Genomic DNA, 48,353 nt, shown 5'->3' on the forward strand with positions numbered 1-48,353 from the left:
GGCGGCGGGGCTCCCCAGGGGCAGCAGGGCCAGCAGGGGCAGCAGGGTCGGCAGGGCGGGATGCCCGGTGGCGGCGGCATGCCCGGGCAGGCCGGGAACGGTGGCCGTCCCCCGTCCCAGCAGGGGCAGAACCAGGGCGGTGGCGGAACCCAGCGCCAGGGGATGCCAGGCGGCACCGGCGGGGGCGGCGGCGCCCGGACGGGCGGCGGAGCCGGAGGCGGAGGCGGCATGGGCGGGCTGCTCAACGGCGCCTCGGTCGGCTCGGCGCTCAAGTCGCTGCTCGCCGCGGACGCCTCCCGCTACACCTGGACGGCGGCGACCGTCGGCTCGCAGAACGCGGCGAGCTACCAACTGGCCGTCGGCCACGCGGTGATGGCGATCGGCGGCTTCAACGGGACCGATCCCTCGCCGACGCTCGCGCAGTTCCAGGCGTACGCGAAGGAGGGGAAGGTGCACTACTTCGTCGGCGGCAGCACCGGGCAGAGCGGCAGCAGCTCCTCGGCGACGAAGATCACCGCCTGGGTGAAGGCGCACTACACCGCGAAGTCGGTCGGCGGGACGACGGTCTACGACCTCACCGACCCGAAGTAGCGGCGTCCGGCACTGCCCGAACACCCGTTCCCAGCGGGGCTCAACCGCCCTGCTGGGGACGGGTTTTTGTCGTACCGTCGCGTTATCCTGGAACCAGACAAACCGAGGCGATACGGAGGCAACACGGAGGTGCCCATGCCCCCGACCCGGCCCCGAACCGGAACCAGGTCCTCGTTCCGCACACCCCGACCGCGCTCCACGACCGGCCGGACGACCGCGCTCCGCCGGCGGCCCGTCGCGAACTCCGCGATCACGCTGCCCGGCCCGCGGCCGCTGCCCGCGGGGCTGCCCCGCGAGTGGTACGTCCGGCACAACCGCCAGATCAAGGCGATGCGGATCGCCATCGCCCTGCTCAACTCCGGCATCTACACCCGCCAGCAGGCGGGGGACCCGCTCATCCGCGTCACCGCCGAGGCCATCGGCGTCCACCCCCCGTCCGCGACCACCTGCCACCTCGTCCGCACCCTGCTCCCCGACGCCCGCGGCCTCGCGGCCTGACGCGGCGGCCCCGTCCGCCTCCCCGGGGGACGGGGCCAACGGCCCTGCGGCGTCCGACGGTTGGCCTAGGCTGCTGCGCATGACCGATGTGGATGTGGACTGGGCCGAGGAGTCGCCGCACCTGATCCGGGCCCTGAACCGGGACGCCGGCTTCTACCGCCAGGCCGCCGCCCGGCTCGCGCCCGGGCGGCGGCTCGCGCTCGACCTCGGCTGCGGCCCCGGCGGCATGGCCACCGCGCTCGCCGAGAAGATCGTCCCGGCCGGCGGCCGGGTCGTCGGCGCGGACGGCGAGCCGACGCTCCTCGACCACGCCCGCCGCCGGGCCGCCGCGCTCGGCGGCCCCGCCGCCCGCGCCGAGTTCGCCCAGGTCGACCTCGGCGAGGGCACCGATGCGCTGCGCGCCGCCCTCCGCGGCCCGGACGGCGCCGCCGCCGCGCCCGACCTCATCTGGTCCGCCGCCGTCGTCCACCACCTCCCCGACCAGCAGGGCGCCCTCGACGGCCTCGCCGAACTCCTCGCCCCCGGCGGGCTGCTGGCCGTCAGCGAGGGCGGCCTGCCGCTCCGCCAGCTGCCCCGCGACCTCGGCCACGGCATCGCCCCCGGCCTGGAGTCCCGGCTGGAGGCGGCGAACAACCGCTGGTTCGACGGGCTGCGCGACGGCATGCCCGGCTCCGTCCCGATGCCCTACGGCTGGGACGAGGCGCTGCGCCGCGCCGGCCTCGCCGACGTCACCACCCGCAACGTCCTCCAGGAGCGCGCCGCGCCGCCCGGCAGCGAGGCGATGGCCGACGTCCTCGCCGTCATCGGCAACCTGGGCGCCAAGCTCGCCGAGCTCGGCCTCATCGACGCGCAGGACGCCGACGCCTGCCGGCGCCTCACCGACCCCGAGGACGCCGCCTGGCTCGGCCGCCGCGCCGACGTCTACCAGCTCACCGTCCGCGGCATCCACCTCGGCACCCGCGCCCCCGCCCGATGAGCGCCGGCACGGTCGACTCCGCGGGCGCCGCGGACGCGGTGGAGCCCGCCGGTGATCCGCTGGAGCTGGTGCGCGCCCGCGGCGGGGCCGCCCAGCTGTGTGTGCTGCACCGGGGCAGGCCCGTCCTCGACGAGGCCGTCAACTGCCGCCCCGACGACCTGTTCTGGACCTTCTCGGCGAGCAAGCCGCTGGTGGCGCTGGTGGTCCATCAGCTCGCCGAGCGGGGCGAGCTGGGCCCGGACGGGCTGGACACCCCGGTCGCCGCGCACTGGCCCGAGTTCGCCGCCCGCGGCAAGGAGGGCATCACCGTCCGCCATGTGCTGCGGCACCGGGCCGGCGTGCCCGTCTCGCGCGGCGCGCTCGGCGACGCGCTGAGGATGACGGACTGGCCGCGCGCGGTGCGCGCCGTGGAGGAGGCCGAGCCGATCCATCCGCCCGGCGAGGGCCCCGCCTACCACTTCCTCAACTTCGGCACCATCCTGGGCGAGTTGGTGCGACGCGTCACCGGCGAGCCCGTCGACGTCCGGATGCGTGCGACCCTCCTCGACCCGCTGGGCCTGGACGACCTGCACCTCGGCCTGCCCAGGGCGCTGCGCCCCCGGGCCGTGCCCATCCGGGTGGAGCTGCCCGGCCGCCGCTGGGCCGCGCGCCGCGCCGCCCAGCTGTGGCTCAACCGCGGGCGGCTGCGCGGCGCGGTGGTGCCCGGCGCGGGGGTCTCCGCCAATGCCCGTGATCTGGCCCGCCTCTACCAGGCGCTGCTGGACGGCGGCGCCGGCCCGGACGGCACCCGGGTGCTGGAGCCCGCGACGGTCGCCGAGGCGCGCCGCCCGTCCACCGAGGGCGAGCGGGACCGCTTCCTCGGCTTCCCGGTGCGCTGGGCGCAGGGCTTCCAGCTGGGCGGGCCCACCGACGACCCGCGCCACCCGCGGGCGATGGGGGCGCTCAGCAGCGCGCTGACGTTCGGCCACAACGGCAGCAACTGCTGCATCGCGTGGGCCGATCCGACGCGCGAGCTGGTCTTCGTCCACCTGACGAACCGGCTGCCGGGCTCGCCGGGCCGGCTGCACCAGATCGCGGTGGCGGACGCGGTGCTCGCCGGGTACCCGCCGCGGGAGAAGGCGTCGTGAGGTCGGCGGTTCGGCCGCGGACGCCGGCCGACCTCCCGGGCTGCGTCGCGGCGCTGGCCGCCGTCCACGAGGCGTCCCGCTACCCGGTGGCCTGGCCGTCCGACCCGACCCGCTGGATCACCACCGCCGCGACCCGACACGCCTGGGTGGCGGAGGCCGGCGGCGCGGTGGCCGGCCACGCGGCCCTCACCGCGACATCCGCCGACCTGGCCGCGGCGGCCGGTCTCCCGGCGGACGAACTGGGTTCCGTCGCCCGCCTCTTCGTCGCCCCGGCGGCCCGCGGCCGCGGCCTCGCCGCGGCCCTGCTGGATGTCTGCGAGGCGGCGGCCCGGGCGGACGGCCGGCGGCCGGTGCTGGAGGTGGAGTCCTCCGCGGCCGCCGCCATCCGCCTCTACGAGCGGGCCGGCTGGCGCCGCGTCAGCACCCGCGCCGCATCATGGACGGCTCCCACAGGCAGCCCCGCCGTCATGCACGCGTACCTCGCACCCTGCAGGGGCGCGGGGAACTGCGCGAGTGGCCACATGTGACCGCAACCCGGCGGTGAACCGCACCCCCGCCGGCGCTCACACCACCCGAACCCCCCGCACCCCGTCCGCCACCCGCAGCGCGGCCAGCGTCGACGCGGTCGCCCGCGGCGACTGCACCGTCGAGACGATCCGCACCTTCGCGTCGATCGCCTCCCGGCCGATGTCGAACAGGTGGTAGCCGCGGTGCGCGTCGACCACCTTCCAGTGCGGGTTGTCGTCCATCAGCGGGTCCCACTGCGCATGGAACGCCGCCTGGTCCTGGTCCCCGTTGGAGCTGATCGAGGTGCCCACGAACTCCGCGCCCACCACCGCCGAGCCCGGATCCGCGAAGTCCCGCTTCAGGTCGCTGATCTGCGTCAGGTGCCGGTCCCCGGAGAGCACCACCGGATTGCGCACCGACGCGAACCGCGCCATCAGCTCGTTGCGCTCCGCCTGGTAGCCGTCCCAGGCGTCGTAGAACCACAGCTTGCCGGGGCCGTCCTGCATGTCGGTCTCGGCCATCATGATCTGCGAGGCGACCACGTTCCAGCGGGCCGGCGTGCGCGTCATCCCGTCCAGCAGCCACGCCTTCTGACGCGCGCCCACCATCGTCAGCAGCGGGTTCTTCGCGGCCTCCTGGGAGGTGACCTGGTCGCTGCGGTACTGCCGGGTGTCCAGGACGTTCAGCCGGGCCAGCCGCCCCCACTCCAGGCGCCGGTACATCCGGATGTGCGGCCCGTCGGGGATCGCCGAGGCGCGCACCGGCATGTGCTCGTAGTAGGCCTGGAACGCCGCCGCCAGCCGCGCCGCGAACGCCTCCGGCGACTGCTTGTCGGGGTCCTGCGGGACCGTCCCCGCCCAGTCGTTGTCCACCTCGTGGTCGTCGAAGGTGACGATCCACGGCGCCGCCGCGCGCATCGCGGCGAGGTCCGGGTCCTGGTGGTACTGGGCGTAGCGGTTGCGGTACTGCTCCAGCGCCACCGGCTCGCCGGAGCCCTCGTGGACGCGTACCGCGCTCGCGGACGGGGCCGACTCGTAGATGTAGTCGCCGACGAAGAGCACCGCGTCCGGGTCCTGCTCGCGCATGTCGGCGTACGGGGTGAACCAGCCCTGCTGCCAGTTCTGGCAGGACGCCAGCGCCAGCCGCAGCCGCCCGCCGGAGGCGTGCGCCGGCGGCGCGGTGCGCGTCCGGCCGGCGGGGGAGAGGCGGCCCTCGGCGCGGAACCGGTACCAGTACTCGCGGTCCGGGGCGAGCCCGTTCGCCTCGGCGTGCACGGCGTGGCCGAGCTCCGGGACGGCCCGCGCCGTCCCCCTCCGCACGATCCGCCGGAACCGGGGGTCGGCGGCGACCTCCCACTCCACCCGCACCGGACGGCCAGGCATCCCGCCGCCGTGCAGCGGGTCCGGCGCCAGCCGCGTCCACAGCACCACCCCGTCGGGCAGCGGATCGCCCGAGGTGACCCCGAGGGTGTAGAGGTCCTCCGGCAGCCTGGACGGCGACGCCGCGCGCGCCCGCGTCGCACCGCCGGCCAGCTGGCCCGCGGCCAGCGCCGCACCCAGCGCGGCGCCCCCGCCCATCACCCGTCGTCTCGAGACCGCACGCTCCGCCATTCGAACCCGCTCTCCTCGACCGCCACTTGACCAACCCCAGAAGGTCAACAGGCGGGAAAGGAGTCGACGTGACGCTCACATGTTCCTTATGTGAACGCCAAATTGACGACACGTCCGATTGACCGCGGATCCGCACGGACCTACCGTTACCAGCGAGTAAGTGATCGTGCACATGCCACATCCCCCGAGCCGTGGAGGACATCGTGCGCATCCGACCCCTCGCGCTGGCGGCAGCGGCCGCCTTAACCGCGTCCCTCGCCACCGCGACCGCCACCGCGACCACCGCCGGGGCCGCCGACCGGAACGACGCCGGCACCCAGTACGTCGCCCTCGGCGACTCCTACTCCGCGGGGGTCGGCTCCGGCAGCGCGCTCTCCGGCGGCGTCAGCGGCTGCGGGCAGACCACCGGCGCCTACCCCTACCTCTACGACCAGGCCACCGCCCCCGGCTCCTTCTCCTTCCAGGCCTGCGGCGGCGCCGTCACCTCCGACGTCGTCAACAACCAGCTCGGCACGCTCGGTCCGGGCACCACCCTGGTCAGCATCACCGTCGGCGGCAACGACGTCGGCTTCTCCTCGGTCATGGAGACCTGCCTGACCAGCAGCGACAGCACCTGCCTCAGCACCATCGCGACCGCCGAGCAGGAGGCGCGGAACCAGCTGCCCGCCAAGCTGGACACCACCTACGCGGCCATTCGCGCCAAGGCCCCCAACGCCGATGTGGTCGTGCTGGGCTACCCCGAGTTCTACGACACCGCCAAGGGCTCCTGCCTCGACCTGATGGACGCCGCCAAGCGGGCCGCCGTCGACCAGGGCGCCGACCTCCTCAACGGCGTCGTCCGGGGCGAGGCCGCCAAGTACGCCGGCTTCGGCTACATCGACGTGGTCTCCCGCTTCGCCGGCCACGAGATCTGCGACTCCAGCCCGTGGATCAACAACTGGTACGGCCTCAGCGGCCCGTTCCACCCGACCACCGCGGGCCAGACCGGCGGCTACCTCCCGGCGTTCGAGTCCGGGATCTGAGCGGCCCCGCCGCCCGGCGGATCGTCCGCCGCCTTCAGCGCCACCCCGGTGCGCCCCAGCCGCCGCGCCCGCCGCATCAGGTCCACCAGGCGGTGCGCGGCGGCCTCGTACGACAGCCCCAGCGGCGGGCGGACGTTGGAGACGCAGTTGCGCTCGGCGTCCACCGTCCGCCCCGGCCGCGGATCCAGCGTCAGATACACCCCCAGCGAATCCGCCGCCGAGAGCCCCGGACGCTCCCCGATCAGCACTGCCACCAGCGGCGCCCGCACCGCCGCCGCCACCTCGTCGCCCAGCGCCACCCGCGCCTGCGACGCCAGCACCACCGGCGCCACCCGCGTCCCGTCCGCCGCCAGGCCCGCCGCCACCGCGCCCAGCAGCGGCGCCGCATGCGCATGGACGGCCCGCACCGACAGCCCGTCCGCCACCACCAGCACCACGTCCCAGGGCCCGCCGCGGGTCGCCTCGGCCAGCCGCTCCGCCTCGCCGTCCGCCAACCGCCGCCCCAGGTCGGGCCGCTGCAGATAGGTCAGCCGGTCGGCCGCCGCACTGCGCACCCGCACCGCGCCCGGCAGCCCGCGCTCCCGCAGCGCGCCCTCCACCCGCTCCGGGCGGAACTCCGCGTGCACCGCGTCCCGCGCCTCCGCCAGCGCCCCCTGCAACTCCAGCCGGTGACGGGTCGGCAGGCCCCAGCCGGCCCGGCCCAGCCCGATCCGCGCGCTGGTGCGCGCCCGCAGCGCCGTCCACACCTCGTCCGCGCCCGTCCCCCCGCTCATCGGCCCGCCGCCCCCAGCTCCAGCAGCGGGTGCCCCTCGGACGGGCCCAGCTCCCGCACCCGCCCCGCCGCGTCCAGCAGGCCCACGTCCGCCAGCCACGCCTCGAACTCCGGCGCCGGGCGCAGCCCCAGCACCTCCCGCAGATAGAGCGCGTCGTGGTAGGAGGCCGACTGGTAGTTGAGCATCACGTCGTCCCCGCCGGGCGTGCAGATCACGAAGGACACCCCGGCCGCCCCCAGCATGGTCAGCATCGTCCCGATGTCGTCCTCGTCGGCGTCCGCGTGATTGGTGTAGCAGACGTCCACACCCATCGGCACGCCCAGCAGCTTGCCGCAGAAGTGGTCCTCCAGCGCGGCCCGCAGGATCTGCCGGCCGTCGAAGAGGTACTCCGGGCCGATGAACCCCACCACCGTGTTGACCAGCAGCGGGTCGTAGCGCCGCGCCACCGCGTAGGCCCGCGCCTCCAGCGTCTGCTGGTCGACGCCGTGGTGCGCGCCGGCCGAGAGCGCGCTGCCCTGCCCGGTCTCGAAGTACATCGCCTGGCCGCCGACCGTGCCGCGGCCCAGCCGCCGCACCGCGTCGTGCGCCTCGTCCAGCATCGCCAGCGTCACCCCGAACGCGGCGTTCGCCGCCTGCGTCCCGGCGATCGACTGGAAGACCAGGTCGACCGGGGCGCCCCGCTCCATCAGCCCCAGCGTGGTGGTGACATGGCACAGCACGCAGGACTGCGTCGGGATGCGGTAGCGCTCGATCACCCCGTCGACCAGCTCCAGCAGCGCCCGCGCCCGCTCCGGGCCGTCGCCGGCCGGGTTGATGCCGATCACCGCGTCCCCGCAGCCCAGCAGCAGCCCGTCGAGGATCGCCGCCGCCACGCCCGCCGGATCGTCCGTCGGATGGTTGGGCTGCAACCGGGTCGCCAGCCGCCCCGGCAGGCCGACGGTGGAGCGGAACGCGGTGACCACCCGCGCCTTGCGCGCCACCGCGACCAGCTCGGCGTTGCTCATCAGCTTGGAGGCCGCCGCGACCATCTCCGGCGTCAGCCCGCGCGCCACCGCCGCGAGTCCGGGCCCGTCCGCGCCCAGCAGCCACTCCCGGAACCCGCCCACCGTCTGCGCGGCCAGCGGCGCGAACGCCGCCGCGTCATGGCCGTCCAGGATCAACCGGGTGACGTCGTCCGCCTCGTAGGGCACCACCGGCTCCGCCAGGAACCGGCCCAGCTCCACCTCGGCGAGCGCGCGGCGGGCCGCCACCCGCTCCTGCTCCGAACCGGCCGCCACCCCCGCCAGCGCGTCCCCCGACCGGCCCGGCGACGCCGCCCCCAGCAGCCGCGCCAGCCCGTCGAACCGGAACCCCCGCCCGCCCACCGTGCCCCGATACCGCACCATGCGCCCGACGGTAGCCAACCCCGCCCCGGCGCACCAGAACCCCCGGTGCGACGATCGGACCCGCAGCCGTCCCCCTGGAGGTCACCATGGATTCGCGCCCGGAGCCCCGCGCGGTGCTCGTCACCGGAGCCTCCCGCGGCATCGGCCGCGCCGTCGCCCAGGCGTTCGCCGCCCGCGGCGACCGGGTCGCCGTCCACTACGGCTCCCGCCGCGCCGACGCCGAGCAGACGCTCGCCGCCCTCCCCGGCACCGGCCATCTGCTCGCCCCGGCCGACCTCGCCGACCCGGAGGACGCCCGGGCGCTGGTCGAGCGGGCCGCGGACGGGCTCGGCGGGCTGGACGTGCTCGTCAACAACGCCGCCGTCAACCTCCCGCACCCGCTCCCCGAGACCGGCTACCGGGAGTGGCAGGACGCCTGGCGGCGCACCGTCGACGTCAACCTGCTGGGCACCGCCAACGTCAGCTACTGCGCGGCCCGCAGCATGATCGACCGTCAGGTGCCCGGCCGGATCGTCACCATCGGCTCCCGCGGCGCCTACCGCGGCGAGCCCGACCACCCGGCGTACGGCGCCACCAAGGCGGCGCTGCACGCGCTGGGCCAGTCGCTGGCGGTCTCGCTCGCGCCGCACGGCATCGCCGTCGCCTCGGTGGCGCCCGGTTTCGTCGCCACCGAGCGGGTCGCCGACCGGGTCACCGACGAGGTCCGCGCGCAGAGCCCGTTCGGCCGGGTCGCCGAGCCCGCCGAGATCGCCGCCGCGGTGCTCTACCTCGCCTCGCCCGAGGCCCAGTGGACCTCCGGCGCCGTCCTCGACGTCAACGGCGCCTCCTACCTGCGGTAGCCCGGCCCGGACAGGACCTAGGCGCGGACCTCGACAGTGCGGGCCGCCTTGTCGTGCAGGCCGCGGGTGTCGCGGTCCCACACCACGGCCGGGATCACCAGCAGCAGCAGGAAGGTGCGGATCAGCGCCTGCACCACGGTCGCCCGGGCGCCGCCCAGGCCGATCACCCGCAGCCCGAAGATCCGCTTGCCGGGGGTGGTGCCGGTGGTGCCGACCAGCACCACCGACATCAGCAGGAAGAGGCCCGAGGTGCAGATCGAGGCGAGCCCGGTGTCGCCGCGGGCGATCAGCTGGGTCGCGATCAGCTGGCAGAGCACCCAGTCGATGAAGACGGCGCCGAGCCGGCGGCCCGTCGGGGCGATGGAGCCGGGGCCGTCCTCGGGCAGCCCGAGGCGCTTCCCGCGGTAGCCGAAGTCGGCGCCCGCATCCTCCGCCGCGGCCTGCGGTCCGGAGATCCACGACCCCAGCGCTTTCCTCGTGTCGTCCACGCGACCTACGGTAGCCCGCGCGTTTGGGGTCTTTTCGGGCGGGGTCCCCGGGCTGGGGCCGCGCCGGGCCCGCGCCGCGCCCGCGCCGAGCGCGCGGAACCGATTCCAGGCCCCCTGATCTCGCCAGTTAACACACCGGAAACAACCGGGTCACGGTCGGGAAACCGGCATCCCCTACCTTCTCCGGGAATGTGCCAGCCCCCGGCCACCTACGATGACGTAACCGAGCCGCGCCGGGGCCACGGCCAGCGCGAGGAGAGTGTGGATGTTCCAGAACGCCGACGAGGTGAGCCGGTACATCGCGGACGAGGACGTCAAGTTCGTCGACGTCCGCTTCTGCGATCTGCCGGGGGTCATGCAGCACTTCACGGTGCCGGCGCAGACCTTCGAGCCGGACGAGACACTGATGTTCGACGGATCCTCGATCCGCGGCTTCCAGGCGATCCACGAGTCCGACATGGCGCTGGTGCCGGACCTGTCGACCGCCCGCGTCGACCCGTTCCGCCGGGACAAGACCCTCAACGTCAACTTCTTCATCCACGACCCGGTGACCGGTGAGCAGTACAGCCGCGACCCGCGCAACGTGGCGAAGAAGGCCGAGGCCTACCTGGCCTCGTCCGGCATCGCCGACACCGCGTACTTCGGGCCTGAGGCGGAGTTCTACGTCTTCGACGAGGCCCGCTTCGAGACGAAGGCCAACGGCGCGTTCTACCACATCGACTCCGAGGCGGGCGCCTGGAACACCGGCGCCGCCGAGACCGGGGGCGGCCGCAACCGCGGCTACAAGGTCCGCTACAAGGGTGGCTACTTCCCCGCCCCGCCGGTCGACCACTTCGCCGACCTGCGCGCCGAGATCTCCCTCGAACTCGCCAACTCCGGCCTCGAGGTCGAGCGCCAGCACCACGAGGTCGGCACCGCCGGCCAGGCGGAGATCAACTACAAGTTCAACACGCTGCTCGCCGCGGCCGACGACCTGATGCTCTTCAAGTACATCGTGAAGAACGTCGCCTGGCGCAACGGCAAGACGGCCACCTTCATGCCGAAGCCGATCTTCGGCGACAACGGCTCGGGCATGCACTGCCACCAGTCGCTGTGGACCGCCGGCTCCCCGCTCTTCTACGACGAGCAGGGCTACGCGGGCCTCTCCGACACCGCCCGCTACTACATCGGCGGCCTGCTCAAGCACGCCCCGTCGCTGCTGGCCTTCACCAACCCGACGGTGAACTCCTACCACCGCCTGGTGCCGGGCTTCGAGGCGCCGGTCAACCTGGTGTACTCGCAGCGCAACCGCTCCGCGGCGATCCGCATCCCGATCACCGGGGCCAACCCCAAGGCCAAGCGCATCGAGTTCCGCGCGCCCGACCCGTCGTCCAACCCCTACCTGGCCTTCTCGGCGATGCTGCTGGCCGGCCTGGACGGCATCAAGAACAAGATCGAGCCCGCCGAGCCGGTCGACAAGGACCTCTACGAGCTCCCGCCGGACGAGCACGCCGCGGTCGCCCAGGTCCCCGCCTCCCTCGACGCGGTCCTCGACTCCCTGGAGTCCGACCACGAGTACCTCCTCGAGGGCGGCGTCTTCACCCAGGACCTCATCGAGACCTGGCTCGACTACAAGCGCGAGAACGAGATCGCCCCCCTCCGCCTCCGCCCCCACCCCCACGAGTTCGAGATGTACTTCGACCTCTGATTCGACCCCGCACGCCCCGAACGGGCGGCGTTCCCCTTGAGGGACGCCGCCCGTTCGGCGTTCGCCGACATAGTCGGGTGCGCGCAATTGTCAGTCCTACGCGCTAGCGTTCCGCCGTTCATGGGACGCCCCGGCGGTGCGCCAACACCCCGGGGCTTGGCCAGTCGCGAGAGGACTGACATGACGAAGTCTGCCATCCATGTGGAGGACGGGCGTGCCTCCGAGGGCGCTCTGCGCGCCGTCAACTACCTCCGGGTGTCCAAACGGGAGCAGGCCGCGGGGTACGGCATTGCCTATACCGGGAAGAAGACCGCCGAGTACATCCGCGGCAAGGGCTGGGATCTTGTTGCCACCTTCAAGGACGCCGGAGAGTCCGGGATGCTTCCCTGGCGCGAACGCGCGGGCGCGGCCGGGTTGATGCGGTTGGCCGAGCAGATGCCCTCTCCGTTCGACGTTGTGGTCGTCTTCGAGAGCCGGGCGATCGGTCGCACCAGCCGTGCCTTCTGGAGCTGGGTCTGGAGGCTTCAGGACCTCGGGGTGCACCTCGCCATCGTCGATGAGGACGTGGACAACACGTCGGACGAAGGCGAGGCCCGCATGAGGGAGATGGCGGACGAGGCGTTCAAAGAACTTGCCCGGATCCGGAAGCGAAGCCAGGACGGCCTCCAGGAGAAGGCGGAATCGGGCGGCTTCCCCGGGGGAGCACCTCGCTATGGGTATCGGATCGAGAATCAAGGGCGGCGCGGTGAGCAGCGGCTGGTGCCCGATCGCTGCGACGGCGGCTCCGCGTGTTCCGCGGTGCGCCCCTGCATGACCGTCCACGAGGCAGATGTCCTTCGCAGAGCGCACCAACTGGTTGTCACGGGCCAGGGCAACTTCCGCAAAGCCGCGCTCGAGCTCAATGCCGAGGGATTGCTGACTCGTTCGGGCAGCCCGTGGACGCACGCCAATCTCCGAAGCAGGCTGCTCAATGACGACTTCCTCGGCGGCCGCTATGTCTTCCGCGCCGCCGGAAACGCCGAACTCGGCCGGGACGGCGCCCCGGCGTGGGGCGAGTCGGTCGCCCTCGCGCTGGAACCCGTGCTCTCGCAGCAGGAGGTGCGGGAACTCCTGGTCCTGAAAGGCAGAAAGGCGCGCCGTTCGACCACCCGGCCGGGTGGCGTCTACAGCCTGCCCCGCCGCATCACCAGCCCCTGCGGAAAGCACTACGTGGGCGCGACCTCCTCCGCCTGGGGCCGTCGGACCTACCAGTGCGCCGGAAAGTCCGAGGCGTACCCGGGTGCGCCGGTCTGCTCCTGCTCACAGCTGGCCGCGGACGGCGTCGAGGGCTGGGCGTGGAACGCCGCTCGCACCCTCGTCGAGGACCCCGATCGGTTGGCCTCCCTCACGGCAGACTGGATCTCGCGGGGACAGCAAGCCTCCCCGGACTACTCGCGCCGGCTGGCCGATATCGACCGCAGGATTGCGGAGCAGTTCGACGCGATCGACGTGGCTGTGGCGGTGGCGGCGACACGGGCGACCCGCAGGGGACTGACGGGGGAATCGGCCCGGGGCGCGGTGGAGAAGGCGCTTCGGCCGCTGGAGAGGGAACTGAGGAGTCTTCAGCACCACCGCACCGAGATCGAGGGATGGTGTGCGGACGCCGCACTCGCCGATCGGAGTCCGGGCGATATTCGAGCGCTCCTTGTCACGGACCCCGCCGATGTTGATCCGGAGAGCAAACGGGAGGTCTTTGCCCTGCTCGACCTTCGGATTCAGGTCAAGGGAAATCGGCGCCATCGGGGCGGCAGGGACTGCCCGGTGGCAGCGTGGTTCCGGGAGCGCGGCCGAGTTGTCCCCAACCTCACCGATGGGGCGTGGGCGAGGGCAGCCGTTGCGGTTCCTGTTGCTGACGGCGGAACCGTCCCCCGCCAGAGCGGCGCCATCGCGCCGAGGGACGTGCTGGCCGCTCTGCTCGACAAGGCCCGAACGGGCTGCTCATGGAACACCGCGGGCGCCAGGTCCGGCACCCGCGGTCTTCGTGCTCACTGGTTGAGGTGGACGGTATCGGGCCGCTGGGAGGCGGCCATGGAAGCGATGCAGCACTCTGACGGGGTCCCGGCGTACGACCCCCGGCCGTTGCCGCCGATGGAGATGACGTGGCGGCTCAGCGGCGGAATCCTCAGCGTGGTCCCTTAGGCATCTTGCGGGACATTCCCTTGGGCAAAGGACCCTTTGGGACGGGCATCCGCGACATGAGGTCGCCCATGGCGCGGAGGCGGTCGTTGGTTTCGGTGACCTGGGCGCCGGTGATCACTCGGGGCAGCTTCATCAGCGTGGTCTGCAGCTTCTTGAGCGGGACCTGGCCCTCGCCCTCGCCGACGACGATGTCCTGCACCGGGACGTCTGCCACCACGCGCTGCATCTTCCGCTTCTCGGCGGCCAGCAGCGTCTTCAGCCGGTTCGGGTTGCCCTCGCCGACCAGGACGATGCCGGGCTTGCCCACCGCGCGGTGGACGACGTCCTGGGCGCGGTTCGCCGCGACCGCCGGCGTCACCACCCAGCCGCGCTTCAGATTGTTGAGCACCGCGGCGGCGGCTCCCGCCTGGCCGTCCATCTGGCCGAAAGCCGCCTTCTCGGCGCGTCGTCCGAAGACGATCGTCGCAGCCAGGAAGGCCAGCACGAAGCCGAGAACGCCCAGGTAGACGGGGTGTCCGATGAGGAAGCCGACGCCGAGGAGCACACCGAAGACCACGATCGCGATGGCCCCAAGAATCAGACCGATCTGCGGATCGGTCTTCTTGGTCATCGTGTACGCCAGGCGGATCTGCTGCAGCCGCCCGGGATTCTCGGAGTTGTCCTTCCTCGCCATGGAGGAAAGGATACGTGCCGTTCAGCCCCGCGAGGAACGGGGCTCGACGGGCGCGGCGCCGCGCGCCGCCAACTCCGCCAGCATCCGCTCCGCCCGCTGCCGCTCCGCGGCCCGCTCGCGGTCCGCGCAGACCGCCGCGTAGGCGTTGCGCCGCGCGCCCTCCCGGACGCGGGCGCCGAGGGCGTCCGCGAGCCGGGCGAGCCCGCTCACCGGTGCCAGTGCGATTCCTCGCATGGGTGCTCCCCTCCCCAGATGAGGGCCGCGACGGCGGATCCGCCGGAACACGCCCACCGTCGCGACCCTGTGTTAGCAGCCGGTTGCCGGAGCGTCAATTTCCGGCGATTTGTTCCCGTCAGCCGGGGTCACACGAGCGGCAGCGCCGCGCCTTCCCCGCGCTTCTCGACGGCCTGCTGGTACAGCCGCCCCGCCCGGTACGACGAGCGCACCAGCGGCCCCGACATCACCCCGGCGAAGCCGATCTCCTCGGCCTCCTCCTTCAGCTCCACGAACTCCTGCGGCTTCACCCACCGGTCGATCGGGTGGTGCCGCAGCGTGGGCCGCAGGTACTGGGTGATGGTGATCAGCTCGCAGCCCGCCTCGTGCAGGTCCTGCAGCGCCTGGGAGATCTCCGCGCGCTCCTCGCCCATCCCGAGGATCAGGTTGGACTTGGTGACCAGCCCGGCCTCGCGGGCCTTGGTGATCACGTCGAGGGAGCGCTCGTAGCGGAAGCCCGGACGGATCCGCTTGAAGATCCGCGGCACCGTCTCCACGTTGTGCGCCAGCACCTCCGGACGGGACCCGAACACCTCGGCGAGCGCCGCCGGCTCCGCGTTGAAGTCCGGGATCAGCAGCTCGACGCCGGTGCCCGGGGTGGTGGCGTGGATCTGCCGGACCGTCTCGGCGTAGAGCCAGGCGCCCTCGTCCTCCAGGTCGTCCCGGGCCACGCCGGTGATCGTCGCGTAGCGCAGCTCCATCGTCCGCACCGACTCGGCGACGCGCCGCGGCTCGTCGCGGTCCAGCGGCTGCGGGCGGCCGGTGTCGATCTGGCAGAAGTCGCAGCGCCGGGTGCACTGGTCGCCGCCGATGAGGAAGGTGGCCTCGCGGTCCTCCCAGCACTCGAAGATGTTGGGGCAGCCGGCCTCCTGGCAGACCGTGTGCAGGCCCTCGCGCTTCACCAGGCTGTGCAGCTCGGTGTACTCGGGGCCCATCTTCGCCCGGGTCTTGATCCACTCGGGCTTGCGCTCGATCGGGGTCTGGCTGTTCCGGACCTCCAGGCGCAGCATCTTCCGACCGTCGGGTGCGACAGCGGACATGCGGGACTCCTTAGATTTGACGGTTCGTCGACATTGACGGACGGACGAGGGGGACGGGGAGCGTCCCCGCATGGTCTCAGGACATCGCGGCGGCCCCGTCGGCGGCCTGCGGCCGCGCCCGCTCCGGGGCCCGCTCGGCGAGCCCCTCGAAGACCTCCCGCAGATGCGTCTCCACCAGCGGCAGCACCTCGGCGATGGTGACCCGGCGGCCGAGCTCCCCGCTGAGCGAGGCGACGCCCGCGTCCCGGATCCCGCACGGCACGATCCGGTCGAAGCAGGCCAGCTCGGGGTCGCAGTTGAGGGCGAAGCCGTGCATGGTGACGCCCTTGGCGATGCGCACCCCGATCGCGGCGAGCTTGCGGTCGGCGCCGCGCTGCCCGGCGTTGGAGGGGGCGTACTCGGGGCCCTGCAGACGCGGGTCGCCGATCACCTCGGCCTCGGCGGGACGGCCCACCGCGCTGCCCATCCGCAGGTCCAGCCCGCCCAGCTCGGAGCGGCCGGCCATGTCCACGGAGGCGCCGAGCACCCACACGCCGCTGCGGCCGGCCACCCGGGTCGTCTCCAGGCCCAGGTCGGCGCAGGTGCGGATGAGCACCTCCTCCAGCCGCCGCACATAGGCGACGACGTCCCAGGGCTCGGGGAGGCGCAGGATCGGGTAGCCGACCAGCTGGCCGGGGCCGTGCCAGGTGATCTCGCCGCCGCGGTCCACGTCGATCACCGGGGTGCCGTCCAGCGGGCGGTCCTCGGGGCGGGTGCGCCGGCCCGCGGTGTAGACCGGGGGATGCTCCAGGAGCAGCGCCGTGTCGGGGATGTCGTCGGCGGCGCGTGCGGCGTGCAGCCGCCGCTGCTCCTCCAGGGCCGTCTCGTACGGCACCGCATCGTCACCGAATCCGGCCCGGACGAGCCGCAGTTGTGCCACCGTCACTCCGCCGTCACTCCCACTGTGCGACTCCGCCACCGGCCGCGGTGCGCGCCCCGTCCCGGGGGTGCGGCAGGCCGCCGCCGGTGCTGCCATAGATGCAACTGTACGTGCCGCGCGGGGCATTCCCGGAACCGCCCTGTACCACGGTCCCGACCTGCTTCGGACCGGGCGCGCCGGGGCGTGCGCCCCGGCGTTCACCCATAAGGGCGGTTGTCCTTGCACGAGCCCCCGCAAAGGGTCCCGGACCACTAGATTCTGCCCTACGGAGTCGTCCCGGAATGATCCCGACCACTTGTGCGCCACGCCTTCCCCACCTCGCGTCACACCTGCCCCACCTGCGGCGCCGTCGGGGCGCCTCGGACCGATTCGACGACAGCAGCGGTATCAGGCACAGATACAGCAGAAGCGGAATCGCGGAAGGTGGGCCGGCATGGCGGAGCGCGTACCGAACCGGCAGCTCGCGGCGCTGATCGCGGAGGCCGGGTTCTCGCATGCCGGCCTCGCCCGACGCGTCGATCAGCTCGGCCTGGAGCACGGCATCGACCTGCGGTACGACAAGACGTCGGTCACCCGGTGGCTCCGCGGGCAGCAGCCGCGCGGGGCCACCCCGGCCCTGCTGGCGGAGGTCTTCACCCGGCGGCTCGGCCGCCGCCTCTCGGCGCAGGATCTGGGGCTGGAGACCTGCGCCCCGGTCTACGCCGGGCTGGAGTTCGCGGCCGGCCCGGCCGAGGCCGTGGAGATCGTCAGCAGCCTCTGGCGGAAGGACACCGGCCCGCACTCGGATCTGCACCGGGTGGCCTTCACCCCCGCCGGGCTCGTCGTCCCCAGCCGCGACTGGCTCATCGGCCGGGCCGACGAGAAGGTCGCCCGCGGGGACGACGGCTCCGGGGTGGCGCCCGCGCCGGCCTGGTCGGCGGCGATCCCGCGGCAGGCGGCGCCGCCCGCCGCGGCGCGGTCCGCGGGCGCCAAGCCCCAGCCGTCACCGGCGGGTTCGGCCCGCACGGCGCCGCAGGGCGGCCACGGCGCGCAGGGCGGCCGCGAGCCGGAGTCCGGTGCGGGCGCGGGTGCGGCGGGTGCGGGTGCGGACGCCAAGGCGGAGGGAGGCCGCCGCCCCGAGCCCCCGGCCGCCGGCGCGCTCCGCGGCCGGGTCCACTCCGGCGACGTGGCGGCGGTGATGGCCGTCGGCGAGCTCTTCCGCGCCCTCGACCACGCCTACGGCGGCGGCCACGCCCGGCACGCGCTCGTCCGCTATCTGGAGGGCGAGGCCGAGCCGATGCTGCGCGCCCGCTACAGCGAGAGCATCGGGCGGGCGCTCTTCGGCGCGGTCGCCGAGCTGGTGCGGCTCGCCGGGTGGACGTCCTTCGACATCGGCTCGCACGGCCTCGCCCAGCGGTACTACGTCCAGGCGCTGCGGCTCTCCCAGGCCGCGGGAGACCGGGTGCACGGCGGCTATGTGCTGGCCAGCATGAGCCGGCAGGCGGTCCACCTCGGCCACGGCAAGGAGGCGGTGCAGCTGGCCCGCGTCGCCCAGCAGGGCTCGGGCCCGGGGGCGCCGGCGGCGGTCTCGGCGATGATGCACGCCACGGAGGCGGCGGGGCACGCGGTGCTGGGCGACGAGCGGTCCTGCCTGGCCGCGCTGGCGCGCGGCGAGCACACCGTCGCGAAGGCCCGCCCGGGCGACGCGGCGCCGGGCTGGGTGACGTTCTTCGACGAGGCCGAGTTCGCGGACGAGTGCGCGCACTGCCACCTCGCGCTGGGGCGCTACCGGGCGGCGGTGCAGCACGCGGAGCGGTCGCTGCGGCTGCGGAGCGCGAAGTACGCGCGGAGCCAGGCGCTGTGCCGGCTGGTGCTGGCGAACGCGTGGCTGGGGCTGGGGGACGTCGACCGGGCGTGCGCGTGCGCGGCGGAGGCGATGGACCAGGTGGCGGCGATGCGGTCGGCGCGGGCGGTGGAGCGCGTCCAGCAGTTCGTCGGACGGCTCGCGCCGTACCGCGACGCGGCCGCGGCCCGAGCGCTCGCCGACCGGGCGGCGGCCCTGCTCGCGTAGGCCGCGGCGCGCACCCGTCCGTCGGCGTGGGGTCGGCTGCCGTCGCGCGGTCCGCGCGGTGCCCGGTCCGCCGCCCCTCCGCCCCGGCACCCCACCCGGGCGCTGCGCGCCCGAAAGCAGCCTGCCTGCACCCGGACCCCACCGGGGCGCTGCGCGCCCGAAGGCGGCCTGTCGGCGCGCGGCATCCGGCGCTCCACCGGGGCGCTGCGCGCCCGAAGGCGGCCTGTCGGCGCGCGGCATCCGGCGCTCCACCGGGGCGCTGCGCGCCCGAAGGCGGCCTGTCGGCGCGCGGCATCCGGCACTCCACCCGTCCGTCGGCGTGGGGTCGGCTGCAGTCGCGCGGTCCGTGCGGTGCCCGGTCCGCCGCCCCTCCGCCCCGCCGCCCCACCCGGGCGCTACGCGCCCAAAGGGCGGGTGGGGCGGAGGGGCGGCGTAGCGGGGCCCGGTGCGGTCGTGGCGCGCTATGCCGCGGCGGGCAGGCGGATGCCCAGGTCCGTCAGGACCTGGTCGGCGGCGCGCCGGCCCGACGCGAGCGCGCCCACCGCATTGCCGACGTCCCGATGGTCCCCGCACACATAGAGCCCGCCCAGCAGCCGCACCGGCCGCCGCAGCACCGCCGGCGCGTCCATCGCCGGCACCGCGTCCGGCGCCATCGCCCCGCCCAGGTACTCCCAGCCGCCCGCCGCCGTCCCGAACAGCTGGCCGAGCCGCCGCCGCACCCCCGCCTCGGGGACGCGCCGCGCCGCCGCCCCCAGCAGCACCGTCCCGATCAGCGCCGCCCCCTCCGGCGCGCATCCCGGGTCCAGATCGCTCACGATCATCGCGTGCGAGACCAGCGCGCCCCGCTCCCCGTCCAGCACCAGCGACCGCTCCGCCCCCGCGCCGTCCAACTCCCGCCGCGGCACCGCGTGGTAGAGCGTCCGCACCGGCAGGAACCGCGGCCGGCGCAGCCCCGGCAGCAGCCGCTCCGCCGCGTCCGCCCCGGTGGCGACCACCACCGCCCGCGCCGCGAAGGTGCCGTGACGGGCCGTCCGCACCCCGTCCGCGGCGACCGACACCACCTCCACGCCGGTCCGCACCACCGGGTCCAGCCCCTCCACCAGCCGCCGCGGCAGCGCCGGCGCACCGCCGACCGGCATCGCCAGATCGCCCCGCGCGAAGCCCCGCAGCGCCTGCTCCGCGCAGCGGCTGCTGCAGCGCAGCGCCGGATCGAAGAGCAGCGCCGCCAGCAGCGGCCGCACCGCGGCCCAGTCGCGCAGCGGCCCGCGCCCCGGCACCTCCGCGGCCGTCGTCTCCTGCCTGCCGACGCCCCGTCCGCCCGGGGCCTGCTCGGCGGCGAGCCGCCCCAGCGCCGCGGCCAACCGGGCCCGCTCCAGCGTCTCCGGGGCCAGCGCCGGCCCCGCGGCGTACGCCTCGCGGACGCCGCGGTGCTCGCCGGTGCGGCGCAGCCGGCCGCCGGAGTAGAGCAGCACGCCGGGCCGCAGCGCCCGCAGCGGCACCGGCCGCGTCCCGCCGAGGAGTTCGCGCAGCCGCGGCTCGGGGACGTTCAGCAGCAGGGGCCCCCGGTCCAGGCGGAAGCCGTCCCGCCACACGGCGGCGAGCCGGCCGCCGATCCCGGGGCCCGCCTCCAGCACGGTGACGTCCAGCCCGGCCCCGGTGAGGCGGCGCGCCGCCGCGAGCCCGGCGGCTCCGGCGCCGACCACCACCACGTCCGAGCGGCGAGCAGAGTGGTCCCCCATCGCGTCCTCCTAGGGAAGGTCCGGCCCTGCTTCGGTCTTCCCACCCGATGAGGCGATGATGCCCTGATCCGACAGAACGTCAGATACCGTCCGGCCGCCGACCGGTACAGCCCTGGTCCCGGCGTACGGGGACGTTCAGCAGAAGCGCTCCCAGACCCGCGGCACCCGGTTCGCCAGCGCCTGCGGGTCGCGCAGGTCCAGCGGCGGGCCCTCGGGCCGCTCCGGCTCCGGGATGCCGAGCTCGGGCAGCTCGTCGCCGGTGAGGCGGTCGTACGCCTCGTCCGCCGCCCAGCCCAGCTCCTCGGCGTCGCCGTCGATGTCCTCGTCGAAGCGGCGGAGCAGGTCGGCGAGGGAGTCGGGGTCGTCGACCGCGCCCTCGTAGACCGCCCGGCCCTGCCCGATCAGCCAGCAGCGGAACGCCTCGAAGTCGTCCTCGTCCGCCTCGCCCAGCAGGACGGCCGCGGCCGCCCACAGGCCCCAGGTGTAGGACCGGGTCAGCCGCAGCTCGAAGAGCCGCGCGAAGTCCACGACTTCCTCGGGGGACAGCTCGGCGAGGCGCTCGACCAGGCGCTCGGCGTGGTCGACCGGATCCCCCTGCGCGGCCTTGCGGGTCGCGTCGATGATCCGCCAGAACTCCGACTCATACATCACGTCCCCAAGGATCGCTGCCCGGGCGCCGTATCGCACGGGTAATGCGCCGCGCGGCGCACAACCGGCACTGTCCTTCTCATCGGGGAGCCATATGAACGCCGCACGCACGACAGCGCGGCGCCCCGGCCGCAGGGGCCGGGGCGCCGTGCTGTCGGGCAGTCGCTCAGAGGTTCAGGTCGCCCTCGAAGGCGCCTTCCTCCAGGCGGGCCTTGACGGTGCCTAGGAAGCGGGCCGCGTCGGCGCCGTCCACCAGGCGGTGGTCGTAGGTCAGGGCCAGGAAGACCATGTCGCGGATGGCGATGGTCTCGCCCAGCTCCTCCGACTTGACCACGACCGGGCGCCGCACGGTGGCGCCGATGCCCAGCATGCCGACCTGCGGCTGGTTGAGGATCGGCGTGTCGAACAGCGCGCCGCGCGAGCCGGTGTTGGTCACCGTGAAGGTGCCGCCCGCCAGCTCGTCCGGCTTGATGCCGCCGTTGCGGGTGCGGTTGGCCAGGTCGGCCGTCTTCTTGGCGAGCCCGGCGATGTTGAGGTCGCCGGCGCCGTGGATGACGGGGACGAAGAGGCCCTTCTCGGTGTCCACCGCGATGCCGATGTTCTCGACGTCGAAGTAGGTGATCGTCTCGTCGTCGTTGACCTTGGCGTTCAGCTCCGGGTGGACCTTGAGCGCCTCGGCCGCGGCCTTGACGAAGAACGGCATCGGCGAGAGCTTGACGCCCTCGCGCGCCTGGAAGCCGCTCTTGGCGCGCTGACGCAGCGTCATGATGCGGGTGACGTCCACCTCGACCACGGTGGTGAGCTGCGCCGAGACCTTCAGCGACTCGACCATGTGCTTGGCGGTCGCCTTGCGGATCCGGCTCATCTTCACCGTCTGGCCGCGCAGCGGGGACGGGGCGACGGGGGCCGGGGCCTTGCCGGCCGCGGCCGGGGCGGCGGCCTGGGCCGGGGCGGCAGCGGCGGCCTTGGCGGCCTCCGCGGCGGCGAGCACGTCCTGCTTGCGGATCCGCCCGCCGACGCCGCTGCCCTGGACGGAGCCCAGGTCGATGCCGTTCTCGGCGGCCAGCTTGCGCACCAGCGGGGTGACGTAGGGGGCCTCGTCACCGTTGACCGCCGCGGCGGGGGCGGCCGGAGCGGCCGCGGGCGTCGGAGCCGGAGCGGCCGGGGTGGCCGCGGGCGCCGGAGCCGGAGCGGCCGGGGTGGCCGCGGGCGCCGGAGCCGGGGCGGCCGGGGCCGGAGCAGCCGGAGCAGCGGGGGCCGGAGCCGGGGCAGCCGGAGCCGGAGCGGCGGGGGCCGGCGCGGCCTCCTGCGCGGGCGCGGGCGCCGCGGCGGGGGCCGGAGCGGCGGCAGCGGCACCGGGCGCGCCGATGACGGCCAGCTCGGCGCCGACCTCCACCGTCTCGTCCTCGGCGACGGAGATCTTCAGCAGCGTGCCGGCGACCGGCGACGGGATCTCGGTGTCGACCTTGTCCGTGGAGACCTCGAGCAGCGGCTCGTCGGCCTCGACGGTGTCGCCCTCGGCCTTCAGCCAGCGGGTGACGGTGCCCTCGGTGACGGACTCGCCCAGCGCGGGCAGCGTCACCGGGGTGCCGGCGGCGTCCGACGGCGCGGCGTCCGACGGCGCGGCGGCCGGAGCCGGGGCGGCGGCCGGCGCGGCCTCCTGCGCGGGCGCGGCGGGCTCGGGGGCGGCGGCCGGAGCGGGCTCCGCCGCGGGCGCGGGCGCCTCGGCCGGCGCACCGGTGCCGTCGTCGATGACGGCCAGCTCGGCGCCGACCTCGACGGTCTCGTCCTCGGCGGCCTTGATGGAGGAGAGGATCCCGGCCGCGGGCGACGGGATCTCGGTGTCCACCTTGTCCGTGGAGACCTCGAGCAGCGGCTCGTCCGCCTCCACGCGCTCCCCCTCGGCCTTCAGCCAGCGGGTGACGGTGCCCTCGGTGACGCTCTCGCCGAGCGCGGGCAGTGTTACTGAGACCGGCATGGTGTCAGCGACTCCATTTCTGAGTAAGAGGTTGGGTCGAGGGGTTGTCAGTCGTGGGCGTGGAGGGGCTTGCCGGCCAGAGCCAGGTGGGCCTCGCCGAGCGCCTCGTTCTGCGTCGGGTGGGCGTGGATCAGCTGAGCGACCTCGGAGGGCAGCGCCTCCCAGTTGTAGATCAGCTGCGCCTCGCCGACCTGCTCGCCGATCCGGGCGCCGACCATGTGGACGCCGACGACGGCCTCCCCGTCGACCTGCACCAGCTTGATCTCGCCGGCGGTCTTGAGGATCTGGCTCTTGCCGTTGCCGCCCAGGTTGAAGTTCACCGTCTTGATCTTGTCCGCGCCGTAGATCTCCTTGGCCTTGGCCTCGGTGATGCCGACGGAGGCGACCTCGGGCTCGCAGTAGGTGACCCGCGGGACGCCGTTGTAGTCGATCGGGACGACCTTCAGCCCCGCGAGGCGCTCGGCCACCAGGATGCCCTCGCCGAAGCCGACGTGCGCGAGCTGGAGGGTGGGGACCAGGTCGCCCACCGCGGAGATGGTCGGCACGTTGGTCTGCATGTACTCGTCGACCAGGACGTAGCCGCGGTCCATCGCGACGCCCTGCTCCTCGTAGCCCAGGCCCTGCGAGACCGGGCCGCGGCCGACGGCGACCAGCAGCAGCTCCGCCTCGATCTGCTTGCCGTTCTCCAGCGACACCCGGATTCCGTCGGCGGTGTACTCCACGCCGGAGAACCGGGAGCCCAGCTCGAACTTGATGCCGCGCTTGCGGAACGCCCGCTCCAGCAGCTTGGAGCTGTTCTCGTCCTCCACCGGGACCAGGTGGGGGAGCGCCTCGACGATGGTGACGTCGACACCGAAGGACTTCCACACCGAGGCGAACTCGACGCCGATGACGCCGCCGCCCAGCACGACGGCCGACTTCGGCACCCGGTCGAGCTTGAGCGCGTCGTTGGAGGAGATCACCCGGTTGCCGTCGATCTCCAGGCCGGGCAGCGACTTCGGCACCGAGCCGGTCGCCAGCACCACGTGCCGTCCCTCGTAGCGGACGCCGCCGACCTCGACCGCGGTCGGGGAGACGAGCTTGCCCTCGCCCTGCACATAGGTGATCCCGCGGCTGCTGACCAGCCCCTGCAGGCCCTTGTACAGACGGGCGGTGACGCCCTCCTTGTACTTGTTCACCGCGGGCACGTCGATGCCCTCGAAGGTGGTCTTCACTCCGAACCCGGCGCCCTCGCGGGCATTGTCCGCGAGCTCTGCCGCGTGCAGCAGGGCCTTGGTCGGAATGCAGCCGTAATGCAGACAGGTCCCGCCGAGCTTGTCCTTCTCGATCAGGGCGACGTTCAGCCCCAGCTGGGCCGCACGCAGCGCGGCGGCGTAACCGCCGCTGCCGCCTCCGAGAATGACAACGTCGAAAACGGTGCCGGCGTCGTTCGCCACGTCACGTCCTCCATGCAGGGAATGCGATACCGCTATGTACGCGTGGTCGACCGGCGCGGCGGCGAGCTGCACCGGTCACCGGAAACCCATCTTCGCACTAGTCGGCGACGGATCGGGGTCCGGGGGGCTGTCTTGTATCCAACAAAGATACGAACCTCCCCGAGGCGCTCCCGATTCCGGGGGCGCCTCGGGGAGGACGACCGGGCTGATCAGGCCGAAAGGCCGCCCTCGGCGGCGGTCTCGGCGAGCCGGACCAGGGTGGCGACGGCGGAGCCGGTGCCGCCCTTCGGCGTGTAGCCGTGCGGGCCGCCCTCGTTGAAGGCGGGGCCGGCGATGTCCAGGTGGGCCCAGGAGATGCCCTCGCCCACGAACTCCTTGAGGAAGACGCCGGCGCTCAGGCCGCCGCCCATCCGCTTGCCGATGTTCTGCAGGTCGGCGATGGGGGAGTCGAGGGTGGCGCGCAGCTCCTCGGGCATCGGCATCGCCCAGGCGCCCTCGCCGGCCTCGCCGGCGGCGGTCACCACGGTGTCGCGCAGCACGTCGTCGTTGCCCATCACGCCGAACGTCCGCTCGCCGAGCGCCACCATCATGGCGCCGGTCAGCGTGGCGATGTCGAGCAGCGCGTCCGGGTTCTCCTCCGAGGCGCGGGAGAGCGCGTCGGCCATCACCAGGCGGCCCTCGGCGTCGGTGTTGAGCACCTCGACCGTCTTGCCGTTGTACATCCGCAGCACGTCGCCGGGGCGGGTGGCGGAGCCGGACGGCATGTTCTCGGCGAGCGCCAGCCACGCGGTGACCGAGACCGGCAGCTGCAGCCGGGCGGCGATCACGGCGGCGGCGAACGCGGCGGCGGCGCCGCCCATGTCGCACTTCATGGTCTCGTTGTGGCCGGCCGGCTTGAGCGAGATGCCGCCCGAGTCGTAGGTGATGCCCTTGCCGACGAAGGCCAGCGAGGCCTTCGGCCGCGCGGGCTTCCAGGAGACCTTGACCAGCCGCGGCGGGGTGGCCGAGCCCTTGCCGACGCCGAGGATGCCGCCGTAGCCGCCCTTGGTGAGCGCCTTCTCGTCGAGCACCTCGACCTTGAGGCCGTGCTCCTTGCCGACGGCCTGGGCGATCGCGGCGAAGCCGGACGGGTCCAGGTCGTTGGAGGGGGTGTTGACCAGGTCGCGGGCCCGGTTGGTCTCCTCGGCGAGGACGACGGCGCGGTCCAGCGCGGCCTTGTGCGCCTTGTCGCGCGGCTTGCCGCCGGTGATCGACGCCTCGGCGAGCGGGGCCTTCTTGGCGGTCTTGGCGTCGGTCGCGGCGGCGGCCGGCTTCTTGGCGCCCGCCTTGGCGCCCTTGGCGGCGGCCTCGTCGCGCTTGCCGTCCTTGTAGACGTCGAAGGAGTAGGCGCCCAGCAGGGTGCCGGCGGCGATCGCGCCGACCGCCTCGGCGTCCGCCACCGGCAGTGCGAAGACGGCCTTCTTGGTGCCGGTCAGCGCGCGGGCGGCGGCGCCGGCCGCGCGGCGCAGCGCCTCCGGCGCGTACTCCTTGGCGGCCTCCTTGCCGAGGCCGACCGCCAGCACCACGGGGGCCTTGAGGGCGCCCTGCGCGGGGAGCTTGACGGTCTCGCCCTCGGCGCCGGTGGCGCCCAGGGTCTCCAGGACGGCGGCGAGCTTGCCGCCGAACTCCTGGTCGAGGGCCTCGGCCCCGGGCGCCAGGACGACCCCGCCGAGGCCGTCCTCAGGCTTGGCGGTGCCCACCACGACGACGTCGGCGCGGAGGGCGGCCGGGGAGGAGGTGCTGAGAGTCAGTGCAGTCACGGTGGTCCTGTTCTAGTCGCGAGAAGTGCCGAATGCATGCTAATCCGCACCATTGAGGACGCGTCAGCAGGTCAGGCGGGTGGTACGGGCAGTGGGGGCTCAGGTGGCGTCGTAGGCGTCGACGTCCGGGCCGTCCGCCATCTTCTCCGCCACCGGCTCGGCGGCCGGCAGCTCGGCGAGCGCGGCGGCCGCGGCCTTCAGCAGCGGGACGGTGAGCACCGCGGCGGCGCCGCCGCCGGTGTGCACCTTGTGCTGCATCAGCGGCTCGATCAGCATCCGCTCCAGCGCCTTGTCCTGGGCCGGCTCGCCGGTCGGGGTGGCGGCCCGCCACCAGTCGGTGGCCCGGTGCGCGATGCGCTGCACCACCAGCGCGGCGGCCGCGGCGACGACGCCGTCCAGCACCACGGGCAGCCGGCGGACGGCCGACTGCAGCAGGAAGCCGGAGAGCGCGGCGAGTTGGGGCCCGCCGACGGCCGCCAGCAGCTCCATCGGCTCGCCCAGCACGGGGCGGGCGCGGCGCAGCGCGTCGCGGATCGCCGCGCACTTGTGCATCCACGCGTAGTCGTCGATGCCGGAGCCGCGGCCGGTGACCACCGAGGCGTCCACCCCGCACAGCGCGGCGACCAGCACGGCCGCGCCGGTGGTGGAGCCGACGCCGAGGTCGCCGAGGAGCACCAGGTCGGTGCCGGAGTCGGCCTCCTCGTCGGCGAGGGCCATGCCGGCGGCGAAGGCGGCGTCGGCCTCCTCCAGGGTGCAGGCGTCCTCGTGGTCGATGCGGCCGCTGCCGCGGCGCACCCGGTGCTTGGCCGTGTCGGGCGGCAGCTGCTCGGGGTCGGCGTCGAGGCAGATGTCGACGACCCGCACGGGGACGTCGCCGGCGGTGCGGGCCAGCACATTGACCGGGGCGGCGCCGTCCAGCACGGCCCTGACCAGGTCGAGTGTGGTGGTGCCGCGCTCGGTGTGGGCGGAGACCCCGGCGGCGGCGACCCCGTGGTCGCCGGCGAGCACGATCACCCGGGGACGGGCGATGGGCTCGGTGGGGCACCGCTCCTGGACGGAGGCCAACCAGGCCCCCAGCGCGTCGAGTTGGCCGAGCGCGCCCGCCGGGGCGGGCAGCCGCAGCCGGTACTGCTCGGCGGCGGCCTCCGTCTCGGGGTCGGGCCGCTGCACGGCGGCGGAGAGCGAGTGGAGGTTCAGCACGCTGCACACGCTACCTGGGCGGGATCGGCGCCGTGCGGTGCGGGGACGCTTGCCGGGCTGCCGGCCGCACCGGCTCGCTCGCGCAGTTCCCCGCGCCCCCGAACGGGGCCTGCGCGGGGAACTGCGCGAGCGGGAACAGCGGACCCGGGACCCGGCAGGCGATCCCGCACCCGGCGGCGTTGGCCGGACCCTACGCCTGCAGGGCCATCGGCCCGTAGATCTTCTTGGTGTCCTCCAGCAGGCTGACCTGGTCGACGCCGCCGTCGGCCAGCTCGCGCCAGGTCTCGCCGATCCAGGACTCCGCATCGCCCTGGGTGCTGAACTCCTCCGGCTCCAGCGGCGGTTCCGCCTCCGTGCCGTCGGCCTTCTCGAAGCGCCAAGTCCAGGCCATGGTGCCGCTCCTTCGGATCGGTGGGCGGGTTGACGTCCCTATGACCTTATCCGCGGAGCAAAGCCGACGAACATGGTCCGGGGCCATCCAACACGTTAGGGATCCGCCAGGCGTCAGGGACGCGGCCGCGGGCTGGTGGTCCGGTTCGGGTCCCGGACGATGTGCGGCTCCAGCACCTGGTCGATCTTCTCCAGCAGCCCGGCGTCCAGCTTCACGCCGGAGGCCTTGACGTTGTCGACGATCTGCTCGGGACGGGTGGCGCCCACGATCGCCGCCGAGACGTTGGGGTTCTGCAGCACCCACGCGACGGCCAGCTGGGCCATCGTCAGCCCGGCCTCGTCGGCCAGCGGCTTCAGCTGCTGCACCCGCTCCAGCAGGTCCTGGTTGTCGATGTGCCGCTGGATGAACTGCCCGCCGCGCTCGTCGGTGGCGCGGGAGCCGGCCGGCGGCTGCGCGCCCGGCAGGTACTTGCCGGTCAGGACGCCCTGCGCGATCGGCGACCAGACGATCTGGCCGACGCCCAGCTCCTCGGAGGCCGGGACGACCTCGGCCTCGATGACCCGCCACAGCATGGAGTACTGGGGCTGGCTGGAGACGAGCGGGATGCGCAGCTCGCGGGCGAGCTTGTGGGCGGCGCGGAGCTGGTCCGCGGTCCACTCGGAGACGCCGATGTAGTGGGCCTTGCCGGCGTGGACGACGTCGGCGAACGCCTCCATCGTCTCCTCGAGCGGCGTGTAGTAGTCGTACCGGTGCGCCTGGTACAGGTCGACGTACTCCGTCTGGAGGCGCTGCAGGGAGCCGTCGATCGACTCCATGATGTGCTTGCGCGACAGGCCGCGGTCGTTCACCCCGGGGCCGGTGGGGTTGTAGACCTTGGTGAAGATCTCCAGGCCCTGGCGGCGCTCGCCCTTCAGCGCCTTGCCGAGGACGGTCTCGGCGCGGGTGTTGGCGTAGACGTCGGCGGTGTCGAAGGTCGTGATGCCGTTGTCCAGCGCGGCGCGGACGCAGGCCGTGGCCTGGTCCTCCTCGATCTGGGAGCCGTGGGTGACCCAGTTGCCGTAAGCGATTTCACTGATGAGCAGGCCGCTGCGGCCCAGGTGGCGATACTCCATGACCTGCGAGATTAGTTGCAGGCTTACTGGAGTGCCAGGCCCCTGCAGGGCCACCCAGGGTGGCCCCGCAGCCGAACGCGTGACGGGCGAGATGCCGGGCGTCAGTCCTTGGCGCCGCGCTTGACCTGCGGCTTGGGCAGCCGCATCCGGCGCATCTGGAGGGTGCGCATCAGCGCGTACATCCCGACGCCGCGGTGGTTCTCGTCGGGGAACTTCTCCTTGAGCGCCCGGCCGATGCCGACCTTGATGCGCACCGAGTCGAGCACGATGAGCACGATCAGGACCAGCCACAGCAGCAGCGAGATGTTCTTCAGCGCGATGTTCGGCACCATGCTCAGCACGAGGATGACGACGGCGAACGGCAGGAAGAACTCGGCCACCGCGAAGCGGGCGTCCACGTAGTCGCGGGCGAACCGGCGCACCGGGCCGCGGTCGCGGGGCTGCAGCATCCGCTCGTCGCCGCGCAGCATCCCCTCCCGCTGCTTCATCCGCTCGGTGCGCATCCGCTCCCGCTGCATCTTGGCGGCCTCGCGGCGGTCCTTGGGCACCTTGGCGGAGCGGGCCCGGTTCGCCTGGGCCTCCGACCGCTTGGGTGTGGGCCTGCCCTTTTTGTCCTGTGGGCCGCGGAGGGAGTCCTCGGCGGCCGCGGTCGCCGTGGCGCCGCTCTCGTCCTTTTCCTTGCGTCCGAACACATGGCAAGAATACGTGGTGACGCGGCTCAGGCCGAGGGGTGTGGGTCACGTGCCGGTGCCGTTTCGGACCCTGGTTCGAGATCAGGGGAACCCCCGGGATACCCCCAAGCGTCGGGATAAGCGGGTCTGTCCGGTGCGGCAGCACCCCATTGCCACGTAGTGTGGTGAGCACCAGAGGTTAGAGCATGCCGGAGAAGGGGGCGCGCGAGGCCCATGAGCGGTGTCATGAAGCGGATGGGAATGATCTTCCGCGCAAAGGCCAACAAGGCCCTGGACAAGGCGGAGGACCCGCGCGAGACGCTCGACTACTCCTACCAGCGCCAGCTGGAGCTGCTCCAGAAGGTGCGGCGCGGGGTTGCCGATGTCGCCACGTCGCGCAAGCGGTTGGAGCTCCAGCTGCAGCAGCTGCAGCAGCAGTCCTCGAAGCTGGAGGACCAGGGGCGCAAGGCCCTCTCGCTGGGTCGTGAGGACCTGGCGCGCGAGGCGCTGAGCCGCAAGGGTGCCCTCCAGGGACAGGTCCAGGACCTCCAGGGGCAGTACCAGCAGCTGCAGGAGGAGGAGGAGAAGCTCACCCTCGCCGCGCAGCGGCTGCAGGCGAAGGTGGACGCCTTCCGCACCAAGAAGGAGACCATCAAGGCGACCTACACGGCCGCCCAGGCCCAGACCAAGATCGGGGAGGCCTTCTCGGGCATCTCCGAGGAGATGGGCGACGTCGGTCTGGCGATCCAGCGGGCCGAGGACAAGACGGCCCAGCTGCAGGCCCGGGCCGGCGCGATCGACGAGCTGATGGCCTCGGGCGCGCTGGACGACCCGAGCGGGATGCAGAAGGACGACCTGGCGGCGGAGCTGGACCGGGTCGCCGGCGGCAACGACGTCGAGCTCGAGCTGGAGCGCATGAAGGCGGAGCTGGCCGGTGGGCCGGCGCCGCAGGCGCTGGAGCAGGGCAAGGGCGAGGGCTCGACGGGTTCGTCGGTCGACTCGCCCAACCAGGCCCAGCAGGGCGACGGGGGCTCCCACCCCAGTGGGGGTCCGCGTTTCAACAAGGGAGAGTAGTCATGATCGTCCGCATCATGGGGGAGGGTCAGGTCGACGTGGCGGAGAGCCAGTTCGGCCGCCTCAACGAGCTGGATGACGAGCTGCTCAGCGCCCTCGAGGAGGGCGCGGAGCCGCGGTTCCGCGAGGTGCTGGGCAGGCTGCTGGCCGCAGTGCGGGAGGTGGGGACGCCACTGGCCGCGGATGCGCTGGAGCCGTCGGAGCTGATCCTTCCCAATGGTGACGCGACGATCGACGACGTCCGGAAGATGCTGCGGGACGACGGGCTGATTCCGGGCTAGCGTGCCGCCTCTGCGCGTAGGCGGCGGGGCCCCGGTCCTCCTGGACCGGGGCCCCGCCGCCTTGTGCGTTACGGCAGGCGCAGCATCTGGTCGAGCGCGAGCTTGGCGAGGTGCTCGGTCTCGGGGTCGACGGTGATCCGGTTGAGCACCTGGCCGTCGGCGAGGCTCTCCAGGGTGCGCACCAGGTGCGGCAGGTCGATGCGGTTCATCGTGGAGCAGAAGCACACCGTCTTGTCGAGGAAGACGATCTCCTTGTCCGGGTGGCGGTCGGCGAGCCGGCGGACCAGGTTGAGCTCGGTGCCCACGGCCCAGGCGGAGCCGGCCGGGGCCTCCTCCAGCACCTTGATGATCTTCTCGGTGGAGCCGACCACGTCGGCCGCCGAGACCACCTCGTGCCGGCACTCGGGGTGGACCAGGACGTTGACACCCGGGATGCGCTCCCGCACGTCGTTCACCGAGTCCAGGGAGAAGCGGCCGTGCACCGAGCAGTGCCCGCGCCACAGGATCATGGTGGCGTCGCGCAGCTGCTGGTGCGTCAGGCCGCCGTTCGGGCGGTGCGGGTTGTAGACGACGCAGTCGTCCAGGGAGAGGCCCATCTCCAGGACGGCGGTGTTGCGGCCCAGGTGCTGGTCGGGCAGGAAGAGCACCTTCTCGCCCTGCTCGAACGCCCACTCCAGGGCCCGCTTGGCGTTGCTGGAGGTGCAGACGGTGCCGCCGTGGCGGCCGGTGAAGGCCTTGATGTCGGCGGAGGAGTTCATGTAGGAGACGGGCACCGTGGTGTCGGCGACGCCGGCCTCGGCGAGCGTCTCCCAGCACTCCTCGACCTGCTCGTGGGTGGCCATGTCGGCCATCGAGCAGCCGGCGGCCAGGTCCGGCAGGACCACCTTCTGGTGGTCGGTGGTGAGGATGTCGGCGCTCTCGGCCATGAAGTGCACGCCGCAGAAGACGATGTACTCCGCGTCCGGGCGGGCCGCGGCCTGCTGGGCGAGCTTGAAGGAGTCGCCGGTGACGTCGGCGAACTGGATGACCTCGTCGCGCTGGTAGTGGTGGCCGAGCACGAAGGCGCGGTCGCCGAGCCGGTCGCGGGCGGCGCGGGCACGCGCCACCAGGTCGGGGTCGGAGGGGAGCGGCAGGTCTCCCGGGCACTCGACGCCGCGCTCCGACCGGGGGTCGGCGGAGCGGCCGAGGAGGAGCAGGGCCGCGGGGGTGGTGGTGGGCACGACGAAGCCTCTTTCTCGTCCATGTGACGTTAATTCATCCTACCGGGTTAGCGTCAGATTGACGATGAGAGGGGAATCACGCTCGCGGACCGCGCGTCCGGGTTCGCCGCAAAGCCTGCGGTTTTGCCGGACCCGTACCATGGAACGAGTCGTAGGCCGCCCCGGGAATAAGGTCCGGGGGGCCGCCGGTTGAGGCCGGTACCAGTACTTCGTACGCCCGACTTGGGAGATTTGTATGAGCGACCAGGACGTGAAGACCGCCGCCGACGGGATCGTCCTCACGGATGCCGCCGCGTCCAAGGTCAAGAGCCTGCTGGAGCAGGAGGGCCGTGACGACCTGGCGCTGCGCGTCGCCGTCCAGCCGGGTGGCTGCTCCGGCCTCCGGTACCAGCTCTTCTTCGACGAGCGCTCCCTCGACGGCGACGTCGTCAAGGAGTTCGGCGGGGTCAACGTGGTGACCGACCGGATGAGCGCCCCCTACCTGGGCGGTGCCACCGTCGACTTCGTCGACACCATCGAGAAGCAGGGCTTCACCATCGACAACCCCAACGCCACGGGCTCCTGCGCCTGCGGCGACTCGTTCCACTGAGAGGCCGCTCCTCTCCCGGAGGTGCCCGCCCCGCGCAGACAAGCGGGGCGGGCACCTCTTTTTTTCGGGGAGGGGCAGATGGCTCTAGGGGGTGTTCTGCGGGACGGCGCTGCCGTCGGTGGAGTTGACGACGGTGCGGTCGCCGGGTGCGGAGGGCAGGGTGACGGTGACCGTCCAGCGCTTGGCGATGTCCTCGCACATCAGGCCGGCGCGGGTGGTGGCGGTGACGGTGACCCGCAGGGTGTTCGCCGCGGCGGGGGCGGCGCTGCCGGTGTAGGTGGCGCAGGCGCTGCCCCAGCCGGTGAGGGTGAGGCGGTTGCCGGTCAGCGCGTAGGAGTCGACGCTCACCGAGCGGTGCAGCAGCTTGCCGCTCCCGGAGGGCAGCGGGGTCGGGGCCGCGGAGGCCTGGGCCTGCGTCAGATGGCTGTCCTCGACGGCCACCTGGGCGACGGTGAACGGGGTGCCGGAGCCGCCGGGCTCCTTGACCGTGAAGAGCCAGGCCGGCACGAGCAGCGGCTTGCCGTGCGAGTAGCGCAGCGCGCGGCCGAGCGCGGCGCCGGTGACGTCCAGCTTGGGGGCCGTCCGGCAGACGATCAGGGGGCCGCTGGTGGTGCTGGTGGACGGGCCGGTGCCGCCGGGATCGGCGCCGCCGCGGCCCTGGGCGGTGAGCGGGCCGCCGCAGGCGGGTGCGGCGTTCGCCTCGGTGGAGAGCTTCCGCAGCGCCTGCGCGGCGCTGATCAGCGGATAGGCGCCGCCGTTCGGCGCGGCGCTGCCGAGCGGCCCGGTGGCCACCACGCTGTTGTTGGGGCCGACGGAGACGGTGGTGTCCCAGCCCGAGGTGGGGGCGCCGCCGATGGTGGGGGAGGCGGTGACGACCGTCGAGCCCAGCACCGAGCGGGTGCGGGTGGCGGCGCTGCCGAGGCCCAGCTTGTCCAGCAGCGTGCGGGCCTTGGCGGGCACCGCGGGGGTGCCGGGCGCCGGCGGCGAGGCGGTGGCCGTCGTCGAGTTCTTCGTCGTCCCGGTGATCGTCAGGGACTTGGTGACGCTGCCGGGGTGCATGGTGACCGGCGGATGGGTGATGACGGGGGTGCCGGCGCGGTACGACCAGCCCTGCAGCAGGTTGTCGGGGACGGTCAGCTGCGCGCTGGTGGCCGAGCCGATCGTCCAGACCGTGCCCTCGCGGTGCGGTGTGCCGGTGACGCCGAGCTTCGCGGCGAGCTGCTGCGCGGTGTCGCGGGACTGGGCGGGGGCGGTGATCGCCGCGGGCTGCTCGCCGGAGGGCGTCCTGGGCAGCGCGACGGTGGGGGTGTAGACGGTCCTCGCGCCGGGGGCGGCGCTTCCGGTGCCGCTGACCGGCTGCGGGTTGCTGCCGGAGTTGCCGAACTCCATGGCGCCGCTGGGGGCGGCCGCGTCCAGTTCGAGCTTGCCGGTGGCGGCGGGCGCGGAGCTGCCGTCCGCGGAGGAGCCGGAGGCGGCGGCGTTGCGGGCGTGCCCGCCGAGGTCGGAGGCGAGGTAGGCCCCGCCTCCGCCGGCCGCGAGCACCGCGGCGGCGATCACCGCGGGCATCAGGCGGCGGCCGCGGCGGTTCGCGCCGTCGGCGCCCTCCGCGCGGTCGGGCTCGGAGGTGTGTTCGGTGCGGTCGGTGCTCACCTCGACGTCCTTCCCCGGATTCGGCTCTCGCTGTCATTCGATCCGGCAGTTGGACGTAGCGCGGTCTCGAGCGGTTCCCGTCCTCGGGTCGGTACGGTGGACTGCCACTGATCCGAGACAGCACGACATCCAAGGGAGTGACCCGCGTGCGTATCGCCGTGACGGGGTCGATCGCCACCGATCACCTGATGAGTTTCCCCGGCAGTTTCGCAGGTCAGCTGATCGGTGATCAGCTGCAGAATGTGTCGCTGTCGTTCCTGGTGGACGAGTTGGACATCCGGCGCGGCGGGGTCGGCGCCAACATCTGCTTCAGCATGGGAGTGCTGGGCCTGAATCCGGTGCTGGTGGGCGCCGTGGGCTCGGACTTCGCCGAGTACCGCTCCTGGCTGGAGCGGCACGGCGTCGACTGCGAGTCGGTGCACATCTCGGACACGCACCACACGGCGCGGTTCGTCTGCACCACCGACGAGGAGCACAACCAGATCGCCTCCTTCTACGCCGGGGCGATGGCCGAGGCCCGCAACATCGAGCTGCTGCCGGTCGCCGAGCGGCTCGACGGGCTCGACCTGGTGCTGATCGGCGCGGACGACCCGGACGGGATGGTCCGCCACACCGACGAGTGCCGGCAGCGCGGCTTCGCCTTCGCGGCGGACCCGTCGCAGCAGCTGGCCCGGATGGACGGCGAGGCCGTCAAGCGGCTGGTGGACGGCGCGGCGTACCTGTTCGGCAACGAGTACGAGCGGGCGCTGATCTCGCAGAAGACCGGCTGGGACGAGGACGAGCTGCTGAAGCGGGTCGGCGTGCGGGTGACGACGCTGGGCGCGAAGGGGGCGCGGATCGAGCGGGTCGGCGAGGCGACGGTCGAGGTGGCGGCGGTGCCGGCGCGGACGCTGGCGGAGCCGACGGGCGCGGGCGACGCGTTCCGCTCCGGGTTCATGGCGGGCCTGGCGTGGGGAGTCTCGCTGGAGCGGTGCGCGCAGCTGGGGTGCCTGATGGCGGTGCTGGTGGTGGAGACGGTCGGGACGCAGGAGTACGACGTCACGCCGCCGGAGCTGGTGGAGCGGTTCGGCGCGGCGTACGGCGCGGAGGCGGCGGCGGAGGTGTCGGCGCACCTCGCGGGGTAGCGGTTCGGGCGGTGCCGGGTTCGCGGGCCGGGGCGGTGCCGGGTTCGTCGCCCTGAACCCCGGCACCCCACCCGGCCTTCGGCCGCGCGATGGGTTGCGGTCCGCTCTTATCCGCGGCGCACCAGGTGGGTGACCGCGGTGCCGGGGCCGTCCTCCTGCCCGAGGTAGAGGTGGCCCGCGGTGTGGGCCCAGGCGGGGATGTCGATGGCGGCGACGTCGTCGTCGGTCTGGACGGCGACGACGCCGCCGACGGGGACGTCGCCGATGTGGCGGGCCAGCTCCGTCACCGGGATCGGGCAGCGCAGCCCCAGCGTGTTGAGGGTGAGCCGGCCCCCCTCCGAGGGCGACGCGGTCGCGCTGCCGCCCTCCGCGCGGGCGGAGGCCACCGCGCCGGGCAGGACGGCGAGGAAGCCGTCGACCTCCTCGGAGGTCGTCCCGCGGGGGAGCGAGACCCGCACGTTGCCGCCGGTGAACGCCCCCATCGCGGCGAGCACATGGCTGGGCGTCAGCGTGTCGGAGGTGCAGGAGGAGCCCGAGGAGACCGCGTAGCCCGCCCGGTCGAGCGCGTTCAGCAGCACCTCCCCGTCGACGTACGGCACGGAGAAGGTGACCAGGTGGGGGAGGCGGTCGCGCGGATCGCCCAGCAGTCGGGCGTCCGGCAGCAGCTTGGGGACGCGGGTGCGGATCCGGTCGACGAGCGCGGAGAGCCGCACGTCCTCCTCCGCCGCCTCCTCGTGCACGGCCCGCAGCGCGGCCACCGCGGCGACCACCGCCGGCAGGTTCAGCCCGCCCGGGACGTCGCCGCGCTGCCACCCCGGCAGCGCCTCGCGGAAGCGCACCCGGCGGCGCACCACCAGCAGGCCGACGCCCGCCGGCCCGCCCCACTTCCGCGCGCTCGCCGCCAGCAGCGACCAGCCCTCCGGAACAGCCGTCCGCCCCGCCGACTGCGCGGCGTCCACCAGCAGCGGGACGCCCGCCGCCGCGCACGCCTCGGCCGCCTCGGCGACCGGCTGCACGGTGCCCACCTCGTGGTTCGCCGACTGCAGGCAGGCGAGCGCGGTTCCCCCGACGGAGACGGCCGCGCGCCATGCGTCCAGGTCGACGCGGCCCAGGCCGTCGACCGGGACGGTCGCCAGCGGGCCGCCGTCGGCCTCGTGGGCGTGCGCGGTGTGCAGGACCGAGGAGTGCTCCACCGCCGAGACGGCGAGGCCGGGAAGTTGACGCCCCGTCCGCTTGCGCGCGTCCAGGCCCCCCTGAATGCCCCAATGGACGGCCGCGCCACCCGAAGGGGTGAACCGGACCTCGTCCGGGCGAACGCCGAGCACCTCGGCCGCCGCCTCCCGGGAGGCGTCCAGCAGCAGGCGCGCGGTGCGCCCGGGGCCGTACAGCTTGGCCGGATCGGCCCAGCCGTCGTCGAGAGCGGCAAGCAGCGCCGCGCGTCCGGCGGGGTGCAGCGGGGCACCCGCCGCCGCGTCGAAGAACGGCACAGGACGAAGTTATCAGCAGCGCGAAGGCGCCCGAAGACCGGGGCGCGCCGCCCTCCGGACGGGCCGTCAGGGCCCGTGACCGGTGGGAATACTGGGGATGCGCGCCCAATCGTGGGGCGGTTCGGCGCGTTGGGGTGACCTGCTTGTACGGCCTGAATAAGCCTCCAGTAGGGTTTGGGACCGCAGAAACATCCAACCCTGCCCGCAAAACGGGTCCCGGTGGGGGAACGAACCCGGGGCGCCAGTGCGCGGGCGAGACTTTCGGGAAGGCGCTACGTGAGTCCGAACGGCTCCGACCGCTCGCCGCGGCGCTCCCTGCGGCGAAGGCTGCCGCAGGTGCTGGCACTGGGCCTGGTCGTCGTGTCCGCCACCGGCTGCTCGTCCGAGACCCTGCCACGGCTTGGATTGCCGCGACCCGCCACCGAGCAGGCGCCGCGCATCCTCCACCTGTGGCAAGGATCCTGGGTCGCGGCGCTGGCGATCGGCTGCCTGGTCTGGGGGTTGATCATCTGGAGCGTGATCTTCCACAGGCGAAGCCGGACAAAGCAGGAGATCCCGCCGCAGACCCGGTACAACGTCCCCATCGAGGCGCTGTACACGACGGTCCCGCTGATCATCATTGCGGTCCTCTTCTATTACACGGCTCGCGACGAGAGCGAGCTGATGAAGCGCTCCAAGAACCCCGATGCGACGGTCAACGTCGTCGGGTTCCAGTGGAGCTGGGCCTTCAACTACAAGGCATCCGGTGACAACACCGTCGGCGCCGTGTGGGAGGCGGGCACCCCCGCCAATCCGCCGACGCTGTACCTGCCGGTGAACAAGCGCGTCAGCTTCAAGCTGACCTCGCGCGATGTCATCCACGACTTCTGGGTGCCGAGCTTCCTGATGAAGCAGGACGTCGTCCCGGGCCGGGTGAACGGCTTCGACGTGACGCCGAACCGCGAGGGCACCTTCATGGGCAAGTGTGCCGAGCTCTGCGGTGTCGACCACTCGCGGATGCTCTTCAATGTGAAGGTCGTCTCCGAGCAGGAGTACCTCAACCACCTCAGCCAGCTGAAGGCCAAGGGTCAGACCGGCGCCGTCCCGGCCGGCGTTACTTCCATGGGAGGTGAGCAGTGACCATCCTGAACGATCCGCAACCCGCGGGAGCAGCGTCGGAGGGCGTGGCGGAGACCCGCCCCGACCACGGCTACGCCAAGAAGCCGGGCGCTGCGATCATCGAGTGGCTGACCACCACCGACCACAAGAAGATCGGCACCCTCTACTTCGTCACCTCGTTCGCGTTCTTCCTCATCGGCGGCGTCATCGCGCTGCTGATGCGTGCCGAGCTGGCCCGCCCCGGGCTGCAGTTCATGACGAACGAGGAGTTCAACCAGGCGTTCACCATGCATGGCACGATCATGCTGCTGATGTTCGCCACCCCGCTGTTCGCCGGTTTCGCGAACGCGATCATGCCGCTGCAGATCGGCGCGCCCGACGTGGCGTTCCCGCGGCTGAACATGTTCGCCTACTGGCTGTACCTGTTCGGCTCGATCATCGCGGTGGCCGGGTTCCTCACCCCGCAGGGCGCCGCCGACTTCGGCTGGTTCGCCTACGCGCCGCTCTCGGACGCGATCCGCTCGCCCGGCATCGGCGCCGACATGTGGATCATGGGTCTGGCCTTCTCCGGCTTCGGCACGATCCTCGGGTCGGTCAACTTCATCACCACCATCGTCTGCATGCGCATGCCCGGCATGACGATGTTCCGGATGCCGATCTTCACCTGGAACATCCTGCTGACGGCCGTTCTGGTGCTGCTGGCCTTCCCGGTGCTGGCCGCGGCGCTGCTGGCGCTGGAGGCGGACCGCAAGTTCGGTGCGCAGGTCTTCGAGGCGACGAACGGTGGTGCCTTGCTATGGCAGCACTTGTTCTGGTTCTTCGGCCATCCAGAGGTCTATATCATCGCGTTGCCGTTCTTCGGCATCGTCTCCGAGATCATTCCGGTCTTCGCCCGCAAGCCGATGTTCGGCTACGGCTCGCTGATCGCCGCGACGATCTCCATCGCCGGCCTCTCCGTGACCGTGTGGGCGCACCACATGTTCGTCACCGGCGGCGTACTGCTCCCGTTCTTCTCGTTCATGACCTTCCTGATCGCCGTGCCAACGGGTGTGAAGATCTTCAACTGGGTCGGGACGATGTGGAAGGGCTCGCTGTCCTTCGAGACACCGATGCTCTGGACGATCGGCTTTCTGATCACCTTCACCTTCGGCGGTCTGACCGGCGTCATCCTGGCCTCCCCGCCGCTGGACTTCCACGTCTCCGACAGCTACTTCGTGGTGGCGCACTTCCACTACGTGGTCTTCGGAACGGTCGTCTTCGCGATGTTCGCGGGCTTCCACTTCTGGTGGCCCAAGTGGACCGGGAAGATGCTCGACGAGCGGCTCGGGAAGATCACCTTCTGGACGCTGTTCATCGGCTTCCACGGCACGTTCCTGGTGCAGCACTGGCTGGGCGCCGAGGGCATGCCGCGGCGCTACGCGGACTACCTCGCGGCGGACGGTTTCACCACGCTGAACACGGTCTCCACGATCTTCTCGTTCGTGCTGGGCCTGTCGATGCTGCCGTTCCTGTACAACGTCTGGAAGACGGCGAAGTACGGCAAGAAGGTCGAGGTCGACGACCCGTGGGGCTACGGCCGCTCGCTGGAGTGGGCGACCTCCTGCCCGCCGCCGCGGCACAACTTCACCACGCTGCCGCGGATCCGCTCCGAATCCCCCGCCTTCGACCTGCACCACCCGGAGATGGCGGCGGACTACCTCGGCGCGGGCCCGGAGCCCGAGGCCGTCGGCGCGGGCACCTCGTCCGCGGCCTCCCCGTCCGAGTCGGAGAAGGGCGGTGACGAGGAGTGAAGTTCCAGGGCAAGCTCTTCATCTGGCTCGCGGTCTTCCTGCTGGCCGTCGCGATCACCTACGGCGTCTGGTCCCGCGAGGCGGCCGGCACCACGGCGCTCTTCCTCGCCTTCGCGCTGTGCCTGTTCATCGGGTACTACCTCTGGTTCACGGCCCGGCGGATCGACAGCCAGCCGATGGACAACGAGGAGGGCGAGGTCGCGGACGACGCCGGCGAGGTGGGCTTCTTCAGCCCGCACAGCTGGCAGCCGCTGACGCTGGCGCTCGGCGGGGCGCTCTTCTTCCTCTCCGTCATCTTCGGGTGGTGGCTGGCGTTCTTCAGCGCGCCGGTGATCATCCTGGGACTCTTCGGTTGGGTGTTCGAGTACTACCGCGGAATGAGCCAGCGCTACTAGCGCTTCGCGCCTCCCGAGGCTCTCGGCCGGCCCGGACCTCCCGTTCCTACGGGAATCCGGGCCGGTTTTTGTGCGCCATGCCTCGATGCGGTCACTCGCGCGGCTCCCCGCGCCCCTAATGGGGCAAGCGCGCGCCGCCTGATATGGCATCAATTGGTCGAGTTTGTAGGGTGTGACTGATGTGATGAATCGTCAGGGTGGGTGAGAGGACATCGTGATGGAGAAGCCGCTCAGGGTGCGTCGGGTCCGCAGGATCGCCACCGCGGCCGTGGTGCCGCTGCTGGGCGCCGCGGCCGCCGGCTGCGGCGCCCAGTCCCACGACTGGTCGGCGATGGCCAACGACCCCGGTGACGCCGTCGTCAGCGCGTCGCCCGCGGGCGTCCAGGGCGGCGGCCGGACCGTCGACCCGGCCAAGCCGCTCACCATCAAGGCCGGGGACGGCGAGTCGCTCTCGGACGTCACCGCGGTGGACGCGCACGGGCGCATCCTCGCGGGGCAGCTCAACAACGCGGGCACGGTCTGGACGTCCACGGACGGGCTCGCCGCCGGCGAGCAGTACACCGTCAAGGTCGCCGCCAACCGGAGCGACGGCAGCCCGGCCGAGCGGACGCTGCGCTTCCGCACCGGCGCCGCGTCCAACCTGCTGCGCGCCGACATCAGCCCGTCCGACGGCTCCACGGTGGGCGTCGGCGAGCCGGTGGTGGTCGGCCTCAGCCGGCCCGTCAAGGACGCCGCCGCGCGGCGCACCCTGGAGAGCCGACTCACCGTCACCTCCGAGCCGAAGGCGACCGGCTCCTGGTACTGGGTGGACGACAAGACGCTGCACTGGCGCCCGACGCAGTACTGGCCCGCGCACGCCAAGGTGACCGTCGCCGAGCGGCTGGGCGGGGTGAAGATCGCCGACGGCGTCTACGGCGAGCCCGACCGGGCGGTGAGGTTCGCCATCGGCGACTCGATGATCGCCACCGCGGACGGCTCCTCCGACACCATGACCGTGCGGCGCAACGGCAACGTCATCCGCACCATGCCGATCACCATGGGCAAGCCGGGGTTCCGGACCCGCAGCGGCATCAAGGTGGTGCTGGAGAAGGACGCGTTCGTGCAGATGAAGTCCTCCACGGTGGGGATTCCGGCGGGCAGCGCCAACTCCTACGACCTGCCGGTGCACTGGGCGACCCGGATGACGCTGAGCGGCGAGTTCGTGCACGCGGCGCCGTGGTCGGTGGGCTCGCAGGGGGCGGCGAACGTCAGCCACGGGTGCATCGGGATGAGCACGGGGAACGCGGAGTGGTTCTTCGACGCGGTGAAGATGGGGGACGTGGTGAAGGTGGTGAACAGCGGGGGCCACGAGATGGAGCCGTTCGGCAACGGGTACGGCGACTGGAACGTGTCGGCGGACGACTGGAAGAAGGGCTCCGCGGGTGGTGCGGTGGCGGCGGCCGGGTCCAAGGCGGACCCGCTGTCGCCGGTGAACTACCTCAAGCCGTTCAGCTGACGGGCCGTCGCCGGCTGCTGCTCGCCGCCTCTCAGCGCTGGGTGGCGGCGGACCAGCGGGCGAGGGCGTCCGCCGCGGCGCCCGTGTCCAGGGAGGCCGCGGCACGCGTCATGTTGGCCCGGAGCACCTCCGCGAGCGCGGAGGCCGGCGGCGGGCCGTCGAGGGCCGTCAGCGCCGCCGCGCTGTTGAGGAGGACCGCGTCGCGCACCGGGCCCGGCTCGCCGGCCAGCACGCGCCGGGCGACGTCCGCGTTGAAGGCCGGGTCCGCCCCGCGCAGCGCCTCCACCGGGGCGATCTCCACGCCCACCTCGCGCGGGTCGAAGAGCGTCTCCTCGACCTTGCCGTCCGCCACCAGCCACACCCGGGACGGCCCCGTCACCGTCAGCTCGTCGAGCCCGTCCTCGCCGCGGAAGACCAGCGCGCGGGTGCCCCGCGCGGCCAGCACCCCGGCGACCACCGGCGCGATCCGGGCGTCGGCGACGCCGGTGGCCTGCGCCTCCACCCGGGCCGGATTCGTCAGCGGGCCGAGGAAGTTGAAGAAGGTGAGGACGCCCAGCTCCTTGCGGGCGATGCCGGCGTGCCGCAGCGAGGAGTGGAAGACCGGCGCCGGGCAGTAGGTGATGCCCGCCTCCTCGGCGATCTCCGCCACCCGGCGCGGCGGCACCGTCAGATCGATGCCCAGATGCTCCAGCACGTCGGTGGCGCCGCTCGCGGAGGAGGCCGCCCGGTTGCCGTGCTTGACGACCTTGGCGCCGGCACCGGCCACCGTGATGGCCGACATGGTGGAGATGTTGACGGTGCGGGCCCGGTCGCCGCCGGTGCCGACGATGTCCACCGCGGGGCCGGGGATCTCCAGCCGCACCGCGTGGTCGTACATCGCCCGCACCAGGCCGCCGACCTCGTCGACCGACTCGCCCTTGGCGCGCAGCGCCACCGCGAAGCCGGCGATCTGCACGTCCGTGGCGTTGCCGGACATGATGTCGCCCAGCGCCCAGCGGGTGTCCTCGGCCGTCAGGTCGCGGCCCTGCAGCAGCGCCGTGATGACGTCCGGCCAGGTGCGGGCCACCGGGGTGGCCGCGCTGGCGCCGCTTCCCGTGCTGGGTCCGCCCATGGTGTCTCCCGAGTGGTGTCGTGGGTGGGTTGGGCGCCCAGACTATCGGGACGGGCCGCCCGCTCGGCGGCCCGTCCACCCGGTGGTCACCGGTCGGTCATGCGGTGACGGCCGGCCGGCGGGCGAAATCCCGCAGCAGCGTCGCCAGCGTCTCGTCCAGCTCGACGGGGTCGATGGGGTGCGGGACCGCGGCGTCGGCCCGGCTCCAGGTGGCCAGCCAGGCGTCCTGGGGGCGGCCGATGAGCACCAGCACCGGGGGGCAGTCGTAGATCTCGTCCTTGGCCTGGCGGCAGACGCCCATCCCGCCGGCCGGCACGGCCTCGCCGTCCAGGACGCAGGCGGCGACGCCCCCGACCTCCAGCTCGTGCAGCACCTGGGCCTGGGTGGCGCACTCCAGCAGCTCGACCTCGGGCAGGTCGGGCGCGGGGCGGCGGCCGATCGCGAGGCGGACCTGCTCGCGGATGGTGCGGTCGTCGCTGTAGACCAGCACGGTCAGGGAACCGGACTGGTCCGGGGTGGAGCTGTGCGGCATGGGTATGCCCCCGCTTCCTCGCTCGTTCGCGTTCGATGTGCACGGGACAGCTGCGCTGATCCGGATGGTATCGCGGGCGGGGGGCCTCGGGGGAGGGCGTCAGAAGGCCCGGCGACCCGGCGCTCTGACGTGCCGTTAGCCCGATCAGGGGCCTGCTCGGGGGCCTGACGCGCCGAAGGAGTACCCCGGGCGTCGGCACGGGATAAGCGACCGACATAATGTCGGGCGTGGCGACAGCAACTGTAGATACCGGGCACGCACACGGGTCGGTCCAACGACCGAACCTGACCAGTGTCGGAACCATCGTGTGGCTGAGTTCCGAGCTGATGTTCTTCGCTGCCCTCTTCGCGATGTACTTCACCATCCGCTCTGTGCAGGGACCGCATGTCTGGGCCGAGCACGCGAGCCACCTGAACGTCCCGTTCTCCGCGACCAACACCACGGTGCTGGTGCTCTCCTCGCTCACCTGCCAGATGGGCGTGTTCGCGGCGGAGCGCGGCGACGTCAAGCGGCTCCGGCTGTGGTTCATGATCACGTTCGTGATGGGCGCGATCTTCATCGGCGGCCAGGTGTACGAGTACACGAGCCTGGTCAAGGAGGACGGCCTCTCCCTCTCGTCCTCCGGCTACGGATCGGTGTTCTACCTGACGACGGGCTTCCACGGCCTCCACGTCACGGGCGGGCTGATCGCCTTCCTGCTGGTACTGGGCCGGACGTACGCGGCGAAGAGGTTCACGCACGAGCAGGCCACCGCGGCGATCGTCGTGTCGTACTACTGGCACTTCGTCGACGTCGTGTGGATCGGGCTCTTCGCCACGATCTATCTGATCAAGTAAGCAGCGCCAGACGTCAGGTCACGATTCAAGCCAGTAGCCGAGACGATCCACTTCGACCGGGGATTTTCGTGAAAAAGCTCTCCGCACGACGACGCCACCCGATGGCGGTAGTCGTCGTCCTACTCTTCGCGCTCGCGGCCACCGGGGGGCTGTACGCCGCGTTCGCTCCTGCCAAGAAGGCGCAGGCGGACACCTCCGCGCAGTCGCTGACCGTCCAGGAGGGTAAGAAGCTGTTCGCCGTCGGCTGCGCCAGCTGCCACGGCATGAACGGCGAGGGGTCCTCAGACGGGCCGTCCCTGATCGGGGTCGGCGCCGCGGCGGTCGACTTCCAGGTCGGCACCGGACGCATGCCGCTGATGCAGCCCGGCCCCCAGGCGCCCCGCAAGAAGGTCGCCTACGAGCCGGCGCAGGTCAAGGCGCTCTCCGCGTTCGTGGCCTCGCTCGGCGCGGGCCCGGCGATCCCGTCCGCCAGCGACTACGACCCCGCCAAGGGCGACGTGGCCGCCGGTGGCGAGCTGTTCCGCACCAACTGCGCGCAGTGCCACAACTTCGTGGGTGAGGGCGGCGCCCTGACCAAGGGCAAGACCGCCCCGTCGCTGAAGGGCGTCAGCCCGAAGCACATCTACGAGGCCATGGAGACCGGCCCGCAGAACATGCCCTCCTTCGGTGACGGCACGATGTCCGACAAGAACCGTCGCGACGTCATCGCCTACGTCTACTCCAAGCAGGGCCACGAGGCGTCGAGCCCCGGCGGCATGACGCTCGGCGGGCTCGGCCCGGTGACCGAGGGTCTGTTCGGCTGGATCTTCGGTCTCGGCGCACTGATCGTGGTGGCGATCTGGATCGCCGCCCGCACCAGCAAGGTCAGGAAGTCATGAGCCAGGACGAGGAGATGTCTTCTGCCAACAACCTGCCGGCGGAGCAGGACCATGGTGACGGCGAGCTCGCCGTCAAGGGGGACAACCCGTTCGCCGATCCGGGGCTGCCGCCCCACGAGCACCGGCGGACCGACATCGACGAGAAGGCGGCGAACCGGGCCGAGCGCCAGGTTGCCTTCCTCTTCTTGATCTCGATGCTGGCCACCATCGGGTTCATCGTCTCCTACTACGCGATCCCCAAGTCGCAGATCGTCTACATCTTCCTCTTGGGGCGCGTGAGCGCGCTGAACTTCTCGCTCGGGCTGACGCTCGGCGTGGCCCTGTTCTGCATCGGCGCCGGCGCTGTCCAGTGGGCGCGCACGCTGATGTCGGACGTGGAGACGCCGCAGGAGCGCCACCCGATCGAGGCCGACAAGGAGACGCGCGAGTTCGTCTTCGAGGAGTTCAAGGCCGGTGCCAAGGACTCCGCGTTCGGTCGGCGCAAGCTGATCCGCACCACCATGTTCGGCGCCCTGGCGCTGGTCCCGCTCGCGGGCGTGGTGCTGCTGCGCGACCTCGGTCCGCTCCCCGGCAAGAAGCTGATGGAGACGAACTGGGCCGCGGGCAAGCGGATCATCAACCACAACACCGGTGAGCCGCTGAAGCCCAGCGACATCCAGGTCGGCTCGCTGACCTTCGCCTACCCCGAGGGGCTGAGCGAGGAGGACGAGCAGTTCCAGGAGAAGATCGCCAAGGATGCCCTGATGCTCATCCGGATGCGTCCGGAGGACATCAAGGACAAGACGGAGCTCGACTGGTCCTATGAGGGGATCGTCGCGTACTCCAAGATCTGCACCCATGTTGGCTGCCCGATCAGCCTCTACGAGCAGCAGACGCACCATGTGCTCTGCCCCTGCCACCAGTCGACGTTCGACCTGTCCGACGGCGCGAAGGTGATCTTCGGCCCGGCCGGCCACCCCCTGCCGCAGCTGAAGATCCATGTCGGGGACGACGGCTTCCTCGCCGCCTCCCAGGGCTTCCAGGAGCCCGTCGGCCCGTCCTACTGGGAGCGCCCGTGAGTACATCCACGACAAATGCACCCGGAACGGGTGCCGGAAGCGAACGCGGCCAGGACAACATCGGCGTGAAGGCCGCCGACTGGGCGGACGGCCGCCTGGGCATCTACGGCCTCGCCAAGTCGAACCTGCGGAAGATCTTCCCGGACCACTGGTCCTTCATGCTGGGCGAGATCTGCCTCTACAGCTTCATCATCATCATCCTGACGGGCGTCTACCTGACGCTCTTCTTCCAGCCCAGCATGGCGGAGACCGTCTACCACGGCTCGTACACCCCGCTCAACGGCATCCCGATGTCGGAGGCGTACAAGTCGACCCTGGACATCAGCTTCGACGTCCGCGGCGGCCTGCTGATCCGTCAGATCCACCACTGGGCGGCGCTGGTCTTCATCGCCGGCATGTTCGTCCACATGTTCCGGGTCTTCTTCACCGGAGCGTTCCGCAAGCCGCGTGAGATCAACTGGCTGTTCGGGTTCCTGCTGCTGGTGCTCGGGTTCTTCGACGGGTTCCTCGGCTACTCGCTCCCGGACGACCTGCTCTCCGGCACCGGTGTCCGGTTCATGGAGGGCGCCGTCCTGTCGACGCCCGTCATCGGCACCTACCTGGTGATGTTCCTCTACGGGGGCGAGTTCCCGGGGAACGACATCATCCCCAGGTTCTTCACCATCCACGTGCTGCTGATCCCCGGGATCATGCTCGGCCTGCTGGCCGCGCACCTGATCCTGGTCTTCTACCACAAGCACACCCAGTACGCGGGTCCCGGCCGCTCCGAGAAGAACGTCGTGGGCATGCCGCTCATGCCGGTCTACATGGCCAAGGCCGGCGGCTTCTTCTTCCTGGTCTTCGGCGTCATCGCGGCCATCTCGGCGATCGCGACGATCAACCCGATCTGGCAGATGGGGCCCTACCGGCCCGACCAGGTGTCCACCGGCGCCCAGCCCGACTGGTACATGGGCTTCGCCGAGGGCCTGATCCGGGCGATGCCCGGCTGGGAGATCAGATTCGCCGGGCACACGCTGGTGCTGGGCGTCTTCATCCCGCTGGCGCTCTTCGGCCTGATCCTCGTCGTCCTCGCCCTCTACCCCTTCGTGGAGTCGTGGGTCACCGGGGACAAGCGCGAGCACCACATCCTGGACCGGCCGCGGAACGCCCCGGTGCGGACCGCGTTCGGCGCCGCGTGGATCACGCTCTACCTGGTGTGCATGCTGGGCGGCGGCAACGACATCGTGGCCACCCACTTCCACCTGTCGATCAACGATGTGACCTGGTTCGTCCGGATCGCCTTCTTCGTGCTGCCGGTCGTCGTCTTCATCGTCGTCAAGCGGTGGTGCATGGGCCTGCAGCGCAAGGACAAGGCCCTGGCGCTGCACGGGCGCGAGTCCGGCAACATGGTGAAGCTGCCGCACGGCGAGTTCACCGAGGCGCACATCCCGCTGGAGCCCGAGCAGCTCTACCCGCTGGTCTCCTACGACCAGCAGGTGCCGCTGAAGCTCCCGCCGGCGGTGGACGAGAACGGTGTGAAGCGGAAGGTCTCGCTCAACACCAAGATGCGGGCCCGGATGTCGGCGTACTACTTCGGTGAGAAGTCGCAGATCCCGAAGCCCACCGTGGAGGAGTACAAGGAGATCGCCAGCGGTCACGGCGGCCACCACTAGGCCGCGGCAGCCGCGGACCGGCCGTTCTCCGGCGGGGCGTCAGCCACGCGTCCCGTGAGGTCACCGCGAAGCGAGGGCCCCACCCCCTTTCGAGGGGGTGGGGCCCTTCGCGTGCCCGGCTGACGTGGGTCGTCTCGCGGTGCGAGATGCGCGCTGTCGGTGCTCGGTGGCGGGCTGTTATGATCCGAACCGGTCACGAGCGACAGCGACTTCGGCCCCGGCCTGCTGTCCGGCAACCCTCCGTCCGTGGCGGGGTGCCCCGGGTGATGACCAGGCCGCAGCCAGCGCCGGCTGCGGCAAGCGCGGACCCCGCCCCGACGCGGTCTCCCGGGGTCCCCGGACCCTGAGGAGAGCTCTGCCGTGTCTACCGCCACCGCGCCCGCTGTCGCCGCTTCCGTCGCCCCCGCCCCGACCGCCGCTGCCGCCCCGGCCCCCGCCCCCGCTGCGGTGCCCGCCCCGGTGGCCGAGGCCGT

44 protein-coding genes and 1 riboswitch are annotated in these 48,353 nt (G+C 72.6%); of the genes, 22 read left to right on the forward strand and 22 right to left on the reverse strand.

Translation table 11 applies throughout. The features are described 5' to 3' along the window. From BIV57_RS25100 to BIV57_RS10650, 5 genes are all read left to right on the forward strand, one after another. A partial coding sequence (locus BIV57_RS25100; protein WP_473234603.1) for a mannosyltransferase YkcB-related protein occupies nucleotides 1–591 on the forward strand: 591 nt, incomplete at its 5' end. 135 nt (nucleotides 592–726) lie between these two features. Beyond that, complete coding sequence (locus tag BIV57_RS10635) at nucleotides 727–1,089, forward strand: hypothetical protein (protein WP_071656475.1); 363 nt, start codon at nucleotides 727–729, stop codon at nucleotides 1,087–1,089. A gap of 79 nt (nucleotides 1,090–1,168) precedes the next feature. Continuing rightward, a complete protein-coding gene (locus BIV57_RS10640) occupies nucleotides 1,169–2,065 on the forward strand; it encodes a class I SAM-dependent methyltransferase (RefSeq protein WP_071656476.1) in 897 nt (298 codons plus the stop codon). Further along, entirely contained in the window at nucleotides 2,062–3,192 is a 1,131-nt protein-coding gene (locus tag BIV57_RS10645; RefSeq protein ID WP_071656477.1) for a serine hydrolase domain-containing protein, read from the forward strand. Before BIV57_RS10640 ends, BIV57_RS10645 begins: the two co-directional genes overlap by 4 nt. Next, entirely contained in the window at nucleotides 3,189–3,719 is a 531-nt protein-coding gene (locus BIV57_RS10650) for a GNAT family N-acetyltransferase (protein WP_071656478.1), read from the forward strand. Before BIV57_RS10645 ends, BIV57_RS10650 begins: the two co-directional genes overlap by 4 nt. Before the next feature lie 36 nt (nucleotides 3,720–3,755). Here the strand turns inward: BIV57_RS10650 and BIV57_RS10655 are convergent, their stop codons facing one another. Then, a complete protein-coding gene (locus BIV57_RS10655; RefSeq protein ID WP_071656479.1) occupies nucleotides 3,756–5,309 on the reverse strand; it encodes an alkaline phosphatase D family protein in 1,554 nt (517 codons plus the stop codon). Between the two features lie 203 nt (nucleotides 5,310–5,512). On the opposite strand from BIV57_RS10655, the gene BIV57_RS10660 reads away from it, so the two are divergent. After that, nucleotides 5,513–6,331, forward strand: coding sequence for an SGNH/GDSL hydrolase family protein (locus tag BIV57_RS10660; RefSeq protein ID WP_071656514.1), 819 nt, complete (start codon nucleotides 5,513–5,515; stop codon nucleotides 6,329–6,331). On the opposite strand, the gene eutC is transcribed toward BIV57_RS10660, so the two are convergent. After that, on the reverse strand, nucleotides 6,301–7,104 hold the full coding sequence (eutC, locus tag BIV57_RS10665; protein ID WP_071656480.1) for an ethanolamine ammonia-lyase subunit EutC: 804 nt from the start codon (nucleotides 7,102–7,104) through the stop codon (nucleotides 6,301–6,303). The genes BIV57_RS10660 and eutC overlap by 31 nt on opposite strands. Beyond that, a complete protein-coding gene (locus BIV57_RS10670) occupies nucleotides 7,101–8,489 on the reverse strand; it encodes an ethanolamine ammonia-lyase subunit EutB (protein WP_071656481.1) in 1,389 nt (462 codons plus the stop codon). Before BIV57_RS10670 ends, eutC begins: the two co-directional genes overlap by 4 nt. 86 nt (nucleotides 8,490–8,575) lie before the next feature. Between BIV57_RS10670 and BIV57_RS10675 the strand changes: the two genes are divergently transcribed. Beyond that, on the forward strand, nucleotides 8,576–9,328 hold the full coding sequence (locus BIV57_RS10675; RefSeq protein ID WP_071656482.1) for an SDR family NAD(P)-dependent oxidoreductase: 753 nt from the start codon (nucleotides 8,576–8,578) through the stop codon (nucleotides 9,326–9,328). Nucleotides 9,329–9,345: 17 nt separating this feature from the next. Here BIV57_RS10675 and BIV57_RS10680 read toward each other — a convergent pair whose 3' ends face one another. Next, entirely contained in the window at nucleotides 9,346–9,816 is a 471-nt protein-coding gene (locus BIV57_RS10680) for an RDD family protein (RefSeq protein WP_071656483.1), read from the reverse strand. Nucleotides 9,817–10,081: 265 nt separating this feature from the next. On the opposite strand from BIV57_RS10680, the gene glnA reads away from it, so the two are divergent. Together glnA and BIV57_RS10690 are read left to right on the forward strand one after the other, a co-directional pair. Next, entirely contained in the window at nucleotides 10,082–11,503 is a 1,422-nt protein-coding gene (gene glnA / locus BIV57_RS10685) for a type I glutamate--ammonia ligase (RefSeq protein WP_071656484.1), read from the forward strand. A gap of 180 nt (nucleotides 11,504–11,683) precedes the next feature. Beyond that, a complete protein-coding gene (locus tag BIV57_RS10690; RefSeq protein ID WP_071656485.1) occupies nucleotides 11,684–13,681 on the forward strand; it encodes a recombinase family protein in 1,998 nt (665 codons plus the stop codon). On the opposite strand, the gene BIV57_RS10695 is transcribed toward BIV57_RS10690, so the two are convergent. From BIV57_RS10695 to lipB, 4 genes are all read right to left on the reverse strand, one after another. Then, nucleotides 13,665–14,354, reverse strand: a complete 690-nt coding sequence (locus BIV57_RS10695) for a DUF4191 domain-containing protein (RefSeq protein WP_071656486.1) — start codon at nucleotides 14,352–14,354, stop codon at nucleotides 13,665–13,667. The two genes, BIV57_RS10690 and BIV57_RS10695, sit on opposite strands and share 17 nt — an antisense overlap. A 21-nt stretch (nucleotides 14,355–14,375) precedes the next feature. Continuing rightward, nucleotides 14,376–14,588, reverse strand: coding sequence for a hypothetical protein (locus BIV57_RS10700; RefSeq protein WP_139275586.1), 213 nt, complete (start codon nucleotides 14,586–14,588; stop codon nucleotides 14,376–14,378). Nucleotides 14,589–14,716: 128 nt separating this feature from the next. After that, complete coding sequence (lipA, locus tag BIV57_RS10705) at nucleotides 14,717–15,667, reverse strand: lipoyl synthase (RefSeq protein WP_071656488.1); 951 nt, start codon at nucleotides 15,665–15,667, stop codon at nucleotides 14,717–14,719. A 76-nt stretch (nucleotides 15,668–15,743) separates the two neighbouring features. Continuing rightward, the gene (lipB, locus tag BIV57_RS10710) at nucleotides 15,744–16,586 is read right to left on the reverse strand and encodes a lipoyl(octanoyl) transferase LipB (RefSeq protein WP_071656515.1); all 843 of its coding nucleotides are present in this window, start codon (nucleotides 16,584–16,586) and stop codon (nucleotides 15,744–15,746) included. Nucleotides 16,587–17,019: 433 nt separating this feature from the next. Here lipB and BIV57_RS10715 point away from each other — a divergent pair, with 433 nt between their 5' ends. Then, entirely contained in the window at nucleotides 17,020–18,636 is a 1,617-nt protein-coding gene (locus BIV57_RS10715; RefSeq protein ID WP_071656489.1) for an NsdA family TPR-like regulatory protein, read from the forward strand. A 461-nt stretch (nucleotides 18,637–19,097) separates the two neighbouring features. Here the strand turns inward: BIV57_RS10715 and BIV57_RS10720 are convergent, their stop codons facing one another. From BIV57_RS10720 to BIV57_RS10760, 9 genes are all read right to left on the reverse strand, one after another. Then, on the reverse strand, nucleotides 19,098–20,375 hold the full coding sequence (locus BIV57_RS10720; protein ID WP_071656490.1) for an FAD-dependent oxidoreductase: 1,278 nt from the start codon (nucleotides 20,373–20,375) through the stop codon (nucleotides 19,098–19,100). 135 nt (nucleotides 20,376–20,510) lie between these two features. Continuing rightward, the gene (locus BIV57_RS10725) at nucleotides 20,511–21,023 is read right to left on the reverse strand and encodes a DUF4240 domain-containing protein (protein ID WP_071656491.1); all 513 of its coding nucleotides are present in this window, start codon (nucleotides 21,021–21,023) and stop codon (nucleotides 20,511–20,513) included. A gap of 166 nt (nucleotides 21,024–21,189) precedes the next feature. After that, entirely contained in the window at nucleotides 21,190–23,001 is a 1,812-nt protein-coding gene (gene sucB, locus BIV57_RS10730) for a 2-oxoglutarate dehydrogenase, E2 component, dihydrolipoamide succinyltransferase (protein ID WP_071656492.1), read from the reverse strand. 47 nt (nucleotides 23,002–23,048) lie between these two features. Then, nucleotides 23,049–24,437: a dihydrolipoyl dehydrogenase gene (gene lpdA, locus BIV57_RS10735; RefSeq protein ID WP_071656493.1), complete on the reverse strand. Its 1,389-nt coding sequence runs from the start codon at nucleotides 24,435–24,437 to the stop codon at nucleotides 23,049–23,051. Nucleotides 24,438–24,646: 209 nt separating this feature from the next. After that, a complete protein-coding gene (locus tag BIV57_RS10740; protein ID WP_071656494.1) occupies nucleotides 24,647–26,236 on the reverse strand; it encodes a leucyl aminopeptidase in 1,590 nt (529 codons plus the stop codon). A gap of 99 nt (nucleotides 26,237–26,335) precedes the next feature. Next, complete coding sequence (locus BIV57_RS10745; protein WP_071656516.1) at nucleotides 26,336–27,433, reverse strand: nicotinate-nucleotide--dimethylbenzimidazole phosphoribosyltransferase; 1,098 nt, start codon at nucleotides 27,431–27,433, stop codon at nucleotides 26,336–26,338. A gap of 193 nt (nucleotides 27,434–27,626) precedes the next feature. Next, nucleotides 27,627–27,827 carry a hypothetical protein gene (locus BIV57_RS25570; protein WP_071656495.1) on the reverse strand — a complete coding sequence of 67 codons (201 nt, stop codon included), beginning with the start codon at nucleotides 27,825–27,827 and terminating at the stop codon, nucleotides 27,627–27,629. A 113-nt stretch (nucleotides 27,828–27,940) separates the two neighbouring features. Continuing rightward, a complete protein-coding gene (locus BIV57_RS10755; RefSeq protein ID WP_071656496.1) occupies nucleotides 27,941–28,939 on the reverse strand; it encodes an aldo/keto reductase family protein in 999 nt (332 codons plus the stop codon). A 101-nt stretch (nucleotides 28,940–29,040) separates the two neighbouring features. Next, entirely contained in the window at nucleotides 29,041–29,631 is a 591-nt protein-coding gene (locus tag BIV57_RS10760; protein WP_071656497.1) for a DUF3043 domain-containing protein, read from the reverse strand. Between the two features lie 213 nt (nucleotides 29,632–29,844). Here BIV57_RS10760 and BIV57_RS10765 point away from each other — a divergent pair, with 213 nt between their 5' ends. Continuing rightward, complete coding sequence (locus BIV57_RS10765; protein ID WP_071656498.1) at nucleotides 29,845–30,684, forward strand: PspA/IM30 family protein; 840 nt, start codon at nucleotides 29,845–29,847, stop codon at nucleotides 30,682–30,684. A gap of 2 nt (nucleotides 30,685–30,686) precedes the next feature. Next, nucleotides 30,687–30,965 carry a PspA-associated protein PspAA gene (pspAA, locus tag BIV57_RS10770; protein WP_071656499.1) on the forward strand — a complete coding sequence of 93 codons (279 nt, stop codon included), beginning with the start codon at nucleotides 30,687–30,689 and terminating at the stop codon, nucleotides 30,963–30,965. Nucleotides 30,966–31,033: 68 nt separating this feature from the next. On the opposite strand, the gene nadA is transcribed toward pspAA, so the two are convergent. Beyond that, a complete protein-coding gene (gene nadA / locus BIV57_RS10775) occupies nucleotides 31,034–32,185 on the reverse strand; it encodes a quinolinate synthase NadA (RefSeq protein WP_071656500.1) in 1,152 nt (383 codons plus the stop codon). A 235-nt stretch (nucleotides 32,186–32,420) separates the two neighbouring features. Here nadA and BIV57_RS10780 point away from each other — a divergent pair, with 235 nt between their 5' ends. Continuing rightward, entirely contained in the window at nucleotides 32,421–32,774 is a 354-nt protein-coding gene (locus BIV57_RS10780; RefSeq protein ID WP_419185701.1) for a HesB/IscA family protein, read from the forward strand. 84 nt (nucleotides 32,775–32,858) lie between these two features. On the opposite strand, the gene BIV57_RS10785 is transcribed toward BIV57_RS10780, so the two are convergent. After that, entirely contained in the window at nucleotides 32,859–34,424 is a 1,566-nt protein-coding gene (locus BIV57_RS10785; protein WP_071656502.1) for a hypothetical protein, read from the reverse strand. A gap of 146 nt (nucleotides 34,425–34,570) precedes the next feature. On the opposite strand from BIV57_RS10785, the gene BIV57_RS10790 reads away from it, so the two are divergent. Further along, on the forward strand, nucleotides 34,571–35,548 hold the full coding sequence (locus BIV57_RS10790; protein WP_071656503.1) for a carbohydrate kinase family protein: 978 nt from the start codon (nucleotides 34,571–34,573) through the stop codon (nucleotides 35,546–35,548). Between the two features lie 107 nt (nucleotides 35,549–35,655). Here BIV57_RS10790 and BIV57_RS10795 read toward each other — a convergent pair whose 3' ends face one another. Then, nucleotides 35,656–37,035 carry a cysteine desulfurase/sulfurtransferase TusA family protein gene (locus BIV57_RS10795; protein ID WP_071656504.1) on the reverse strand — a complete coding sequence of 460 codons (1,380 nt, stop codon included), beginning with the start codon at nucleotides 37,033–37,035 and terminating at the stop codon, nucleotides 35,656–35,658. Between the two features lie 276 nt (nucleotides 37,036–37,311). Here BIV57_RS10795 and ctaC point away from each other — a divergent pair, with 276 nt between their 5' ends. The 4 genes from ctaC to BIV57_RS10815 all read left to right on the forward strand — a co-directional run bounded on the left by ctaC (nucleotide 37,312) and on the right by BIV57_RS10815 (nucleotide 41,813). Next, nucleotides 37,312–38,154, forward strand: a complete 843-nt coding sequence (gene ctaC, locus BIV57_RS10800) for an aa3-type cytochrome oxidase subunit II (protein ID WP_071656505.1) — start codon at nucleotides 37,312–37,314, stop codon at nucleotides 38,152–38,154. Further along, a complete protein-coding gene (gene ctaD / locus BIV57_RS10805) occupies nucleotides 38,151–39,923 on the forward strand; it encodes an aa3-type cytochrome oxidase subunit I (protein ID WP_071656506.1) in 1,773 nt (590 codons plus the stop codon). The genes ctaC and ctaD overlap by 4 nt, the downstream gene beginning before the upstream one ends. Further along, the gene (locus BIV57_RS10810) at nucleotides 39,920–40,318 is read left to right on the forward strand and encodes a cytochrome c oxidase subunit 4 (protein WP_071656507.1); all 399 of its coding nucleotides are present in this window, start codon (nucleotides 39,920–39,922) and stop codon (nucleotides 40,316–40,318) included. Before ctaD ends, BIV57_RS10810 begins: the two co-directional genes overlap by 4 nt. A 217-nt stretch (nucleotides 40,319–40,535) precedes the next feature. Next, a complete protein-coding gene (locus BIV57_RS10815) occupies nucleotides 40,536–41,813 on the forward strand; it encodes a L,D-transpeptidase (protein WP_071656508.1) in 1,278 nt (425 codons plus the stop codon). A 31-nt stretch (nucleotides 41,814–41,844) separates the two neighbouring features. Here the strand turns inward: BIV57_RS10815 and trpD are convergent, their stop codons facing one another. Then, a complete protein-coding gene (gene trpD, locus BIV57_RS10820; protein WP_071656509.1) occupies nucleotides 41,845–42,924 on the reverse strand; it encodes an anthranilate phosphoribosyltransferase in 1,080 nt (359 codons plus the stop codon). Nucleotides 42,925–43,021: 97 nt separating this feature from the next. Then, a complete protein-coding gene (locus BIV57_RS10825) occupies nucleotides 43,022–43,456 on the reverse strand; it encodes a hypothetical protein (protein WP_071656510.1) in 435 nt (144 codons plus the stop codon). 218 nt (nucleotides 43,457–43,674) lie between these two features. Between BIV57_RS10825 and ctaE the strand changes: the two genes are divergently transcribed. The 4 genes from ctaE (at nucleotide 43,675) to qcrB (ending at nucleotide 47,880) form a co-directional block, all read left to right on the forward strand. Continuing rightward, on the forward strand, nucleotides 43,675–44,292 hold the full coding sequence (gene ctaE, locus BIV57_RS10830; RefSeq protein ID WP_071656511.1) for an aa3-type cytochrome oxidase subunit III: 618 nt from the start codon (nucleotides 43,675–43,677) through the stop codon (nucleotides 44,290–44,292). 68 nt (nucleotides 44,293–44,360) lie between these two features. Then, nucleotides 44,361–45,170, forward strand: a complete 810-nt coding sequence (gene qcrC, locus BIV57_RS10835) for a cytochrome bc1 complex diheme cytochrome c subunit (protein ID WP_071656512.1) — start codon at nucleotides 44,361–44,363, stop codon at nucleotides 45,168–45,170. Then, nucleotides 45,167–46,228: a cytochrome bc1 complex Rieske iron-sulfur subunit gene (gene qcrA / locus BIV57_RS10840; RefSeq protein WP_419185702.1), complete on the forward strand. Its 1,062-nt coding sequence runs from the start codon at nucleotides 45,167–45,169 to the stop codon at nucleotides 46,226–46,228. The genes qcrC and qcrA overlap by 4 nt, the downstream gene beginning before the upstream one ends. After that, entirely contained in the window at nucleotides 46,225–47,880 is a 1,656-nt protein-coding gene (gene qcrB, locus BIV57_RS10845; protein WP_071656513.1) for a cytochrome bc1 complex cytochrome b subunit, read from the forward strand. Before qcrA ends, qcrB begins: the two co-directional genes overlap by 4 nt. Before the next feature lie 191 nt (nucleotides 47,881–48,071). Next, nucleotides 48,072–48,189, forward strand: a riboswitch (SAM riboswitch). Nucleotides 48,190–48,353: the final 164 nt, after the last annotated feature.

It is taken from the genome of Mangrovactinospora gilvigrisea (genome assembly GCF_001879105.1).
Taxonomy (GTDB): Bacteria; Actinomycetota; Actinomycetes; order Streptomycetales; family Streptomycetaceae; genus Mangrovactinospora; species Mangrovactinospora gilvigrisea.

What these genes read in the sequence shown, in the direction of transcription:
- BIV57_RS10635 (WP_071656475.1), top strand. Translation starts at nt 727, where the DNA reads ATGCCCCCGACCCGGCCCCGAACCGGAACCAGGTCCTCGTTCCGCACA.
- BIV57_RS10640 (WP_071656476.1), top strand. Translation starts at nt 1,169, where the DNA reads ATGACCGATGTGGATGTGGACTGGGCCGAGGAGTCGCCGCACCTGATC.
- BIV57_RS10645 (WP_071656477.1), top strand. Translation starts at nt 2,062, where the DNA reads ATGAGCGCCGGCACGGTCGACTCCGCGGGCGCCGCGGACGCGGTGGAG.
- BIV57_RS10655 (WP_071656479.1), bottom strand. Translation starts at nt 5,309, where the DNA reads ATGGCGGAGCGTGCGGTCTCGAGACGACGGGTGATGGGCGGGGGCGCC.
- eutC (WP_071656480.1), bottom strand. Translation starts at nt 7,104, where the DNA reads ATGAGCGGGGGGACGGGCGCGGACGAGGTGTGGACGGCGCTGCGGGCG.
- BIV57_RS10670 (WP_071656481.1), bottom strand. Translation starts at nt 8,489, where the DNA reads ATGGTGCGGTATCGGGGCACGGTGGGCGGGCGGGGGTTCCGGTTCGAC.
- BIV57_RS10675 (WP_071656482.1), top strand. Translation starts at nt 8,576, where the DNA reads ATGGATTCGCGCCCGGAGCCCCGCGCGGTGCTCGTCACCGGAGCCTCC.
- glnA (WP_071656484.1), top strand. Translation starts at nt 10,082, where the DNA reads ATGTTCCAGAACGCCGACGAGGTGAGCCGGTACATCGCGGACGAGGAC.
- BIV57_RS10690 (WP_071656485.1), top strand. Translation starts at nt 11,684, where the DNA reads ATGACGAAGTCTGCCATCCATGTGGAGGACGGGCGTGCCTCCGAGGGC.
- BIV57_RS10695 (WP_071656486.1), bottom strand. Translation starts at nt 14,354, where the DNA reads ATGGCGAGGAAGGACAACTCCGAGAATCCCGGGCGGCTGCAGCAGATC.
- BIV57_RS10700 (WP_139275586.1), bottom strand. Translation starts at nt 14,588, where the DNA reads ATGCGAGGAATCGCACTGGCACCGGTGAGCGGGCTCGCCCGGCTCGCG.
- lipA (WP_071656488.1), bottom strand. Translation starts at nt 15,667, where the DNA reads ATGTCCGCTGTCGCACCCGACGGTCGGAAGATGCTGCGCCTGGAGGTC.
- BIV57_RS10715 (WP_071656489.1), top strand. Translation starts at nt 17,020, where the DNA reads ATGGCGGAGCGCGTACCGAACCGGCAGCTCGCGGCGCTGATCGCGGAG.
- BIV57_RS10720 (WP_071656490.1), bottom strand. Translation starts at nt 20,375, where the DNA reads ATGGGGGACCACTCTGCTCGCCGCTCGGACGTGGTGGTGGTCGGCGCC.
- BIV57_RS10725 (WP_071656491.1), bottom strand. Translation starts at nt 21,023, where the DNA reads ATGTATGAGTCGGAGTTCTGGCGGATCATCGACGCGACCCGCAAGGCC.
- sucB (WP_071656492.1), bottom strand. Translation starts at nt 23,001, where the DNA reads ATGCCGGTCTCAGTAACACTGCCCGCGCTCGGCGAGAGCGTCACCGAG.
- BIV57_RS25570 (WP_071656495.1), bottom strand. Translation starts at nt 27,827, where the DNA reads ATGGCCTGGACTTGGCGCTTCGAGAAGGCCGACGGCACGGAGGCGGAA.
- BIV57_RS10755 (WP_071656496.1), bottom strand. Translation starts at nt 28,939, where the DNA reads ATGGAGTATCGCCACCTGGGCCGCAGCGGCCTGCTCATCAGTGAAATC.
- BIV57_RS10765 (WP_071656498.1), top strand. Translation starts at nt 29,845, where the DNA reads ATGAGCGGTGTCATGAAGCGGATGGGAATGATCTTCCGCGCAAAGGCC.
- pspAA (WP_071656499.1), top strand. Translation starts at nt 30,687, where the DNA reads ATGATCGTCCGCATCATGGGGGAGGGTCAGGTCGACGTGGCGGAGAGC.
- BIV57_RS10780 (WP_419185701.1), top strand. Translation starts at nt 32,421, where the DNA reads ATGAGCGACCAGGACGTGAAGACCGCCGCCGACGGGATCGTCCTCACG.
- BIV57_RS10815 (WP_071656508.1), top strand. Translation starts at nt 40,536, where the DNA reads ATGGAGAAGCCGCTCAGGGTGCGTCGGGTCCGCAGGATCGCCACCGCG.
- trpD (WP_071656509.1), bottom strand. Translation starts at nt 42,924, where the DNA reads ATGGGCGGACCCAGCACGGGAAGCGGCGCCAGCGCGGCCACCCCGGTG.
- BIV57_RS10825 (WP_071656510.1), bottom strand. Translation starts at nt 43,456, where the DNA reads ATGCCGCACAGCTCCACCCCGGACCAGTCCGGTTCCCTGACCGTGCTG.
- ctaE (WP_071656511.1), top strand. Translation starts at nt 43,675, where the DNA reads ATGTCGGGCGTGGCGACAGCAACTGTAGATACCGGGCACGCACACGGG.
- qcrA (WP_419185702.1), top strand. Translation starts at nt 45,167, where the DNA reads ATGAGCCAGGACGAGGAGATGTCTTCTGCCAACAACCTGCCGGCGGAG.